We start from the raw sequence: 57671 nt of genomic DNA, 5'->3' as shown, positions 1-57671 counted from the left end.
CAGGGCGCGGTGGACGGTGGGCTGCCCGCCACGCGTGTCCGAGTTGTCCATGACATCGTCGCGGATGAGCGCGAAGGCGTGGAAGATCTCCAGCGACGCGGCCACCCGGATGACGGTGTCCGGGTGGCCGTGCCCGCCGCCGGCGTGCCAGCCCAGGACGCACAGCTGGGGCCGGATGCGCTTGCCGCCCGCCGCCAGGAACACGCGCAGAGCGTCGGCGACTTCATACGGCATTCCCTCCAGGTCGGCGATGCGGGCCTTCGCCGCAAGGAGCTCCTCGATCTCGTTGTCCACGCGCGCCCGCACCTGGTCGCAGGAGCAGGCAGCCGTCTTCGGGGCCGATGCCGAGGGGGGTGTTTCGGTGATTGTCACGGTGTGCTCCGCTGCATTCCGGCTCGGTGGGGAGACGCCTGATCCGGCCAGACGTCCGCCTCTGGATGGTCGTGCAGGCGGGGCACACCTGGGCGGGCGCCTTCGCCGTGGCCGGCGGTGCGGCGCAGGTGCACGACGGTGCCGTATGCCTCGTTAAGCCAGATGAGGCGGCCCTCGCCGCGGCCGTCCAGGCGCAGGGCGGTGAACTCGTGCCGGGCCGTGCCGGAGTGGACGGTGACAGTGACATCCTCCAGGCACCAGTCCGGTTCGGTGTCCTGCGGTGCCACGCGGACGTGGACGGGGTAGCGGTGAAGGTCCGCGGTGTCCGGAGAGGGATTGCGCGGATCGTTGCGTTCGGCATTCCGGACGTTGGCGTCGACTCGGCGCCGCGGGCGAAGTCGTCCTCGCTTCCGGTGGGCAGACGCAACTCCCGGCCGGCGATCCCCAGCCAGACCATCGCGCGGGTATCGGCGTGCTTCTCCCCGGAAGTGCTGACGTCAGCCACGATCTTGTTGACGGCTGCCATGGTCTGCCCCCCTTCGTCTCGGCAGCGGCTCTTCCGGCCGCAGTCCACAGGGAGCCTCTTCCGAACGCAACGTTCCGCTACGCACGATGGCCCCTGTATCACCTCAAAGTGGGTACGCCACGGCACACGTGCGAAAGGGGCGCGCGCCGGAGATAGCTGCGGTTCGATCGGCGGCCCTTCCACCACGTCGGCCTGGTGGTGAGAACCTTCTTCAGCGCCTCGTGCGTTGCCCGGTTCCAGAGGCCCTCGTAGAGGTGTACGGGGTTCCCTTCCTGATCGATGACGGGCTTGCCGTTGTGCATCAGGTAGCCCAGCACCGCCTCGGAGAGAAGGATGTTCTTCAGGCTCGTCGGATGCCACGGCCGGCCACGCGCCGGCTTTCCGTACATCACGGCCAAGTGATCGACGGGGCCAGCTCACCGGCGCGGTTCAAGCGAGCCGCCTCGCTGCTGGGTGTGTTGTGCTCAGGGTCCGCCAGGATGCGGCGAGCGGCGAGCCTGATCGCGGTCGAGGCGTGCGGGTGCAGTTCGATGTGGTCGACCTTGCCGCCCATTACGAGCCGGACGTATTGGAATCCGTACGAGGGCTTGCCTTTGGGGCGTCCGGCTGCCCGCGTCTTGATGGTCGGTTCTCGTCCACCTGGTCGTCGAGGTCCCACAGGCCGTAAGCAGTTTCCCCTCGTCAAGCATTTTGTAGCCGGTATTCAAGCAGTCGACGACACTGCAACCGAGGCGGTCAACGGCCGCAGCCACAAGGCCGTCATACGGCCCCCTCTCGTCACGCAGCCACGGGCCGAGCTTGGGCCGGGTCATCGGGTCCGTGGCTCCCGACACCTCCCAGTCGTCGGCCAGCCGATGACGTGTGCCCTCCGACGGATGCGGCGGCCGTGAGAACGTGTTCCCGCTGTCGCTCCGGTGATGGCGTGGCCGCCTTCACACACGAAAGCCTGCGCACGCCCAGCAGGCATTTTCCGCATGCGTCGTAAGATCGTCCGATCATGCCCAGGTCCGTACCGCGCAAAGTCTCCCCGTTTCGCGCACGCAGGGTAGGGAGATTTCGCGGCCACCCCCAGGACGATCTTGGTCAGCCCAGGAAGCTCAGCCGCACCTGACGGTTGACATTGTCGATATTGGTGTCCACGAGGCAGACGGACTGCCAGGTGCCGAGGGCCAGTTCTCCCGCGACCACGGGGAGTGTGGCGTGCGGGGGCACGAGGGCGGGGAGCACGTGGTCGCGGCCGTGACCGGGGCTTCCGTGTTTGTGCCGCCATCGGTCGTCGGCCGGCAGGAGATCGTGGAGCGCGGACAGCAGATCGTCGTCGCTGCCCGCGCCCGTCTCCAGGAGGGCCACGCCCGCAGTGGCGTGCGGCGTGAAGACGTTCAGCAATCCGTCCTGGCCCTGGGCGACGTCTCGCAGGAAGGTCGTGCACTCCCGGGTCAGGTCGTAAACGGTCTCGCGTGAACCGGTGCGGATGTCGATCTCTCGTGTCGTGAAGCTTGCAGCCATATGCCGATCTTCTCAGAGATGGCCCGTCGAGCCGGGAAGAGATCGGGCCGGCCGGATGTTGGTAGAAGCATGAACTACTCCGGGGTGCGTGCGGTCGAGGTCGTGGTGATCGGGGCCGGGCAGGCCGGGCTGGCTGCCGCGTTTCATCTGCGGCGGGTGGGCTATGTGCCGGACCGGGATTTCGTGGTGCTGGATCACTCCCCGCGGCCCGGTGGCGCCTGGCAGTTCCGGTGGCCGACGCTGACGTACGAGAAGGTGCATGGGATGCATGCGCTGCCCGGGATGGAGCTGGCCGGGGCTGATCCCCGGCGTCCCTCGTCTGAGGTGATCGGAGCGTATTTCGACCGTTACGAGCAGGCCTTCGGGCTGCGGGTGCACCGGCCGGTGAGCGTGTCGGCGGTCCGGGAGAGCATGGGGGCAGGGCGCGACGGGCGGCTGAGGATCGAGACGTCGGAGGGGGACTATGCGGCGCGGGCGGTGATCAATGCGACGGGGACCTGGGACCGGCCGTTCTGGCCGCGGTTCCCGGGACAGGAGACGTTCGGCGGGCGGCAGTTGCACAGTTCGTGGTACCCCGGGCCGGAGGAGTTCCGGGGCGCGCGGGTCGTGGTGGTGGGCGGCGGGACCTCGGCCGTTCAGCAGCTGCTGGAGATCGGGCCGGTGGCGGCGGACACGACCTGGGTGACGCGTCGGCCGCCCGTCTTCCGTGCGGGCCCGTTCGGCGAGGAGGAAGGGCGGGCCGCCGTCGCCCTCGTCGAGGAACGGGTACGGCGGGGGCTGCCGCCGCACAGCGTGGTGAGCGTCACCGGACTGCCGATGACCGAGGCGGTCCGGCGGGCCCGCGAGGACGGCGTGCTGGAGCGGCTGCCGCTCTTCGAGCGGATCACGCCGACCGGCGCGGTCTGGGCCGACGGGCGCGCGGTCGACGCCGATGTGTTCCTGTACGCGACGGGCTTCCGGGCCGCCATCGACCATCTCGCCCCGCTGAGGTTGCGCGAGCCGGGCGGCGGCATCCGGATGGATGGCACCCGTGTGCTGCGCGACCCGCGCATCCATATCGTCGGGTACGGGCCGTCGGCGAGCACCATCGGCGCCAACCGGGCCGGGCGGGCCGCGGTGCGGGAGCTCCGGCGGTGGCTGCCGGAGCGGAGTCCGGCGGAGGCCGGTGTGAGGGTGGGTGCGGGGGTGGGTGCGGGGTAGGGGTGGAGGCTTCGGCGCGGCCGGGGAGCCGGGGATCAGTTGGGGCGGATGCGGATGCATTACGCGTAACAGTCGCGCGAACAAACGAACGTGAGAGCGAGTGTTCGTTAGAAAGCGTGATCGAGGATGGGAGGGCTTCACGAGGCGCCACTGGGTGGGTGATGCTTACGGGGCGCGAGCGACGGGCTGCAGACCGTCAACGTGACTCCGGCCGACTCCCTTGCTGGGCCGGAGAGTTGACCCATCACACGTGGTTGTCCCACCACACGTACTTGCACAAGGAGAAGAACTACATGAACGTCGTCACCGACCTGCTTGCCTGCGTCGTCCACTTCGTGGGCTGGCTCGTCTGACGCACCACGCACTGCGGCGCCGCCTCTCCCTGTCCCGGGAGGGGCGGCGCTTCGCGTGCAGGGGAGGGAAACGGCGGACACAGCGGACGCGGCGGACACCGGGGTACGCGACCGCTAGCGGTCGAGCGGCTGGTGAGCGGTCTCCGGCAGGGTCAGGTAGACGAGGAACGAGACGAGGCAGAGCGCGGCCACGTACCAGGGGAAGAGTCCGGCGTGCCCGGCCTGCTTGAACCAGGTGCCGATGTAGGGGGCGGTGCCGCCGAAGAGGGCGACGGTGAGCGAGTACGGGAAGCCGATGCCGGCGGCGCGGACCCGGGCGGGGAACACTTCCGCGTTCACGGCGGCGGCGATCGCGGTGTATCCGGTGAGCAGCACCATGCCCGCGCACTGGACCAGGAGCAGGGAGAGGAAGGTGTCGGTCACCAGGTGCAGCAGCGGTACCGCGAGGACCGCGAAGCCCAGGGAGAAGCCGAGCAGGAGTGGTTTGCGGCCGATGCGGTCCGAGAGCAGGCCGCCCAGCGGCTGCAGCAGGGCGAAGAAGACGAGGGAGACGGTTCCGGCGGTGAGCGCGTCGCTCTTGTCGAAGCCGGCGTTGGCCTGGGCGTAGGTGGGGAGGTAGGTCGTCCAGGTGTAGTAGGCGAGGGTACCGCCGGCGGTGATGCCGCAGATCCGCAGCGACTGGCGGGGGTACCGGCGCAGGGCCTCGAACAGCCCGGGGCGGTCCGCGGCCCGCTGTGCGGCGCGTGGGGTCTCCCCGGCTCGGACCGGGTGGAGAGCTTGCGGCAGGGTCTCCTGTGCGCCGCGCCGGATCCAGAGGCCGAGCAGGCTCAGCAGCGCGCCGACGAGGAACGGCACCCGCCAGCCCCATTGGCCCATCTGCCGTTCGGTGAGCAGCGCGGCGAGCAGCGCCGCGGTTCCGGAGGCGAGCAGCTGGCCGATCGTCGTGGAGACGTACTGGAAGCCGGCGAACAGTCCGCGCCGGCCCGGCCCGGCCGATTCGACGAGGAAGGTCGTGGAGGCGGCGAACTCCCCGCCCACCGACAGGCCCTGCACCAGGCGGGCCACGACCAGCACCACAGGTGCCAGCACACCGGTGGCCGCGTAGGTGGGGGTGAGGGCGACGAGCAGACTGCCGGCGCCCATCAGCAGGATGGTGACGGTCAGTGCGGCGCGCCGGCCGCGCCGGTCGGCGACCGCCCCCATCAGCAGCCCGCCGACCGGCCGCATGAAGAAGCCGACGGCGAAGACGGCGAAGGTCGACAGCAGCGGCACCAGTGAATTGCCGGTGTCCTGGGGGAAGACCTGCTCGGCGAAGTAGACCGCGAGGAAGGAGTACGCGTACCAGTCGTACCACTCGACGGCGTTGCCGATGGCAGCGGCGACCAGCTGCCGCGGCCGCGACGGCGGCCGGGCACCGTCGGGCGCCCGGTCCTCGGCTATGTTTCCGGTACTCGGCATGGTCCGTCCTCGGCTCCCGGTTCTTCTCCTGTGCCTGCTGCTGGGGCAGGATGAGCTGACAGGTGATCATGTACCGCGGAGGCGGCCGGCCGCCAGGGGTGCGGGGCAGCCGAAAGGAGATGGCAACGTGCGTGTAGCACTGTTCGTCACCTGTATCAACGACCTGCTCCATCCCCGGACGGGACGGGCGGTGGTCACCCTGCTGGAACGGCTGGGGGTGGCGGTCGACTTCCCGGCCGGGCAGAGCTGCTGCGGCCAGCCGCAGTTCAACACCGGCTACCGGCATGCGGCCGAACCGCTGGTGCGCCGGTTCGACCGGGCGTTCCGGGATTACGAGTATGTGGTCACTCCGTCCGGTTCGTGTGCGGCGATGGTGCGCGACAACTACCCGCGGATCGGGGCGAAGACGGCCGCCGAGGGGCGCGGCCGGGAGCTCGCCGAGGCGGCGGCGCTGGCGGTGCCGAAGACGTACGAGCTGACCGAGTTCCTGGTGGACGTATTGAAGGTGGAGGACGTCGGTGCCTGGTACCCGCACACCGTCACGTACCACCCCACCTGTCACGGGTTGCGCATGCTGGGCCTGGGCGACCGGCCGCGGCGGCTGCTGTCGCATGTCAGGGGGCTGGAGCTGCGGGAGCTGCCGGGCGCCGAGGAGTGCTGCGGGTTCGGCGGTACGTTCGCGGTGAAGAACCCGGCGGTGTCGGCGGCGATGGGGGCCGACAAGGTCCGGCAGGTGATCGGTACCGGCGCGGAGGCGGTCTGCACCGTCGACAACTCCTGTCTGCTGCACATCGGCGGCACGCTCGCCCGGCAGGGCTCGCGGGTCCGCCCCGTCCATATCGCCGAGATCCTGGCCAGTACGGAAGCCGGCGCGGAAGCCAGTACGGAAGGGAGCGGGCGGTGAGCGGCACCTACGTGGGCATGCCGGCGTTTCCCCGGGCCGCGGCGGCCGCCACCCGTGACGACCGGCTGCGCGCCAACCTCACCCATGCCACCCGCACCATCCGCGACAAGCGGGCCAGGGCGGTGGCCGAACTGGACGACTGGGCGCAGCTGCGGGCCGCCGGCGCCGCAGTGAAGGACCGGACGCTGCGCCGTCTGGATCACTACCTGGAGCAGCTGGAGGCCGCGGTCATCGCGGCGGGCGGGCAGGTCCACTGGGCGGCGGACGCCGAGGAGGCCAACCGGATCGTCACCGCGCTGGTGGCGGAGACCGGGGAGCGCGAGGTCGTCAAGGTCAAGTCGATGGCGACGCAGGAGACCGGGCTCAACGAGGCGCTGGCCCGGGCCGGCATCCGGGCGTATGAGACGGATCTGGCGGAGCTGATCGTGCAGCTCGGGGGCGATCTGCCGTCGCACATCCTGGTCCCGGCGATCCACCGCAACCGTTCCGAGATCCGGGACATCTTCCGCCGGGAGATGGGGCGTTGGGGGCGTCCGGCGCCGGAGGGGCTCTCCGACTCCCCCGCCGAGCTGGCCGAGGCGGCCCGGCTGCACCTGCGGGAGAAATTCCTCTCCGCGAAGGTGGGGATCTCCGGTGCCAACTTCATGGTCGCCGAGACCGGCACGCTGGTGGTGGTGGAATCCGAGGGCAACGGGCGGATGTGCCTGACCCTGCCCGAGACGCTGATCTCGGTGGTCGGGATCGAGAAGGTGGTGCCCACCTGGCAGGACCTGGAGATCTTCCTCCAGTTGCTGCCGCGCTCCTCGACGGCCGAGCGGATGAACCCGTACACCTCCACCTGGACGGGCACCGTGGACGGCGACGGGCCGCGGACCTTCCACCTCGTCCTGCTCGACAACGGGCGGACCGACACCCTCGCCGACTCCGTGGGGCGGCAGGCGCTGCGCTGCATCCGCTGCTCGGCCTGTCTGAACGTGTGCCCGGTGTACGAGCGGGCCGGCGGGCACGCGTACGGGTCGCCGTACCCCGGCCCGATCGGCGCCATCCTCACCCCCCAACTGCGCGGAGTTCAGGGGGCGCTGGAGGCTTCGCTGCCGTATGCCTCGTCGCTCTGCGGGGCCTGCTACGAGGTGTGTCCGGTCGCCATCGACATCCCCGAGGTACTGGTGCACCTGCGGGAGCGGGTGGTGGAGGGCGGGCCGGTCACCGTGCGCGGCACCCGTACGGTGCTCAGACCGGCCCGAGGGCATGCCGCGGAGCGGGCCGCGATGCGCGCCGCGGCCTGGGCGTTCGACCACCCGGGCGGGCTGCGGCGCGGGATGCACCTGGCGGCCCGGACCCGGCGGCTCCACCCGCGGCGGCTGCCGGGGCCGGGCCGCGCGTGGTCGCGGACCCGCGACCTGCCGGCGGTACCGGCCGAGTCGTTCCGTGACTGGTGGCAGCGCACCCGCGGGACGTCGTCCGAGGGGTCCGGGCGGCGGGACCGGGCGGGAGGTGAGGGCACATGACCAGCCGGGATGTGGTGCTGGCGCGGGTGCGCCGGGCGCTGGCGGATGTGGCGCCCGGGGCGGGGCAGGACGATCCGGCGGTGGTCCGGGACTACCGGCGGGTGCACGGCGCCCGTACGGCCGCGGAGACCGTCGAGCTGCTCGCGGAGAACCTCGCGGACTACCGGGCGCTGGTGCACCGCAGCGACGCCGAGGGGCTGCCGACGCTGATCGGCCGGCTGCTGCGGGCGCGCGGGGCGCGGTCGGTGGTGGTGCCGGCGGGGCTGGAGCCGTCCTGGCTGGGAGCGGCGCTGTCGCCCGGCTCCGGTGTCACCCGGGTCGAGGACCGGGAATCGGTGACGGCGGCCGAACTCGACACCGTCGACAGTGTGGTGACGGGCTGTGCGGTGGCCATCGCGGAGACCGGCACGCTGGTCCTGGATGCCGGACCCGGCCAGGGCCGGCGCCGGATCACGCTGGTGCCGGACCATCACATCTGTGTCGTCCGGGTTCCCGGGCAGGTGGTCGGCTCGGTGCCGCAGGCACTGGCGCGGCTGACGCCGGAGCGCCCGCTGACCTGGGTGTCCGGCCCGTCCGCGACCAGTGATATCGAACTGTCACGGGTGGAGGGGGTGCACGGGCCGCGGACGCTGGAGGTGATTCTGCTGACGGGGCCCGGGCAGCCGGACCGAGTCCGCGCGGAAGGCGGTGGCGGGACGGGCGCTACGACAGGTGTGCGACCCCGCTGTCAGTGGGGATTTCTACACTGATCGGGATGTCTTCGCACACGCGGTGCGGGGGCGTGCGCCCGGGGGGAGGGAGCAGACCATGCTGCGGCAGGACGTACCACCACAGCGGTCCGGCGCGGACCACGGCGTGCCCGTGCCGGATCCCGGGCGGCCGGCGTTCGCCGCCACGTGGGCCTCCGCGCCGTCCCGGCTGCTGACGTGGCTGGGGCGGCTGGGCGTGGTGGCCACGGCGTTCGCGGTGTTCGAGGCGCTGGTGGGGGTCCTTCCGCCGCACCTCACGGATGAGGTGGCGCGGTACTGCGTGGCGGCGGTGGCGGGTGTCGGGGTCGGTGCCGTGGTGTGGCTGTCGGCGGCGCTGCTGCGCGCCCGCGCCGCGATAGCCGTGGAGGTGCCACCGCCCGGGCACGCTTCCGTGCCGGCCGGGTCGCTGCCCGATCTGATGGACGGCACGTACGAGGCGCTGCAGCGCGGCGTTTCGGTGATCGAGGTGCCCGGGCGGGGGCCGTTGACCGGCTGGCCGCACTCCCTCGCGGAGAGCGGTCCCCCGGTGCACCCGACGGCGTTCGGCACTGCGTACGGGCTGCACCTCCTGCTCGACATCGCCCCGTACGACGGCCGGATACGGGCCGGTGAGGTGGCCGAGACGCTGTGGCGGCTGCGGCTTCCCGGCGGCGGGTGGGCGGCCCGCTCGCAGGGCAGCGGGGCGCGCCCGGAAGTGACCGCGATCGTGCTGGGCGCGCTGGCGCGGGCCGGCGCCGATCCACGGCTGCTCGAGGCCGAAATACACTCCTGCGAGGCGCTGCTGGACCCGGACCACGACGCGTCGGGGCTGGCCAACACGTATGTCGTGACGAATGTGCTGCGCGGGCTGCTGCGGGCGGCGCCCGGCTCCCGCTCGCTGGGCGGTCTGCGCGAGGTGCTGGTCAACGGCGCCACCGCCGACCCGGCGCGGGGCGGCCACCGCTGCTGGGGCGCGGCGCTGGCCACGGGGCACGGCAATCCGGCGCCCTCGGCGGCGCACACCGCACGGGCGGTGGTGGCGCTGGACCGTGCCGCGCGGGTGCTGGGCGAGGACGCCCGGCAGCGCGCGGTGCGCGAGGAGGGGCTGCGCTGGCTGATGGCGGGCGCGGTGGCGGGCGGTGCCGGGTCCGACCTGGACAACTGCCAGGAGGAGGTCCGCCGGCCGGACCAGGAGGATCCGCTGCATCAGGAGCTGCTGTCGGTGCGGCACTTCTCCGCCGCGTGGGTGGCCCGGGCGCTGATGACGGACGGGGCGCGGCGGGTGGCGGCGGAGGGGGTGGGGCCGGAGGCCTGGGAGGGGCAGCTGGCCACCGCGGTGGCGCGGGTGCGGGGCATGCAGCGGGGCGGGGTGTGGCGGTGGGACGACGGCCCCATGGGCCACCCGGTGTGGATGGCGTATCAGGGCCTGTCGGTGCTGCGGCGGTACGCACTGCTGGTCCACCGGCCCTGACATCGGCCGGTTCGGCTGCGCGGTGCCGCCGGCGGTCGGCGGCATCGGGAACGGGAGGCGGAGATGCAGGTCGAGGAAGCCCGGCGGCTGCTGGTGGCACGGCTGGGCGGCGGGCCGCGGCCGCCGTCCCCCGAGGCGGCACGGGCGGCGATCGCCCGGCTGGCCCGTCCGGATGCGCTCGGTCCGCTAGTGCGGCGATTATCCGCCGGGGATCTGGACCTGCCGGAGTGCACCCGGCTCTCGTACCGCCATGTGCTGGGCTTCGACAAGCTGGTGCTGCTGTCCGGGGCACCCCGTTTCGTACTGCGGGTGCATTTCTGGCACGGCGCGGCGGGCCCGTCCCCCGAGGACATCCACAACCACCGTTGTGCCATCGCCTCGGCCGTGGTGCGCGGCCGGGTCCGGATGGAGTGCTACGAACCCGCGGCGGACGGGGTGCCCGCGACCGCCTACCGGGAGTCCATCGACGGCCCGGGCGGGGCCTGGCGGCTGCGGCGGGTCGGGGACGCGCGGCTGCGGCTGCTGGCTACGGAGCAGTACGGGCCCGGACGGAGCTATGGCCTGGACGCCCGTACGCTGCACCGGGTGGTGAGTGAGGAGCCGACGGTCACGCTGTTCCTGGAGACGGCGCCGCAGCGCTCGGTGACGGATGTCTACGTCCGGCACGGCGGCGCCGGTACGGGCGGTACGGCGGTCAGAAGTGGCGGGTCCCTGCGTGCCCGGCCGCGGCCCAAGGTTCCGCTGCCACCGGCCGTCTATCTTGCCGAACTCGACGCGCTGGCACGCTCTTTGGGCTACTGACCGGCACCGGCCCGGGACCGCCGATGCGGGCCGCCAGGACGTGCCGGCCGGCCGCGTCGAACCGGCCGCCGAGCGCCTGGCGGATCACCTCGAGGTTGTACGCGTCCACCCCGGCCCCGGCCAGCTCGGACGGCCGGGCCCAGCGGTGGACCTGATCCGGGCTGGGCAGCACGACGTCGAAGGTCAGCGGGCGGACGAGGAAGTTCCGCTGGTGGTTGTGGACGTGTCGGCCGCGATAGTCGCTCAGGAATCCGGACGATCCGGTGTGCGCGACGATGGCGCCGAGGAGTCCGGTCTCCTCCTTCAGCTCGCGCAGGGCGCCGCTCTCGGCGGACTCCCCCGGGTCGAGTTTGCCGCACGGCACACCCCAGGTGCCGGGCAGGAAGCGCTCGCGGTAGCTACGGCGAACGATCAGCACACGACCGTTGTGCACCACTACCGCCGCGGCCAGGTATTTATGGGCTGCAGGCTGATTCATCGGAGATCTCGCAATCCGAACGGACGGGCGACAGGCCCGTGGCGGAGGGCCACCGTACCGACGATGCCCGCGCGGCGGACCGGCGCCGGCGGAACGACATGCGGTGAAGTGGCGTGCGAGGGGCTTGTATCGGGCGCGCACGACGTTCGACCCTGATGCCTGCTGTTGCCTTCCAGTCGGAGCTGAGCGTGGTCCGGCACGGCGCCCTGCCCGCCCCGCAGGCCGGCCCCGCCACGGTGCGTTGTCCCCAGCGCCACGCTCACCGGGCCGGGCACTGTGCGGCTGGTGCGGCACGCATCGGCCGACCGCGCGCGTTGCGCGGTGCACGCGGGCCACCGCGGAGGAGATCCTGGCTCCGCCGACCGCCGGACCGCGAGGGCCGGAGTGACAGTCCCCCGTCCACCTGGCCGGCGGACCGGGCGGCCCGCAGTGAGCCTGACGTCCGATCGAGCCGAGGAGTACCGTGCCATGCCCCTGCTGGAGCCGAAGCCCGAGCGCCTGCGTCCCACCACCGGCGGCCGCCCCGTGTACGACCGGGTGCCCGCCCGGCGTGCCTCCGGCACCCCCGAGCCGCTGCGCGGCGACCTGATCGCACTGCTCGGCCCGGACAAGGTGCTGCACACGATCTCCGACCTGGTCCGCTACGCCTCCGATGCCAGCCCGTACCGCTTCGTGCCGCAGGTGGTGGTGGTCGCCGAGGACGTCGACGACGTCTCCGCGGTCTTCTCCTACGCTCGCGGCAAGCACCGGAAAGTGGTGTTCCGGGCCGCCGGGACGTCCCTCAACGGCCAGGCGCAGGGCGAGGACATCCTCGTCGACGTACGCCGGCACTGGACCGGGATCGAGGTGCTGGGGGACGGCACCCGGGCCCGTATCCGCCCGGGCACGACGGTGCTGCGCGCCAACGCCGCACTCGCCCGCCACGGCCGGCTGCTGGGGCCCGACCCGGCCAGCGCGCTCGCCTGCACGCTGGGCGGAGTGGTCGCCAACAACGCCTCGGGGATGACGGCCGGTACCACCCGCAACTCCTACCGGACGCTGGCCTCGGTCACCGTCGTCCTGCCGTCCGGCACGATCGTGGACACCGCCGACCCGGACGCCGACGCCACGCTGGCCCGTGCCGAACCGGCGCTCTGCGCGGGCCTGCTCGGGCTGAAGGCGGAGATCGAGGCCGACCCGGAGCTGGTGGCCAGGATCCGCGCCAAGTACGAGATCAAGAACACCAGCGGCTACCGCCTGGACGCCTTTCTCGACGGCACGACACCGGCCGGGATCCTGCGCGGGCTGATGGTCGGCTCCGAAGGCACCCTCGGCTTCCTCGCCGAGACCGTCTTCGACACCCTGCCGCTGGACCGGTACACCTCCAGCGCGCTGCTGTTCTTCCCGGCACTGAGCGCCGCCGCCGCGGCCGTACCACGGTTCACCGAGGCGGGCGCACGGGCCGTGGAGCTGATGGACGGCAACACGCTGCGCGCGTCGGTGCGGGTGCCCGGGGTACCGGCGGACTGGGCGGCGCTGCCCAAGGAGACCACCGCGCTCCTGGTGGAGTTCCGGGCGCCGGACGAGGCCGGCCGGGCGGCGTACGAGCGGGCCGCGGCGCGGGTGCTGACGGAGCTGGAGCTGGTCGCGCCGGTGGCGTCGGTCACCAATGCCTTCACCCGGGACCCGGCCGTGATCGGCGGCTACTGGAAGGCCCGCAAGGCGTTCGTCACGGCGGTCGGCGGCTCCCGGCCGTCCGGTACGACGCTGATCACCGAGGACTTCGCGGTGCCCCCGGCCCGGCTCGCCGAGGCCTGTACGGCGCTGCTGGAGCTGCAGTCCCGGCATGGTTTCGACGCGGCGGTCGCCGGGCACGCCGCCCACGGCAATCTGCACTTCCTGCTCGCCTTCGACGCCGCGAAACCGGACGATGTGGCGCGCTACGCGGCCTTCATGGACGCGTTCTGCCGGCTGACCGTCGAGCGCTTCGACGGCTCACTGAAGGCCGAGCACGCCACCGGCCGCAACATGGCCCCGTTCCTGGAGCTCGAATGGGGGCCATGGGCGACGGAGTTGATGTGGCGCGTCAAGAGGCTGATCGACCCGCACGGTGTGCTGGCCCCGCGCGTCGTCCTCGACCGCGATCCGAGGGCGCACCTGCGGGGCCTCAAGACCATCCCCCGGGTCGAGGCCCTCGCCGACCCGTGCATCGAATGCGGCTTCTGCGAACCGACCTGCCCCAGCGGGGACCTGACCACCACCCCCCGCCAACGGATCGTGCTGCGCCGCGAGATGCTCCGTCAGCCACCCGGATCCCCGGTCGGCACCGCGCTGCTGGACGCGTACGGCTATGACGCGGTGGACACCTGCGCCGGTGACTCGACCTGCCGGCTGGACTGTCCGGTGGGGATCGACACCGGCGCGCTGATGAAGGACTTCCGGCACCGGCGCCACTCGGCGCGCGAGGAGTGGCTGGCGGAGCGGGCCGCCCGGCGGTTCGCGGCGGTCGAGCGGTCGGCCCGGCTGGCGGTGGCCGCCGCCGACCGGATCCGCGCCCGGACCGGCGACCGTCCGCTGACCGCGCTGACCGGTGCCGCCCGCCGGGCCGTACGCCCCGACCTGGTGCCGGAGTGGCTGCCGCGGATCCCCGGCGCGGCGGCTCGCCGGCTGCCCGCGACGCGGAAGGCGGGCGCGTCCGCGGTCTACTACCCGGCATGTGTGAACCGGATCTTCGCCGGCCCGGCCGGGCACCCGGGGTCGTCGCTGCCGGAGGCGGTGGTGGCGGTCTCGGCGCGGGCGGGCCGCCCGGTGTGGATTCCGCCGGACGTGACCGGGACCTGCTGCGCCACCATCTGGCACTCCAAGGGCTACCGGCGCGGCGCGGTGGTGATGGCCCACCGGATCGTCGAGGCGGCCTGGCGCTGGACGGCCGGCGGGCGGCTGCCGCTGGTCGTGGACGCCTCGTCCTGCACCCTGGGCCTCGCCCACGAGGTCGTGCCGTATCTGAGCCCGGACCACCGGGCGCTGCACGCCGGGCTGACCGTCGTCGACTCCGTCGTCTGGGCCGCCGAGGAGCTGCTGCCGCACCTGACGGTGCTGCGTACGCTCGGCTCCGCGGTGCTCCACCCCACCTGCGCCATGCGGCACTTGGACGACGAGGCGGAACTGCGCCGGGTCGCCGGGGCCTGTGCGCGGGAGGTGGTCGTCCCGGACGACACCGGCTGCTGTGCCTTCGCCGGGGACCGGGGGATGCTGCACAGGGAGCTGACCGAGGCGGCCACCGCGAAGGAGGCGGCCGAGGTCACCGCGCGGCGCTTCGACGCCCATCTGTCGGCGAACCGGATGTGCGAGATCGGTATGGACCACGCGACGGAGGGCCGAGGCTACCGCTCGGCCCTCCTGGCGCTGGAGTGGGCGACCCGGCCCGCGTCCCCCGGTCGTCCGCACCGTGGGTGAGGGACCCCGGCCGGTCAGCGTGCGACGTGCAGCGCCACGGCGCTTCTCGCCGGGACGGTCACGCGCGCCTGTCCGTCGCCGTCGACGGTGACGGTGTGGCCGGCGCAGTTGTCGGGGGCGGCCGCGAGGACGTTGCAGTACGTCCCCGCCGGCAGCGATGTGGCGAACGTCCGGCTGAGTTCACCGTCGCCGTTGTTGAGGGCGACGAAGCCCTTGCCGGACCGCGCGAAGGCGATGGCGTTGCCGCCGTCGTCCCACCAGTCGGTCAGTTCGGCCTGTCCCACCGTGTTCCGGAAGCCCACCATCGCGGTGATCTCCCGCTTCGCGTGCTGATCGGTCCAGCCGCCGCTCCCGCTGGGCGGACCGGCGTCCTTGTCGGACCACTCGTAGCCGGAGTGGACGTTCGGCGAGCCGTAGGGTGAGGCGAGCATGAACACGTTGGCGAGGGTGTAGACCGCGCCGTCCTTGTAGGAGAGCGTCGAGCCGTTGCGCTCGGTGTCCCAGTTGTCGACGAAGGTACGGGCCCGGTCGCCGGCGAGCTTGCCGTCCGCGACGGACTTGAGCTGGGCGAGGCCGCCGCCCTGGAAGGCGCTCTTGAGGTGGCTGCCGTAGCGGAACTCGTCGACGTCGCCGGTGCCGGTGTACTCGTCGGGCCGGACCGCCTCGCCGGCGCCGTGGATGACCTCCTGCACCCAGTAACCGGGGTCGCGCATCTTGCCCTTGACGGCGGCGAGGTCGGTGGCGGACATGTGCTTGGCGGCGTCGATCCGGAAGCCGTCCACGCCCAGGGAGCGCAGGTCGTCCAGGTACCGGGCGAGGGCGGTGCGGACGTGGTCGCTGCCGGTGTCGAGGTCGGCGAGCCCGACGAGTTCACAGTTCTGGACGTCGTCGCGGTTGGTGTAGTCGGAGATGTCCTTGCGGCACGCGTGGAAGTCCTGGTCCTGGTAGTGGCCCGGGTACTGATACTTCGTGTACGGGGTGCCGCCGGTGCCGGTACCGGATCCGGCCGCCATGTGGTTGATGACGGCGTCGGCGATGACCTTGACACCGGCGGTGTGGCAGGCGCCGACCATCGAGGCGAACGCGTCCCGGTCGCCGAGCCGTCCGGCGATCTTGTAGCTGACCGGTTGGTACGAGGTCCACCACTGGTCGCCCTGGATGTGCTCGGAGGCGGGCGAGACCTCGACATAGCCGTAGCCCGCCGGGCCCAACTGGTCGGTGCAGGCCTTGGCGACATCCGCGTACTTCCGCTCGAACAGCGTGGCGGTGACGGTCTTCCGGCCCGGCGGGGTGGCCTCCTGGCGGCCCGGTGGGGTGGCTTCGGAGGACCACGGCGCGACGGTGGCGAGACCAACCGCGGCGAGCACTCCGGCCAGCGCCCCGCCCAGCAGACGGGAACGTTGCAGCATCTTGCGGCTCCTTCAGCATGAGGCGCGGTGTCCCGCACCGCGCCCACGAGAGCAGCCACGCGCCAGGCCGCTGTGGGGGATTCCGTACGGAGCCTGCCGTTAACATCGTGAACACGTCAACCCCTGTCGCAAGGCTTTTCAGTTACTTGCGAAAGACGCTGGTGACGCCGCATCCCCTCGCGCGGCACCACGCCTCACACACCGGCCCGTTGGTGCGGGCGAAGAGTCCGCGTCCGCCGCCACGAGAATCCCCTCGGCCCTCTTGTGCCTCCGGCCCCGGGCCGCCAAGGTCCTGACCGAGGTTCACGTATGCCCCGGCGCACCACCGCTCCTCTGGAGGACCGATGAACGAGGCACAACCGCAGAACCACCACCCCGACGAGACGGGCCCCAGCCGTCGTTCGGTCCTGTGGACCGCCGGTGCGGCGGGCGCCGGACTGGGACTGGGCGGACTGACGGCCGGTCCGGCCGCCGCGGCCGCACCCCGGGCCGCCGGTCCCTCGACGACCGCCGCCGCCCCCTCGGCCAAGGGGAAGACCATGATCGGGGTCCCCTTCGAACGGCGCTCCACGGTGCGTGTCGCGATCATCGGCCTGGGCAACCGCGGCGGCAGCATGATCGACCTCTTCCTCGCGGTCCCGGGCGTCCGCGTCGTCGCACTCTGCGACCCGGTGAAGGAGAAGACCGCGCGGGCCGCCAGGAAGGTCACCAACGCCGGACAGCCCGCACCCGCCGTCTACACCAACGGCGACCACGACTTCGAGCGCCTCTGCCGGCGCGGCGATCTCGACTTCGTCTACGTGGCCACGCCGTGGGACCTGCACTTCGAGATGGCGAAGGCGGCGATGCTCCATGGCAAGCACGTCGGCGTGGAGTGCCCGGTCGCGCTGCGCATGGAGGAGCTGTGGAAACTGGTCGACCTCTCCGAACGGACCCGCAGACACTGCATGCAGCTGGAGAACTGCTGTTACGCCAGAAACGAGATGCGGGTGCTCCGGATGGCGCATGCCGGCCTGTTCGGCGAGCTGCTGCACGGCGCCGGCGCGTACCTGCACGACCTGCGGGACCTGATGTTCGACCCCACGTACTACGAGGGACCGTGGCGCCGGCTGTGGCACACCCGGCTGCGCGGCGACCTCTACCCCACCCACGGCTTCGGCCCGGTCGCCAACTACATGGACATCAACCGCGGCGACCGCGCCGTCCGGATCTCCAGCATCGGCACCCCCGCACTGGGCCTGGCCGCGTACCGCAAGGACCACATGCCGCCGAACGACCCCAGCTGGAAGGAGTCGTACGTAGGGAGCGACCGGACCATCAGCCTCGTCCAGACCGCCAAGGGCCGGGTGATCCGGCTGGAGCACGACGTCTCCACCCCGCACCCCTACAGCCGCATCAACAGCCTCGGCGGCACCAAGGGCGTCTTCGAGGACTACCCCGCCCGGATCTACCTCGAACCGGACCAGGGCAACGACGAGTGGGGCGACTTCAGCAGGTACACGCAGTGGGACCACTGGCTCTGGAAGGAGCACACCAACCCGCCCGGCGGCCATGACGGGATGGACTACATGCTGGTCTTCCGGCTGATGCAGTGCATGCGGCTGGGCCTGGTACCGGACTTCGACGTGTACGACGCCGCGACCTGGACGGCGCCGGTACCGCTGAGCGACCGCTCGATCAGGGCGAACGGCGCCCCGCAGGAGATACCCGACTTCACCCGTGGTCTGTGGAAGCGGGCACGGCCGGGCGTGGACTCGGAGAAGCCGGAGGAGTGAGCAGCCGGGCGGCCGGACGCCGTGAGCCGGGCGCCGCGGAGGGCGGACTCCCGGCTGGACTCCGTGGCGGCGCCGGACTCCATGGCAGCGCCGGACGCCGTGGGCCCGGCGGGTGGTGACGCCCGCCGGGCCCGCATACGGGGGTGGTCTGCTCCGCGCCACCCCCGTCCCGTACGCCCGTCAGGCGGAAGCGAGACGCGCCTTGTCCCCCATGACCACCACCGGGTGCCGGGCCGGATCGAGGGCGCGCAGCAACGACCGCATCCCGGCCTTCGAGACGCTGACACAGCCGGACGTGCCGCTGCCGTGGTCCATGTGCAGCCAGATCCCGCCCCCCTTGGACCGCCCCTCCGGGCGAGTGGGATCGAGCGGCGAGATGCCCTTCACCCGGTTGTAGTTGATCGCGATGACGTAGTCGAAGTCGTTACGGGTGTTCTTGGGCCAGTACGAGGGCGGGGTGAACGCCGAGGAGTGCGTATAGGGCAGCCGGGTGCCGGGGTTCGCGAGCACACCGCCCGCATCGGTCAGGGTGAACACCCCCACGGGGCTGCGTTTGTCGTCCTCGTGATGGTCCACGGTCCAGCCGCGCCGCCCGTTGTGCGCCGCCCAACTCCCCTGCTGGTCCCACCCCTTCGCGCTCTTCTCGTACAGGACCACGGTGGAGTCGGCGGAGTCCGGTCCCTTTCCGTAGACCGCGACGACCTGCCGGGAGTCGGCGGGGATCCGCGACCGCAACGCGGTGCCGATCCCGGGCACGTTCCCGGGCACGTTCTCGGGGCGGGCGGTGACCGGCGCACCACGCGGCGGGCCCCCGGGGCGCTCGCCCTTCGCGGCGCCGTCGTCCTTGCCGCCCTCGTCCCGGCTGCCCGCACCGCCGCAGCCCGCGAGAAGGACCAGCCCCGCCACGGCCACCGCCGCCGTCCGCACCGCACCGCCCGCTGTTCGCATGCGCCCATGGTGGCACCGTCCGACTGACAGGCCCTCAGTGCCCGCTCGCCGCGCGCAGATCACCACACGATTGTCCGAATCACCGGTCCGCGGCGGAAAACCCTTTGAAATCGGCCCACCCCACGGGCCAGTCTTCCAGCACCTCCGCCGACGAGACGGGCGAGAGGGCATTCCGCCTGCCGGGACGGCGCTCTGCCGGCCACCCACCACGACCTCGCCTGGAACCTCATGCATATTCGCGATCTTCCACACCCCGACCCCGGCGTCCCGGACGTCCGTACGGGCGGCGCCTTCCTCCTGTGGCTCTGCGGACAGCAGCTCGGCGACCAGCTCAAGGCCCTCTTCTGGGGGCTGGTGAACTTCGGCGCCGTCGCCTCCTTCCCGCTGCCGGTCGGCCTCGCCGTCCAGGCCGTGGTCGACCGGGACGGCGGCCGGCTCGCGCTGTCCGGCGGCCTGATGGTGGTCCTGGGCGTGCTGATCGCGCTCGGAGGCACGATGCTGCACCGGGCGACCGTCACGAACTGGATCACCAGCGTCGCCCGGATACAGCAACTGCTCGCCCGCAAGACCACGGAGCTGGGTTCGGCCATGACGCGGCGGGTGGCGGCCGGCGAGATCGCCGCGGTCAGCACCGGCGACCTGGAGAAGATCGGCACGTTCGCCGAGACGGTCGCCCGGTTCGGCGCGGCAGCGGTCACCACCGTCGCCGTCGCCATCGTCCTGGTCATCCGTCAGCCGCAGCTCGGCATCCTGGTGGCGCTCGGTCTGCCCGTCCTCGTCCTGGCCGTGCTGCCCCTGCTGCCGCCCGCGACCCGGCGCGCCGACATCCAGCGCGACAAGGCCGGCCGGGCCACCGAGCTGGCCTCCGACACCGTCGCCGGACTGCGGGTCCTGCGCGGCATCGGCGGCGAGGAGCTCTTCCTCGGCCGCTACCGCCACGCCTCCCAGGAGGTACGGGAGGCCGCCGTGCGCAGCGCCCGTATGTGGTCGCTGATCTCCGCCGTCCAGGTGGTGCTGCCGGGCCTGCTGCTCATCGCGGTGGTCTGGTACGGCACCCGGCTCGCCCTCGACGGCACGGTCGCGGTGGGCGAACTCGTCGGCATCTACAGCGCGGTCACCTTCCTGCTCTTCCCACTCCGCCACTTCGAGGAGATCGCCCAGGCCTACTCCTTCGCCCGGCCGTCGGCGAAACGTACGGCCCGGGTACTGGCCCAGAGCCGGCCGGCCGGCGGACGCACCACCGAGCCCGCGGAGATGCCCGCCGGTGCCCTGCACGACCCGGTCAGCGGGCTGACCGCCCCGGCCGGCCGGCTGACCGCGGTGGTCTGCGGTGACCCCGACGCGGCGGGGCGGCTCGCCGAACGCCTCGGCGGCCACCCGCCGTGGAACGACGGGGGCGAGGGCGACGGCGGTGCGGATGACGCCGCCGGCCTGCCGTCCGTCACTCTCGGCGGCACTCCGCTGGACGACCTCCCCCGGGACACCGCCCGCCGGGCCGTCCTGGTCCAGGACAAGGACCCGGTGCTGCTCTCCGGCGCCCTGAGCGAGCTGTTCGACGTCCCGTCCTCCGGCCGGGTGCCCGCGGCCGACGCCCTCACCGCCGCGGAGTGCTGCGATGTACTGACGGCACTGGCCCAGGCGTCCGCCGACGGCTCCGGAGACCCGATGCGGGCCCACCTCACCGAGCGCGGACGGTCGCTCTCCGGCGGCCAGCGGCAGCGGCTGGCACTGGCCCGGTCACTGGTCACGGACCCGGAGGTGCTGGTGCTCGACGAGCCCACCAGCGCCGTCGACGCGCACACCGAAGCCCGTATCGCGGACGGCCTGCGGCGGATCAGAACGGGCCGTACGACGGTCGTCCTCACCTCCAGCCCGCTGCTGCTGGACCGGGCCGACCGGGTCGCGTACCTCCATGAGGGCAAGGTCGTCGCCGAGGCCGCCCACCACGAACTGCTGCACAGCCACCCCGCCTACCGCGCCATCGTCACCCGCGCCACGGACACCGAGCCGGCGCTGCCGACCGGCCGGATCGAGGAGACCGCATGATCGGCCTGGCACCGCCGGACCACGACCCGGACGCCCCGCAGACCCTTCCCACCCTCCCCGTCGGCTCTCCGGCGACGGTACGGAGCTACGTCGGCGGCCTGATCCGCCGTCACCGCCGCGCCTTCACGGTCCTGGTCACCGTGAACGCCGCCGCGGTCATCGCCTCGATGGTCGGCCCCTACCTCCTCGGCGGAGTCGTCGAAAGGCTGGCCGCGGACTCCCGCGACCTCCAACTGGGCTGGACCATCGCCCTGTTCACCCTCTCCCTGGCCGCTCAGGCGGTCTTCGTCCGCATGGTCCGGCTCCGTGGCGCGATGCTCGGCGAACGCATGCTGGCGGATCTCCGGGAGGACTTCCTCGTACGGTCCGTGGCGCTGCCGCCGGGTGTCCTGGAACGGGCCGGTACCGGCGATCTGCTGTCGCGGATCACCACGGACATCGGCCGCCTCTCCACTGCGATGCGCGAGGCGGTACCCGAGCTGTCCATCGGCGTGGTGTGGGTGATATTGCTGGTCGGCGGGCTCACGATCACCGCGCCGCCCCTCGCGCTGTCCGTGCTGATCGCCCTGCCGCTGCTGGTCATCGGCTGCCGCTGGTACTTCAAACGGGCACCCAGCGCCTACCGTTCGGAGGCCGCCGGTTACGCTGCGGTGTCCACCGTACTCACCGAATCCGTCGACGCCGGACGCACCATCGAGGCGCACCGCCTCGGCCGGCGCCGGATCGACCTGTCGGAGCAGCGCATTCGTGCCTGGACCCAGTGGGAGCGGTACACGCTCTTCCTCCGCTCGGTCCTCTTCCCCGTCATCGACCTGACACATGTGCTGCTGATGAGCGCGGTGCTGCTGCTCGGCGGCGCGTTCGTCATGCGGGGGTGGATCACCCCGGGACAACTGACCACCGGGGCGCTGCTGTCCCACATGATGACCGAGCCCATCAACATCATCCTGCGCTGGTACGACGAGCTGCAGGTGGCCCAGGTGTCCATCGCCCGCCTCGTCGGCGTCCGGGAGATCGACCCCGGAGCCGGCGACCCGGACCTGTCCCCCGGCGGGCGCGATGTCCACGCCGACGAGGTGACGTTCGGCTACCGCACCGGCGTCGACGTACTGCGCGACGTGTCGCTGCGGATCCGTCCGGGCAGCCGGCTCGCGCTGGTCGGCCCCTCCGGCGCCGGGAAATCGACTCTCGGACGGCTGCTGGCCGGGATCTACGGCCCCCGGGCGGGCTCCGTCACCATGGGCGGCGCCGAGCTGTCCGCGATGCCGGCCGAGCGGGTCCGCGAGCAGGTGGCGCTGGTCAACCAGGAGCACCACGTCTTCGTCGGCTCGCTCCGCGACAACCTCCTGCTGGCCCGCACGGGCGCCACGGACGCCGAACTGTGGGCGGCGCTGGGCGCGGTGGACGCCGACGGCTGGGCCCGGGCACTGGACGACGGCCTCGATACCGAGGTCGGCTCCGGCGGCCACACCCTGACCCCGGCCCAGGCCCAGCAGATCGCCCTGGCCCGCCTGGTCCTCGCCGACCCCCACACCCTGGTCCTCGACGAGGCCACGTCGCTCCTCGACCCCCGGGCGGCCCGCCACCTGGAGCACTCTCTGGGCAAGGTCCTCGAGGGCCGCACGGTCGTGGCCATCGCCCACCGCCTGCACACCGCCCATGACGCCGACGTCATCGCCGTCGTCGAGAACGGCCGGATCAGCGAACTGGGCAGCCATGACGAACTCGTCGCGGCCGATGGCGCCTATGCGGCGCTGTGGCGGTCTTGGCACGGGGGGTGAAGGGCGAGGGTGAAGGGGTGGAACGCGTCACCGGCGGGGCACGCCGTCGACGCCGTATGTTCCCGGGGCAGGTTCCGGCGCACGCACGTCGTGGACGAGGCCGGGCGTGGGCGGAGGCCGGCGGCAGGGGCCGGGCAGCAGGCACCACCCGCCGCCGGCCTCCGACGAATCCGCCTCAGAGGTAGTCGAGCGCGCCCAGCCCGCTGAGGCCGCCGACCAGCATGAACGCCGGCATCAGCACCTTCAGCTCCACCCAGCTGCCGGCCTTGAACCGCATGGCCTTCGGCGGCCCGACCGGGTACCAGCGCTTACGGCCTATCGGGATGGGCCACAGGATGGGGCAGCCGGAGACCGTCAGCGCATCGCCGATGTCATGGACCAGCGCACCGAGCACGATCGGCAGCCCCAGCCAGAGGTACTGCTGCCCGGGCCCGTCGAACAGCCAGCCCGCCCCGTTGCCCGGCTGGTCGAGAACGCCCGCCAGGATCCAGGCCGAGGCCGCCCCCAGCAGCCACACCAGCACATCGCTGGAGACCCGCGCCGCCCGCCACAACAGCCCCTCGATGGCGAGCACCATGTGCACGAAGAGGATGCCGAGCACCGCCCACCGGCCGCCCTGCATCGCCAGCAACGACATCCCGCCACCGACCAGCACGGCCCACACCCAGGTGTGAGTGAGCGTACGGTGACCACCGGAACGGTTCGAGTCGCCGCGCATCTTGGTCGCCTTGTAGACCGCGTGCGAGAGGTTGTCGACCACTTCGCACACCATCCGCGAGAGCGGCCCGAAGGCCCGCGAGATGGTGGCCGACTTGTGGTCGAGATCCGGAGCGAGCGCCGCTCCGGCACAGATCAGAGCGCCGCAGACGACCACCGGCCAGGGCATGGGCTGTCCCGCGGCGGCGGTCACCGCGCCCAAACCCAGCCAGGCCGCGGCCCCGGACAGCGAGTGCGCCGGTCCCATCATGGTCGTTCCCACCCCTTGTTCTCTTACTTGCGTGGCCGTTGTTCCTGCTTCGCGCACTCGTGGGTCACGTGTCTGACGGCCGATCGGCAACTCAGCGTAACGCCAGATGATCTCCCCGCCGGGATCGGGTGCCGCCCGGCCCCGCCCTCCCGACGGTGATCTCCGCCACGTCGCCGCCGCGCCGGCCGCACTCACCGGCACCACGAGCGACAGTGAGTCGGCGACCGTGCACGGAATGTGAAGAGATTGCATGGAAGCCGTCGGGTGCACACGGGGCTTCGGCCGATGAGGGGGCTGTGGGGACGCGGCTGACTCCCTGCGCGTCGGGGGCGTGCAGCCGTTCAGGCCGGTGGGTTGCCGAGGGACGGCCGGCCGGCGGCACGCCTGGAGGCCCTCGTTTCCGCAGGTCATCCTAGGTATGGCGGCAGGGCAGGAGGCTGCCGCGGGTGGTCTTGCGGAGCGGGCGAGGGTGTGGGGCGGGCGGGACGAGGGGGTGCTGAGCCGCGTGGAGTGGGGTTGCGAGCCGCCGGTTCCGTGATCCGGGGGGAAGCCAGGCAGTATGGGGGCGTGACCCTCATCGATCATCTGCCGAACGACGCCGACCCCGATGCCCTCTTCGAAGCCTTTTCGGGCTGGGCCGAGCAGCAGGGGTTCTCGCTCTACCCCGCCCAGGAAGAGGCGCTGATCGAGGTGGTCTCGGGGGCGAACGTCATCCTGTCCACCCCCACCGGCTCGGGCAAGAGCATGGTGGCGGCCGGTGCGCACTTCACCGCGCTCGCCCATGACCAGGTCACCTTCTACACCGCGCCCATCAAGGCCCTGGTGTCGGAGAAGTTCTTCGATCTGTGCAAGCTGTTCGGTACCGAGAACGTCGGCATGCTCACCGGTGACGCATCGGTCAACGCCGACGCTCCGGTGATCTGCTGCACGGCCGAGGTACTCGCCTCGATAGCGCTGCGGGACGGCAAGGACGCCGACATCGGCCAGGTCGTGATGGACGAGTTCCATTTCTACGCCGAGCCGGACCGCGGCTGGGCCTGGCAGATTCCGCTGCTGGAGCTGCCGCAGGCGCAGTTCATCCTGATGTCGGCGACGCTCGGCGACATGTCGCGCTTCGAGGAGGATCTGACGCGGCGCACGGGGCGGCCGACGTCGGTGGTCCGCTCGGCGACGCGGCCGGTTCCGTTGTCGTACGAGTACCGGACCACGGCGCTGACCGAGACGCTCACCGAGCTGCTGGAGACCCGGCAGTCCCCCGTCTACATCGTGCACTTCACCCAGGCCGCCGCCGTGGAGCGGGCGCAGGCCCTGATGAGCATCAACATGTGTACGCGGGCCGAGAAGGACCAGATCGCCCAGCTGATCGGGAACTTCCGGTTCACCACCAAGTTCGGGCGCAATCTCTCGCGGTACGTCCGCCATGGCATCGGCGTGCACCACGCGGGGATGCTGCCGAAGTACCGCAGGCTGGTGGAGAAGCTGGCGCAGGCCGGCCTGCTGAAGGTCATCTGCGGTACGGACACACTGGGCGTCGGGGTCAATGTCCCTATTCGTACGGTGCTGTTCACCGCCCTGACCAAGTACGACGGTTCGCGGGTGCGGACCCTGCGGGCGCGGGAGTTCCACCAGATCGCGGGCCGGGCGGGGCGGGCCGGCTTCGACACCGCGGGTTTTGTGGTCGCGCAGGCGCCCGAGCATGTCGTGGAGAACGAGAAGGCGCTGGCGAAGGCGGGCGACGACCCGAAGAAGCGGCGGAAGGTGGTGCGGAAGAAGGCGCCGGAGGGATTCGTCAACTGGGGCGAGAACACCTTCCAGAAGCTGATCGCTTCCGATCCGGAGCCGCTGACCTCGCGGTTCCGGGTGACGCACGCGATGCTGCTGTCGGTGATCGCCCGGCCGGGCAATGCCTTCGAGGCGATGCGCACGCTCCTGGAGGACAACCACGAGCCGCGGAAGAATCAGCTCCGGCACATCCGGCGGGCCATCGCGATCTACCGGTCGCTGGTGGACGGCGGGATCGTGGAGCGACTGGCGGAGCCGGACGCGGAGGGCCGGATCGCCCGGCTGACCGTGGACCTCCAGCAGGACTTCGCGCTGAACCAGCCGCTGTCCACCTTCGCGCTGGCGGCTTTCGACCTGCTGGACCCCGAGTCCCCGTCGTACGCGCTGGACATGGTCTCGGTGGTGGAGTCCACCCTGGACGATCCCCGGCAGATCCTGGCCGCGCAGCAGAACAAGGCGCGGGGTGAGGCCGTGGCCCAGATGAAGGCCGACGGCGTCGAGTACGAAGAGCGCATGGAACGGCTCCTGGACGTCGAGTACCCCAAGCCGCTCGAAGAGCTGCTCTTCCACGCCTACGGGCTGTACCGCAAGAGCCACCCGTGGGTCGGCGACCATCCGCTGTCGCCGAAGTCGGTCATCCGCGATATGTACGAACGCGCCATGACCTTCACCGAGTTCACGTCCTTCTACGAGCTGGCGCGTACCGAAGGCATCGTGCTGCGCTACCTGGCGAGTGCGTACAAGGCCCTGGACCACACCGTGCCGGACGATCTCAAGTCCGAGGACTTCGAGGACATCATCGCCTGGCTGGGCGAGATGGTGCGGCAGGTCGACTCCAGTCTGCTGGACGAGTGGGAGCAGCTCGCCAACCCCGAGGAGGAGACGGCGGACCAGGCGCAGGAGCGGGCCGACCAGGTGCGGCCGGTCACGGCCAACGCCCGGGCGTTCCGGGTGCTGGTGCGCAATGCGATGTTCCGGCGGGTGGAACTGGCGGCGCTGGACAAGGCCGAGGAACTCGGGGAGATGGATGCCGAGTCCGGCTGGGACGCCGAGGCCTGGGGCGAGGCCCTGGACGCCTACTGGGAGGAGTACGACGAGCTGGGAACCGGTCCGGATGCGCGCGGTCCGAAGCTGCTGCAGATCGAGGAGGACGCCGAGCACGGCCTCTGGAAGGTGCGGCAGACCTTCGCCGACCCGAACGGCGATCACGACTGGGGCATCTCCGCGGAGGTGGACCTCGCCGCCTCCGACGAGGAGGGGCGCGCGGTCGTGCGGGTCACGGATGTGGGTCAGCTGTGAGCCGGCGGCTTCGCCCGAGGCCGCCGAGGAAGCGGACGGAGGGCCACTGGTCATGACCAATCCCGCGGAGAGGCTGGTCGATCTGCTCGATCTCGAGCAGATCGAGGTGAACATCTTCCGGGGACGCAGTCCCCAGGAATCGCTGCAACGGGTCTTCGGCGGCCAGGTCGCGGGGCAGGCGTTGGTGGCCGCCGGCCGGACCACGGAGGGCGACCGCCCGGTCCACTCGCTCCACGCGTACTTCCTGCGGCCGGGCCGGCCGGGTGTGCCGATCGTGTACCAGGTCGAACGGGTCCGTGACGGGAGGTCTTTCACCACCCGCCGGGTCGTCGCGGTCCAAGAGGGACGCACGATCTTCAATCTGACCGCCTCCTTCCATAAGCCGGAACCCGGCTTCGAACATCAGTTGCCGATGCGCCGGGCAGTGCCCGGCCCGGAGGATCTCCCGACGGTCGCCGAGGAGGTCCGTGCACACCTCGGTGGTCTGCCCGAGGCTCTGGAGCGGATGGCGCGCCGGCAGCCCTTCGACATCCGCTATGTCGACCGGCTGCGCTGGACGCCGGAGGAGATCGGCGATGCGGAGCCGCGCAGCGCGGTATGGATGCGCGCGGTCGGGCCACTGGGCGAGGATCCGCTGGTGCACACCTGCGCGCTGACCTATGCCAGCGATATGACGCTGCTGGACGCCGTCCGCATCCCGATCGAGCCGCTCTGGGGGCGGCGTGGTTTCGACATGGCCTCGCTCGACCACGCGATGTGGTTCCACCGGCCGTTCCGCGCGGACGAGTGGTTCCTCTACGACCAGGAGTCGCCGATCGCCACCGGCGGCCGGGGCCTGGCCCGCGGCCGGATCTACGACCGGGAGGGCAGACTGCTGGTCTCCGTCGTCCAGGAAGGGCTGTTCAGGAAACTGGACGGCTGAGCCGGGTGGGCGGCCGTCGCCGCGGCGGCCGGTGCCCGGAGCCGCGCGGGCTCTTCGCTGCGGGCCTCTTCGAGGGCTCGGGCGAGATTGACGCGATACCAGAGGACTTCGTCGAACTCGTCCGCCGCCAGGACCCGTTCGACGGTCTCACGCGCTGCGGGAGTGGCGGTGAGCACCGTCGCGAGGGTGGGCCTGAGCCGGCGGAGCAGGGTCCGCTCGAGAGGGTTGTCGGCCACCGAGGCCAGCTCTTCCGGGGGGAGTACGGCCGCGATCGCCGCTGCCGATTCCCACGGGTCCTCGGTCTGCCCCATGAGCTGGGCGACCCTTCGGCTGCGCCACTGCCGGGCGCGCCAGTCCTGTCCCTCTTCGAGCATCACCCTCATCGCGGTGGGGACGGCACCCCGCAGCAAGCCGGGTTCACGGTCGGCGAATTCGGCGACCTCGGAGGCGAGGTAGAGCCAGACCACCGCGCCGTAGCGGTTCACATAGAACCGGACGGGACCGAAGCAGCCGGCCCGGGTCAGGCGGAGGGCCCTGCCGGGTCCGATGCCCATCAGTGCGGCGGCTTCGTTCGTGCCGACCGTGCGGATGCGCTCACGTAGCGCCTCCGGGAAGCCCGGCTCGGCCTGCAGCCGGGCGATCTCCTCCGCCGGGACCCGGCGTCGGACGGGCGTCGCCGTGCCGCCCGGCCGGCCATCGGTCCCGGCCGGGAGGGTTCGTACTTCTCCGAGCTGGACGGCGAGCTCGAACTCACCGCTCCTCAGCTCCAGTTCGCGGGCCGCTCGCCCCGCCGAGAGCGTCTGCCGCCCGTCGCACATCACCGTCATGTCGGTTCCCCCGTCACTCTGTCGATCACTGATAGTGACGACTGTAGCCGCCGTCAACGACGGTGCGTCAACCCTTGTCTCCGGCCTGTGGATAACTCTCCGGCCGACGGGAGGCGACGCCCAGATGTTCCCCGACACGATGGACCAACAGCGTCATCTCGTAGGCGATTTGCCCCATGTCGGCGTCGGCACCGGCCAGTACGCACAGACAGCTGCCGTCACCGGCCGCGGTCACGAACAACATCCCGTCGTCGAATTCGATCATGGTCTGGCGCACTCGCCCGGCCGCGAAGTGGAGTGCCGATCCCTTCGCGAGGCTGTGCAGTCCCGAGGCGACCGCGGCCAGATGCTCGGCGTCCTCCCGCTCCATCCCCTCGCTCGCGCCGGTCACCAGCCCGTCGGTGGACAGCACCAGCGCATGCCGTACCTTCCGCACCCGTTTGGTCAGATCGTCCAGCAGCCAGTCGAGTCCGCTGCTCAATGCCATTGCCGCTTCCTCCCCGCATCCCCGTCCGCTCTCCGGGCCGGACGGCAGTCCGCGGTCCGTCCGCGGCCTGCCGTGCCAGCCTGTCCCACGTCCGCCGTCCCGGCAAGCGGCCCCGCGGCCCGGCGTGCCCCACCGCACCGGGCCGTGGCACGCGGAGAGGATGCCGGTATGACGCACGAAATGACCAAGGACGAGTGGCAGAGGTTCCTCTCCGAGGGAACCAGGACCGGCAAGCTGGCGACCGTGCGGCCCGACGGCAGTCCGCACATCGCCCCCGTGTGCTTCCTCATGGACGGCGATGACCTCGTGTTCAACACCGGGGTGGACTCGGTCAAGGGCCGCAATCTGGTCCGCGACGGCAGGGTGGCGCTCTGCGCCGACGAGGAACGGCTGCCGTTCTCCTTCGTGGTCGTCCAGGGATCGGCGACGATCAGCAATGATCTGGCGGAGGTGCGGCACTGGGCGACCCGGATCGCAGCCCGTTACCAGGGCGAGGACCGCGCGCAGGAGTTCGGCGCACGCCATGCCGTTCCGGGCGAGGTAGTGGTCCGGGTCACGATCGACCGGGTCGTCGCCATGGCGGCGCTCGCGGACTGACCGCGTATGGGTCACGAGGCGGCCGGTGTCAGCGCCTGCCCGGCGGCCGCTCAGCCCACCGGGGCCGGTATCCGTCCGGAGTGCCGGCGGCCCGCGTGTTCGACGAGCCGGACCAGCACTTCCTTGCCCGAGTCCCGGTCCCTGGCATCACAGAGCACGACCGGGGTACCACGGTCCAGATCCAGTGCGCGGGCCACCTCGTCCGCCCCGTAGGACCGTGACTCCGCGAAGCAGTTGACCGCCACCAGGAAGGGGATGGCACGGCGCTCGAAGTAGTCGACCGCCGGGAAGCAGTCCTGCAACCGCCGGGTGTCGGCGAGGACGACGGCACCCAGCGCGCCCTCCGACAGGTCGTCCCACAGGAACCAGAAGCGGTCCTGCCCCGGGGTGCCGAACAGGTAGAGCGAGAGCCCCTGCCTGATAGTGATACGGCCGAAGTCCATGGCCACCGTGGTGGTGACCTTGCGGTCCACTCCCCCGGTGTCGTCCACCGTCTCGCCCGCCTCGGTGAGCCCTTCCTCGGTACGCAGGGGACGGATCTCGCTGACCGCCCCCACCAGGGTTGTCTTGCCCACTCCGAAGCCGCCCGCGACCAGGATTTTCAGGGCCAACTCGGGGTCGGGGTCCGGGGCTGCGCCCTCCAGGGCCCCTTGTGCGGCGTTCATGGGCCGGTCTCCTCCAGGGTGCGGGTCGGCGGGTATGGCGAGGACCGTACCGCCAAATCGCTGGGCTTGGCTGACCTCCCACGTTTTTGGCTTTCCCGCCGTGCGCCTGGCGGCGGGCTGTTGCCGCTGCGCGGGGCTGTACGTCACGGGTGCGCCCCTCCGGACTGCCGTCCTGCGGTGCGCCCCCTCCCGTGGGTAGGGGGGACTTTCCCGGTGGGGGTGACCGTAGCCCCGTACGCGCGCAGGGGACCACTCACGTATACCCCCACTCACCGTTTTTCCTCCCCCTCACGGGAGGGGCCGCTCCGCAGGACGGCAGTCCGGAGGAGCGGACCCGCACCCGACCAAACCACGCCCGCCGCAGGCGCAACGGCGAGAAACCCCCACGGCGGGAAAGCCGACAACGTGGGAAGCCAGCCAAGCGCAGCGGACGGTCAGCGGCCGATTTGCTTGCGGCCCGCCCTGCGCAGCCGGCGGCGCTGGGCGGGGTCGAGGGTCAGGTACGCGACAGCCGGGACTCCGACCATGACCAGTACGGCCGCCCAGAAGGGCAGCAGCCACAGCAGGATCACTCCCACCGCGACACCGCCGATCGCGACCTTTGCCTGTGTGGACATCCTTCACGCCCCTTCCGCGGCGCATGTGCCGCGCTCTGTCTACTCCATTGAACGCCGTTTTTCTGCTGCGGGTTCCCTCCCACGGCGCGTCATCCTGTACCCTCGGGCGCTTCAAGGCGCAAGTAGTCAAACTTGAGGAGTTCGCGACCCCGTGACAACCCTCCCTGTGGTCACACCCGCTCGGCTCTCCGGGCCGTCCCCCTGTGCGGCGGCCTTCCGGCCGTCCGATCCGCCCCGTACCGGACGCGTCGCCTTCTGGCGGCCGGACGGCGAGCCCCTGGGGGAGATCTTCGGGGGCGCCGCGGAGGTGACACGGCTGAACGTCGTCGTGCCGGACGACGGCGGCGGGGTCTCGGTGTGCGAGGTCCCGGCCCTGGAGCTGTCCGTGGCCGACGCGGTGCCCCTGCTCACCCGTGCGCGAGCCATGACGGGCGCCCATCCGGCGACGGTCTTCTGGGGAGCCGCGTCCGTGCTCGCGCTCCAGCTGGCCGCGCGCGGCAGACTGCTGCCCGGGGTGAGCCCCGGCGGGTTCGACGCCTGGCGGGCGGGTCCGCTCGACCCGGCGGACATCGAGCGGCTGCGGGACCTCGCCGCCGCCATGCCCCCGTACGCGCATGCCGTCCCGCTCCCGGGAACCGGCCCGCTGGAGCTGGCGGACCCCGAACGGCACCTACGGGACTTCCTCGACGCGGTGGCGGACGGGCTGCCGCGCTCCCCCGCCGCCGCGCTGGCCACCGGCGGGCCGGCGTTCGCGGCGCCCGTTCCGCAGCACATCCCCGAACAGCGCGCCTGGGCGGCGGACGTCGCCGCCGGACATGACGCCGGTGTGCGGATCTCCCTGCGGGTGGAGGTACGGGGGATGGCGGAGGGCGAGGGGATGGACGAGCTCGCGGGTGAGGGTTCCGCGGCCACCTTCCACGCGGTCCTCCAGCTGCACAGCCTCACCGATCCCACGCTGGTCGCGGACGCCGCGGAGGTCTGGGCGGGGGCCTCGCCGGCCGGGCAGGCGTTCGGGCCGCAGGCGCGGATGGACGCGCTGCTCACCCTGCGCCGGGCCGCCGCTGCCTGGGCGCCGCTCACCCCGCTGTTGTCCGCGGCGGTGCCCGATGCCCTGGAGCTCGCCGACGACGAGATCGCCGAACTGCTCGGCCCGGCCTCCCGCGCCCTGGCCGCCGCCGGGGTGCAGGTCCACTGGCCGAAGGCGCTGGCGCGCACGCTCACCGCCCGGGCGGTGGTGGGGCCGGCGGACGAAGGGAACACCGACGGGCCGGAGGCCGGGCCGCCCTCCCTGTTGTCCGCCGATGCCCTGCTGTCGTTCAGCTGGCGGTTCGCCGTGGACGGCCAGGAGGTCGACAAGGCGGAGCTGGACCGGATCGCCGAGGCGGGGCGGCCGTTGGTGCGGCTGCACGACCAGTGGGTGCTGATCGACCCGGAGGCGGTACGGGCCGCCCGGGACCGCCGGGACCGGAAGATCACACCGCTCGACGCGCTGGGCGCGGCGCTGACCGGGAGCGTCGAGGACGGCGACGGCCGGGTGGCGGTGCAGGCCTCCGGATGGCTGGCCCGGCTGCGCGACCGGCTCGCCCATCCGGAGGGCGCCGGTGCCGTGCCCGTCCGGCAGCCGGCGGCGCTCACCGCGACGCTGCGCGACTACCAGCTGCGCGGCCTCGACTGGCTGCACCGGATGACCTCGCTGGGCCTGGGTGCCTGCCTCGCCGACGACATGGGACTCGGCAAGACGATCACGCTGATCGCGCTGCATCTGCACCGGCAGGACGATCCCGGGTCCGCCGGTCCCACGCTCGTCGTCTGCCCCGCCTCCCTGATGGGCAACTGGCAGCGGGAGATCGAGAAGTTCGCACCGGGTACGCCGGCGCGCCGCTTCCACGCCGGGCGGCGCAGTCTGGCCGGTCTGGCGGACGGCGAGTTCGTGCTCACCACGTACGGAACGATGCGGCTGGACGCCGGGAAGCTGGCGGCAGTGGGCTGGGGGCTGGTGGTCGCGGACGAGGCGCAGCACGTCAAGAACCCGTTCTCGGCGACCGCCAAGGCGCTGCGAAGCGTCCCCGCGAAGGCGCGGGTGGCGCTGACCGGAACGCCGGTGGAGAACAACCTGTCGGAGCTGTGGGCGATCCTGGACTGGACGACGCCCGGACTGCTGGGGCCGCTGGGCCGGTTCCGCAGCCGCTGTGCGCAGGCGGTCGAGGGCGGTCCGGCGGCGTCCCCGGAGGCGGCCGCCGCGGCCGAGCGGCTGGCCCGGCTGGTCCGGCCGTTCCTGTTGCGCCGCCGCAAATCCGATCCGGGGATCGCGCCGGAGCTGCCGCCCAAGACGGAGACCGACCGTGCGGTGACGCTGACGAAGGAGCAGGCGGGGCTGTACGAGGCGGTGGTGCGCGAGGGGCTCGACGAGATCGCCGGTACCGACGGGTTCGCCCGCCATGGGCTGGTGGTCAGGCTGCTCACCTCGCTCAAGCAGATCTGCAACCACCCCGCGCAGTACCTCAAGGAGGCCGACCCGCAGGTCCCCGGGCGCTCGGGGAAGGTCGAACTGCTCGACGAACTCCTGGACACCCTCCTCGCCGAGGGCGCGGGCGTGCTGGTCTTCACCCAGTACGTGCAGATGGCGCGGCTGCTGGAGACCCATCTCGCGGCGCGCGGAGTGCCCGCCCAGCTCCTGCACGGCGGGACGCCCGTGGCCCGGCGGGAGGAGCTGGTGCGGCGCTTCCAGGACAGCGAGGTGCCCGTCTTCCTGCTGTCGTTGAAGGCGGCCGGGACGGGACTGAACCTCACCCGGGCGTCCCATGTCGTGCACTTCGACCGCTGGTGGAACCCGGCCGTCGAGGCGCAGGCCACCGACCGCGCGTACCGCATCGGGCAGACCCAGCCGGTGCAGGTGCACCGGATCGTCGCGGAGGGCACGATCGAGGACCGGATCGCCGAACTTCTCCGCCGTAAACAGCGGTTGGCGGATGCGGTGCTCGGTGCCGGCGAGGCCGCGCTGACCGAACTCACCGACGCCGAGCTGGCGGACCTGGTCGCACTGCGAGGGAGCGAACGATGACCGGACACTTCGACGACGCGTACGCCGCTCCGGCCGAGCGGACGTTCACCGCGCTGCCGCCGGCCCGGGGGCGCGGCTTCGCGCGCACCTGGTGGGGGCAGGCGTGGCTGAAGGCGCTGGAGGACTCCGCGCTGGACGGGGAGCAGGTGAAGCAGGGCCGGCGGCACGCGCGGGCCGGTGCGGTCGGCGCGGTGACGGTGCGCCCCGGCCGGATCACCGCCCTCGTCCAGGACCGGGACCATACCCGGCACCGGGTCGATGTGCTGCTGCACCAGCTGGGGAGCGCGGCTTGGGACCGCTTCCTGGACCTGGTCGCTGACCGGGCCGGGCATATCGCGGCGCTCCTGGACCGCGAGGTGCCGCCGGCGCTGGCCGAGGACGCGTCCGCCGCCGGAATCGACCTGCTGCCGGGCATCGGCGAGCTGGAGTCGGAGTGCGGCTGCGGGGCGTGGGACCACTGCGCCCACTCGGCGGCGCTGTGCTATCAGGTGGCGCGGCTGCTGGACCAGGACCCGTTCGTCCTGCTGCTGTTGCGCGGCCGGGGGGAGCGGGAGCTGCTCGACGAGCTCCAGGCGCGCAGCGCGGCACACGCGGAGGCCCCGGCCGGTGCGGGGACCGGACAGGCCGCCGCGGGCGTGTCGGCCGCCGAGGCGTACGCGGCGCGCGACGTTCTGCCGCCGCTGCCCGCGCCGCCCCCACCGGTCACCGCACCGGCCGCTGCACCGGCCCTCGGCGGCGGTACCCCGCCCGCGCCCGGACTGGACGTGCCCGCGCTGGAGTTCCTGATCGGTGATGCGGCGGCGCGGGCCCGGCGGCTGCTGGCGGACGCGCTCTCCCCGGGGCATCCGGACGTCCGCGTGCCGGCGCCGCTGACGGAGGCCCAGGACGCGGTGCGGCTGGCGGCCGCGAGGCCCGGGGCGCGGATCGCGGCGCGCCTGGCAGCCGGTTCGGGGCGCGGCTCCCAGGGGCTGGCGACGGCTGTACGGGCCTGGGAGCAGGGCGGCGCGGCGGGCCTTTCCGTACTCGACGAGGAGTGGACACCGGACGCGGCGACGCTGGCCCGTGCCACGGCCCAACTGGCCGCCGCCTGGGGCGAGGAGGGGTCCGGTCCGCCGCGCGGCCGGGGCAACCGCTGGACACTGGACGGCGGCTCGGCGCAGCTGCGCTACGGGCGGGACGGGCGGTGGTGGCCCTACCGCGCGGAGCACGGACAGTGGGTCCCGGCGGGCCCGGCCGACGAAGATCCGGCCGGCGCGCTGGCCGTGCTGCTGGACGAGAGCTGACGCATGGGGCGCCCCTTCTCCGCGGGGCGCCCTCCGCGCCCCGGTGGCGAGGACACGAACGGAGCGACGAATGTCACGCCTGCCGCTCTCTCGACAGCCGATGACATAAGTGGTCTGGACCAATGGCAGGATGTACCTGTTGTCCCAACTGACCGAGAGGCCCGTTCTGCATATGGCGTTCGCGTTCCTGCTCCGCCGCCGCGACCGCGCGCTCCGCGGCACCCGGCTCCCCGTACCCCGCGGTGCCGGTGCCGTGGACCTGACCGTCCACGACCCCGTCGGCCTGCCGATGACCGGCGCCGAGATAGCCGTCCGCGACCAGGAGGGGCAGGAGGTGATGCGCGGCCAGACCGACCCCCACGGCATGTTCGGCGCCACCCTGATGCCCGGTGAGTACCAGCTCGTCGTCACCGCCGATGGCTTTCAGCCGCAGCGTGTGCCGTGCCAGGTCCTCCAGGGGGAACGGACCCCGCTGCGGCCGGTCGCACTGGATCTGGCGCCCGCGCCGCCGGCACCCGGGCCGGGGCAGTGGCGGATCGACCCGGACCACACGTCCATCCGCTTCAGCGCCCGGCACATCGGGATGGCCGAGATCCACGGCCGGTTCAACCGCTTCGAGGGCGCGCTGTGGATCGGCGAGCGGATGGCGGACTCCCGGGTCGAGGTGAACATCGACGCGGCCAGCATCGACTCGGGCGTGAAGATGCGCGACGAGCACCTCCGCTCCGCGGACTTCCTCGACGTCGCCGCCTACCCCGCCATCCAGTTCGTCAGCGAACGCTTCGTGCACAAGGGCGGCAACCGCTGGTCGGTGCAGGGCGTGCTGCATCTGCACGGCGTCAGCCGCACCGTCCAGCTGGACACCCGCTACCTCGGCCTCGGCACCGGTATGTTCGGCGAGACCCGCACGGCGTGCACGGCGACGACCGAGTTGCACCGCCAGGACTTCACACTGGACTACCACAAGCTGCTGAGCCGGGGTATCGCGGCCATCGGCGCTACGATGCGTATCGAAATGGACATCCAGGCGGTGCCGGCCGGCGAGCCCGCCGCCCGGTAGGGAGATCCCCGGGCAGTCGGCGGCGGGGCCGTCCGGGACGAGAGGTTCACGCATGACCGGCACCCTGCCCTCCCCCGCCCGGCCCGCGCTCGCCGACGCCCTCGCCGCCGGCCCGGTCGTCCTCGACGGCGGGCTGTCCAATCAACTGGAGGCCGCCGGACACGACCTGGGCGACGCGCTGTGGTCCGCCCGGCTGCTGGCCGAGGACCCTGAGGCCCTCGTCCAGGCGCATCTGGCGTACTACGAGGCGGGGGCGCGGGTCGCGATCACCGCCGGCTATCAGGCGACGTTCGAGGGCTTCGCGCGGCACGGTATCCGCGCGGAGGAGGCCGCGGCGCTGCTCGGCCGGAGCGTGGAGCTGGCGCGGGAGGCGGCCCGGCGGGCGCGGGCGGGCGGGGCCGCCGGCCCGTTGTACGTCGCCGCCTCGGCGGGGCCCTACGGGGCGATGCTGGCGGACGGCTCCGAGTACCGCGGCCGGTACGGCCTGCCGGTGGCGGAGCTGGAGCGGTTCCACCGGCCGCGCCTGGAGGTGCTGGCCGCGGCGCGCCCGGATGTGCTGGCGCTGGAGACGGTGCCGGACGCCGATGAGGCGCGGGCGCTGCTGCGGGCGGTGCGCGGACTCGGCGTGCCGGCGTATCTGTCGTACAGCATCGCGGGCGACCGCACCCGGGCCGGGCAGCCGCTGGCGGAGGCGTTCGCGCCGGCGGCGGAGGCGGACGAGGTCATCGCGGTGGGGGTGAACTGCTGCGCACCGCAGGACGCGGACCGGGCGGTGCGCCTGGCGGCAGAGGTCACCGGCAAACCGGTGGTGGTCTACCCGAACAGCGGGGAGCGCTGGGATGCGCGGGCCCGGGCGTGGTGTGGCAGCCCGGCGTTCAGCGCGGACCGGGTGGCGGGCTGGGCCGCGGACGGCGCCCGGCTCATCGGCGGCTGCTGCCGGGTGGGTCCGGAGGTCATCGCGGAGATCGCGGCCGTCCTCGGACGCTGACGGGCCCCCGGGAAACGGGGCCGGGACCGGCACACAGGCCGTACGCGGGTACGAGGCGTTACACAGACGCAACCGACAGGTCGGAGTCAACGCCCCTGGCCAGTGGCAGGATGCAGCCAACTCGCAGCACGCACGGCTTGGTTGATCTTGATGTACGGCTTCGGCCGATCGTCGTCCTGTCCTGGAGGGCCAGTGTCCGCTCGCTCCGCGTTGCCCGTCATAGCCGTCGCCACGGCTCTCACCGTCCTGGCGGGGTGCAGCGCCACCACCTCTGCCGGGAAGAAAGGTTCCGGCGAACCGGAACTGGTCGCCGCCGGAACGCTCAAGACCTGCACCCACCTTCCGTACGCGCCGTTCCAGGTGAAGAAGGGCGGCAAGGTCGTCGGGTTCGACGTGGACCTGGTCGACCTGGTCGCCAAGGATCTGGGCGTCGGGCAGGAGATCGTCAACACCCCCTTCGAGGGCATCGAGACCGGCCAGGACTTCACCATCCGCAAATGCGATCTGGCCGCCGCGGGAATGACGATCACGCCCGCCCGCGACAAGGTGATGGACTTCTCCGATCCGTACTTCGACGCGACCCAGGCGCTGTTGACGAAGCCGGGCAGGAATTACCGGAAAATCGAGGACCTCAAGGGCAGGAAGCTCGGATATCAGAAGGCCACCACCGGCGGCGTCTACGCCAAGAAGCACGGCCAGGGTGTCGAACTGGTGGAGTTCGAGGACCTGGGGCTGCTGCTGACCGCGGTCAAATCCGGCCAGGTCGAGGCCGGCATCAATGACAACGGCGTCCTGCTCGACTATGTGAAGGAGAACCCGGACACCGCGGTCGCGGCGGAGTTCGACACCGGTGAGCGGTATGGCTTCGGTGTCCGCACGGGCAATGACGCACTGCGCAAGAAGATCAACGAGGTCCTCAAGAAGGCCAGAGCCGACGGGAGTTACGATCGGCTCTACAAGAAGTGGTTCGGCTCCGCTCCGCAGAGCTGAGGCCGGTACCCATGCCGCTCTCCAGACGACAGCGCGCGCGGTTGTTCCGCGGCGTGCAGTACGGCGTTCTGGTCATCGCCGTGGTGGCGTTGGCGCTGGTCGCCGACTGGCACCGGCTGCGGACCGCGTTCTTCGACATCGAGGTCGCCAAGGCCCTCTTCCCCGACGTCATCACCACGGCCCTGGTCAATACCGTCCGCTACACCCTGCTCGGCTTCGGGTTCGGCCTGGCGCTGGGGCTGGTGCTGGCCCTGATGCGGCTGTCGTCGGTGCCCCCGTACCGCTGGATCGCCGTCACCTATATCGAGTTCTTCCGCGGAGTTCCCGCACTGCTGGTGTTCATCGCGCTGGGCTTCGGTGTTCCGCTGGCATTCGAAGTCGCGCTCGACATGGATGTCACCGTGATGCTCTCGCTCGGGCTGGTGGGCGCGGCGTATATGGCGGAGACGATTCGCGCCGGAATTCAGGCGGTGCCCAAGGGGCAGCTGGAAGCGGCACGTTCGCTGGGTATGTCGCACGGTCGCGCCATGGTGTCGATCGTCATTCCGCAGGCCTTCCGTATTGTGCTGCCGCCGCTGACCAATGAACTGATCCTGCTCACCAAGGATTCGTCGCTGGTGTATCTGCTGGGTCTGGCGCTCCACCAGTTCGAGCTGGCCAACTTCGGCCGGGACGCGCTCAATGAGCACAAGAGCCTGACGCCGATCCTGATCGCCGGGCTGCTCTACCTCGTGATCACCCTCCCGCTGGGCCAGCTGGTCCGGCGGCTGGAAGCACGTACCGCGAAGGCGAGGTGACCGGGATGGAGACGGGCAAGGCGGGCAAGGCGGCCGCCGGGGACGCACCGGCCATCGAGGTACGGGGCCTGCGCAAGGCCTTCGGCGAACTGGAGGTACTGCGCGGGATCGACTTCTCGGTGGCGCGCGGTGAGGTGGTGTGCGTCATCGGCCCGTCGGGTTCCGGCAAGTCGACGCTGCTGCGCTGTGTGAATCTGCTGGAGGAGCCGAGCGCGGGCCGCGTCACGGTGGCCGGCACCGAGGTCACCGATCCCGATGTGGACATCGACCGGGTCCGGCGGCGGATCGGGATGGTCTTCCAGGCCTTCAACCTCTTTCCGCATCTGACCGCACTGGAGAACCTCACGATCGCCCAGCGGCGGGTACTGCGCCGCGACCGCGCCGAGGCGGTGCGGATCGCCCGTGCCAACCTGGCGCGGGTCGGACTGGGCGACAAGGCACCGGCCTATCCGGCGCAGTTGTCCGGCGGGCAGCAGCAGCGGGTGGCGATCGCCCGTGCGCTGTCCATGGACCCCGAGCTGATGCTGTTCGACGAGCCGACCTCGGCCCTCGATCCCGAACTGGTCGGCGACGTCCTGGCGGTGATGCGCGGGCTGGCCCGGGACGGGATGACGATGCTGGTCGTCACCCATGAGATGAGCTTCGCGCGGGAGGTGGCCGACCGGGTGGTGTTCATGGACGGCGGAGTGATCGTCGAGGAGGGCACGCCGGAGCAGGTGGTGGGAGCCCCGCGGCACGAGCGGACCCGGACCTTTCTGGCCCGGGTGCTGGATCCGGCGGGGGCCGGGGCGGGCGGGGCGGACGACGGGGCCCACGGCGGTGCGGCACCGGCGCGCCGGCCGTCGGCCGGGGGCGGCCCCGACGCATTCGGCGGTCGGGGCCGCCCGTCCTGACCGGCCGAGCGCGGCGGCCGTGCCGGCCGTCCGGCTCAGGACAGCGGCTTGGTCAGCTTCTTGGTGCCGGTCCGCTCGGCCAGCAGACTGCAGCTGACGGACCTGACGCCGAACTTGTAGCCGTCGAGGGTCGGGAACTGGACGTAGCTGCCCTCGGCGGTCCCCGCGGGCTGCCGGGCCGCCTTGCGCTCCAGTTCGCCGCGGCACAGCGACGACGCCTTGCTCTTGATCTCGGACTCGGTCGTCAGACCGGGATCCAGCCGGCGGGTGGCGACGACCTCGGCGTCGTGCGGGCCGTTGCAGGACGCCGACGTGTTGTGGCCGCGGCCGCCCACCGGGAGGTCGAAACAGTCGCCCACCCGCAGCCGGGAGAAGGGGATCGTGCTGCTGGAGGGCGTCGGCCCACTGCTCTCCCCGGGGCGGCCGGCGGACGACTCCGAGGACGAGGGGGAGGCGGAGGGCGTGGCGGACGCGCTCGCGGCGGCGCTCGCACCGGACGGCGGCTGGGCGCGGTGGGTGGTGTCGTCGCCGCTGTTGACCATCACGATGACGGTGATGACGGCGGCCAGGACCACCGCGCCGCCGCCGATGATCGCCGCGATGATCTTGCCGTTGCCGCCTCCGCCGGGCGGACCGGCCGGCGGCTGCTGCCAGCCACCGGGGCCGCCGGGGCCGGCGGGTCCGCCCGGTCCCGGCGGACCGTAGCCGCCGGCGGGCGGGCCGAATCCTCCGGGCGCCTGGCCGCCGCCCGGGGGCGGACCGAAGCCGCCGGCCGGCGGGCCGAAGCCGCCCGGAGCGTTGTGGGGCGGCTGGTTCGGCTGGTGGGGCGGCGGGGGCGGAGGAAAGCTCATGGCGGAAATGATCGCTTCTTCACTGGGCTCGGCGGGACGTGGTGACGGGCTCGGCGGGACTTGGTGACCAAGCTGGAACATTTCACGTCTGAAATGTCCGTCCTATGGGCACTGTTGTCGGCCCGATGGCACCGGCCTGTCCTGCGGGCACCGGTGACAACAGGCCGCCGGACACCCTACGGCCCCGGAAGTTCCCGGTGTTCCCCGGCCCGCCCCCGGTTCACCACTAATATCCGTCGCGGTCACCACTACTACGCGGCAGCGCACCCGGGATCCCCCGGGGCACCGACCATGGACACCGGCCGCCGAGGGAGAGTGCACGATGGGCGCACAGGCAGCCGGACCGCTCGTCGTCGGCGTGGACAGCTCGACACAGTCCACCAAGGCACTGGGCGTCGACGCGGAGACCGGTGCGGTCATCGCCCGGGGACAGGCGCCCCACCCGGTCAGCGGCGGCGAGGCCAAGGAGACCGACCCCCGGCAGTGGTGGCGGGCGCTGGGGGAGGCGCTGGCGCGGTGCGGGGACGCGGTGCGGCAGGTCTCGGCGGTATCCGTCGCCGGGCAGCAGCACGGGCTGGTCGTGCTGGACACGGCCGGTACGCCGGTCCGCCCGGCCATGCTGTGGAACGACGTCAGGCCCGCTCCCCAGAGCGAGCGGCTGATCGCGGAGCTGGGCGGTCCTCAGGCCTGGGCGGAACGGATCGGGAGCGTGCCGCGGCCGGCGTTCACGGTTGCCAAGTGGGCCTGGCTGCGGGCGAACGAACCGGCGGCGGCCGACGCCACCGCCGCGGTCCGGCTGCCGCACGACTACCTCACCGAGCGGCTGACCGGCGAGGCCGTCACCGATCGCGGCGATGCGTCGGGGACCGGCTGGTGGGCGTCCGCCACCGAGTCCTACGACACAGAGGTCCTGGCACACGTCGGGCTCGGCCCCGCGGCGCTGCCCCCGGTCGCGCGGCCGGGCGAGGCGGCCGGGACCGTACACGCCGACGAGCTGCCGCTGCCGAAGGGCGCGCTGGTGGCCGCGGGCACCGGCGACAACATGGCGGCGGCGCTCGGTCTGGGGCTGCGCCCGGGGCAGCCGGTGCTGAGCCTGGGCACCTCGGGGACGGTGTACGCGGTCTCCACGCTCCGGCCCGCCGACCCGACCGGCACCGTCGCCGGCTTCGCCGATGCCCGGGGCGACTGGCTGCCGCTGGCCTGCACGCTGAACTGCACGCTCGCCGTGGACCGGGTGGCGGCGCTGCTCGGCCGCGACCGTGAGGCCGTGGAGGCGGGTGGCGCGGTGGTGATGCTGCCGTTCCTCGACGGTGAACGGACCCCGAACCTGCCCCGGGCCTCGGGGCTGGTCCACGGGCTGCGGCACGACACCACGGCCGGCCAGGTGCTCCAGGCCGCGTACGACGGGGCGGTGTTCGCGCTGCTGGAGGCCTTGGAGCGGGTGCTGGACGAGGGCGCCCCGGCCGACGCGCCACTGCTGCTGATCGGCGGCGGGGCGAGGGGGACGGCCTGGCGGGAGACCGTGCGCCGGCTGTCCGGCCGCCCGGTGGTGGTGCCCGGGGCCCAGGAGCTGGTGGCGCTCGGTGCGGCCGCGCAGGCGGCGGGGCTGCTGCTGGGCGAGGACCCGGCGGCGGTGGCGCGCCGCTGGGGCACCGCGCGGGGCGAGGAGTACGAGCCCGTGGAGCGGGACGGGGCGGCCTGGGAGCGGCTGGCGGCGACGCTCACCGACGGGGCGGCGCTGCTACGGCGGTGACCGCGGTGCCGTCGGGCTGCGTGCGGGCGGATGCCGTGGCCCGGCGGCCGGCCCCGTTCCCCGGCACACTCTCCCCATCCCTGATTCCGCTAAACCTATCCGCGGGATATTATCTCCATGCCACTCCATCGAGCGATTGTGTCGATAAAAAGAGTGCCACTACGGTCAGTTCGGCTGCCGCGGAACTTTGCCGATCCAGGGGTTTCCGGGCACGCAGGCCGATATGCACCTTCGAGGAGATGGGCCGCATTGTGACCATTACCGATGAATCGCTGCCCGGCAGTGCGGAAGAATTCCAGAATTCCAGTCTGAGCACCACCGCCGCACGGAATTTGGCGACCACCACCAAGACCCCGCCGCAGATGCAGGGCATCACGTCCCGCTGGCTGCTGCGGCTGCTGCCCTGGGTACAGGTGTCCGGTGGCACGTACCGGGTGAACCGCCGGCTGGCCTACACCGTGGGTGACGGGCGTATCGACTTCGATATCAACGGCACCGACGCCTCGGTCATCCCGGACGAGCTACGGGAACTGCGCGCCCTGCGGGACTTCACCGACACCGAGGTGCTCGCGGCACTCGGCCGGCGGTTCACCCAGCACGAGTACGCGCCCGGCGAGCTGATCGCCGAGGCCGGTACGCCGGACGACCGGCTGGTGCTGATCGTGCACGGCCGGGTGGACCGTATCGGCGCCGGCAGGTACGACGAGGAGACCACCGTCACCGCACTGGCCGGCGGTGACCACCTGGGCGACGGCCCGCTCACCGCCACCGGGGGGACCTGGCCGTTCAGCTATCGCGCGGTGACCCGGGTGACCGTGCTGTCGCTGTCCCGGCAGACCGCCCGGGAGATCATCGACCGCTCCCCCGGGCTGCGCGAGCATCTGGCGTCGGTCGAGCGGAACGCGACCGCACGCCGGGCGAACGAGGCCGGCGAGTCGGCGGTCGAGGTCGCCTCCGGCCACCGCGGCGAACCGTCTCTGCCCGGCACCTTCGTCGACTACGACGCGACGCCGCGGGAGTACGAACTCGGCGTCGCGCAGACCGTCCTGCGCACCCACAGCCGGGTCGGCGACCTCTACAACGACCCGATGAACCAGGTCGAGGAGCAGCTGAAGCTCACCATCCAGGCACTGCGCGAGCGCCAGGAGCACGAGCTGATCAACAACCCCGAGTTCGGGCTGCTGCACCATGCCGACCTCCGGCAGCGCGTCCACGCCCGCAGCGGCCCGCCCACCCCCGACGACCTCGACGAGCTGCTCGCGACGGTCTGGAAGGACCCGGGCTTCCTGCTGGCCCACCCGCAGACGATCGCCGCGATCGGCCGGGAGTGCAGTGTGCGCGGACTGTATCCGACCGCGGTGGATTTCATGGGGCATTCACTGCCGTCCTGGCGCGGGGTGCCGATCTTCCCGTGCAACAAGATTCCGGTGACGAAAGAGCGGACCAGCTCGATTCTGCTGCTCCGTACCGGCGAGGAGAGCCAGGGCGTGGTCGGTCTGCACCAGACCGGAATTCCCGATGAATACGAGCCGGGTCTCTCGGTGCGCTATATGGGAATCGATGACCGGGCGATCGTCAAATACCTCGTCAGTGCCTACTTTTCGGCGGCCGTTCTCGTGCCCGACGCGCTGGGAATTCTCGAAGACGTACAGATCGGGCAGTGAGCCGGCGCCTCGGCAGCACGTACCGCCCGCACCACGCACCGCAACACCGACAGAACAGGTGAGCCTCCCGCATGACCACATCGGTGGACCCGACGTCCGTCCCGCACCCCGGGATCGCGCAGAACCGTTCCAGCCTGGACACCTCGGCCGCCCGCAAACTGGCGACCACGACCAAGACCGTGCCGCAGATGCAGGGGATCTCCTCCCGCTGGCTGCTGCGCGTCCTGCCCTGGACCCAGGTCTCCGGCGGTACGTACCGCGTCAACCGCCGGCTCACCCATACCCTCGGCGACGGCCGGATCGAGTTCTTCTCGACCGGTTCCGAAGTCCGGGTCATCCCGGCACAGTTGCGGGAACTGGCGCCGCTGCGCGGCTACGACGACGCCTCGGCGCTGGAGGCCCTGGCCGGCCGTTTCGTCCAGCGGGAGTTCGCCCCCGGCGATGTACTGGTCCGGGCGGGCGGGCCCACGGACCGGGTCATCCTGATCGCGCACGGCAAGCTGGACCGCACCGGCACCGGCAGGTACGGCGAAGAAACGTCCCTGGGGACGCTGGCCGACGGTGACGCCATCGGCGCGGCGGCGCTGCTGTCGTCCGACGCGGAGTGGGAGCACTCCGTACGGGCGGTGACCCGGGTGACGGCGCTGACCCTCTACCGCAGCGACTTCGAAGCGGCGCTCGGCGAGAGCGACTCCCTGCGGACGCACATCGAGGAATTCCGTACGGCGACGGCGCTGGTACCGGCGCAGAACAAGTACGGCGAGGCAGCGATCGAACTGGCCGCGGGGCACGTCGGCGAACCGGTCCTGCCGGGCACCTTCGCCGATTACGACCTGACACCACGGGAGTACGAACTCAGCGTCGCGCAGACCGTGCTCAAGGTGCACTCGCGGGTCGCGGACCTCTACAACGGCCCGATGAACCAGCTGGACCAGCAGCTCCGGCTGACCGTGGAGGCGCTGCGCGAGCGTCAGGAACACGAGATGATCAACAATCCCGAGTTCGGGCTGCTGCACAACGCCGACCTCAAGCAGCGCATCCACACCCGCAGCGGCCCGCCCACCCCCGACGACCTCGACGAGCTGATCTCCCGGCGCCGCAAGACGCAGTTCCTGCTGGCACATCCACGCACCATCGCGGCGATCGGACGGGAGTGGAACGCCCGGGGCGTCTACCCGAGCACCGTGGAGTGCGAGGGTGCCACGGTACGGGCCTGGCGGGGCATCCCGCTGCTGCCGTGCAACAAGATCCCGGTCACCGCGGACCAGACCAGCTCGATCCTGGCGCTGCGGGTCGGCGAGGAGAACCAGGGCGTCATCGGGCTGCACCAGACCGGCATCCCGGACGAGTACCGGCCGGGGCTCTCGGTGCGCTTCATGGGCATCAATGACCAGGCGGTCATCAAGTACCTGGTCAGCGCCTACTACTCGGCGGCCGTGCTGGTGCCGGACGCACTGGGCATCCTGGAAAATGTGGAGGTCGGCCGCTGACATGCCGGGCCGTCATCCGGGCGCCACGTCCGCGATGCGCCGTCAGGGCGGCGGGCCCGGCGGCTGGGTGACGGCCCATCAGGGCGATATCCGGAAAAGTCGCGGCCCAGCCCGAACGGACCCCTCATGAGGGGGGATTAAAATACCATAAGCCAGGGAAGCAAACCGGTGGAAACCGGTATGTCCCTCGCTAGGAGACCGATGGCTCCTTCCCACCCCCACCCGGCCCGCCGGAGCCTGATCACCGGCGCCGCCGTGCTGGCCGCCTCCGCCGCACTCACCCCCCTCACCGCCTCGGCCGCTGCCGCTCCGCAGCGGCGGCCGCGCGGCGGCGACGCCTACCCCCACGTCCAGTGGATCCCGGCGAGCCCGTCCAACTACACCGCCGCCAACCGCCCGAAACAGCACCCGATCGAGAAGGTCGTGGTGCATGTGACGCAGGAGACCTACCGGGACACCCTCCGGCTGTTCCGGAACCCTGCACACCGGGCGAGCGCCCACTACGTCGTACGGTCCGCCGACGGCCACATCGCCCAGTGCGTCCGGGAACGGGACGTCGCCTGGCACGCCGGCAACTGGGGCTACAACACCCGCAGTATCGGCATCGAGCACGAGGGGTGGATCGATGACCCGACGTGGTTCACCAAGCGGCTCTACCGGCGTTCCGCCCGGCTCACCGCCGCCATCTGCGACCGCTACGGGATCCCCAAGGACCGCGAGCACATCATCGGCCACGTCGAGGTCCCCGGCAGCACCCACACCGACCCGGGCGAGTTCTGGGACTGGGCACGCTATCTGCAGCTGGTCCGCGAGGTCTCCTGGCAGTTCGAAATGGACACCGAGCTCGACGTGTTCGATGCGCCGCCCGCCGGCAGCGCACGGGAGCGGGCGGGCCGCCGGAGGTGACGGGCCGCGCCGGTGGCCCGTGGTGTGCGAGGGCGCCCGGTGGCACCACCGCGTTCCACGGGTGGACAGACGTCCGGCACCTCCCCGCCACATGAACGCGGGACAGTGAACGACGCGCGCGCACCGCGCGGATGAACTTCCCGGGAAAACCGGGCAGTTGGCGTGAGGTCAGGGGGGCTCGTGAAGCGGCGTGGCGGTCGGGTTCGTGCGGCACTGACGGTATGGGTGGCGTGGATGGTGCTGGCCGGTGCCGGGACGGCCGGCGGGGCGCCGGCCGCCGCGGCCTCCGCCCTGCACCGCTCGGACGCCGTGGCGGTGGCGCCCGGCGTGACGTACGGCGAATTCCTGATGACGGTGCCGCGCGGCATCGTGCACGGGCATCTGCTGACGGTCGATCTCACCGATCCGCGGGTCGCGGTGGACCTGCTGTATCCGGGCGCGGTCGGTGCGCGCTCACCGGTGTCCGTCCTGGCGGCGGCGGGCGGTGCGGTGGCGGCCGTGAACGGCGACTTTTTCCACATCGACGAGCGCCAGCACCCGGGTGTGGCGGCGACCGGCGCGTCGGTGGGCCCGGCGGTGGCGTCGGGGCGGCAGCTGAAGGGCGCGGTGCCCGATGGGCAGCGGTTCGGGCCGGTCATGCCGCCCGGCGCGACCACGGAGGATGTCATCGGCGTCGGTGCGGACCACCGGGCCCGGCTGGACCGGCTGACGCTGCGCGGCGTGGTGCTGGTCCCGGGCGGCCTGCTGCCGCTGAGCGGGCTGAACCAGTACGCGCTGCCCGTGGACGGCATCGGTGCGTACACCCCGCAGTGGGGCCCGGCGTCCCGGATGCGTGCCACGTGCGGTACGGACACCGACCGGGCGGCGCCGTGCAGCCCGGACACCGCGGAGGTGACGGTCCGGTACGGCCGGGTGGTGGCGGTCGGCGACCTGCCGGGCTCCGGCGGGGTGGCCCGGGGGAACGTGGTGCTGGTGGGCCGGGAGGAGGGCGCCCGGCAGCTGCGCGCACTGCGCGTCGGCGAGCGGGTGCGGGTCGGCTACCGGCTCGTCGGCCGGGGGCAGGCCCCGCTGCGGTTCGCGGTCGGCGGCTTCCCGATCGTGCGGGACGCCGAGCCGGTGGCGGGGCTGGACACCGTCGCGGTGGCCGTGCGGACGTCCGCGGGGATCGGGGACGACGGCCGGGTGCTGTACCTGCTGGCGCTGGACGGGCAGCCCGGCCAGGGCCGGACCGGGCTGACGGTACGGGAGCTCGCACTGCTGATGGACGAGCTGGGCGCGCGGGACGCGGTGAATCTGGACGGTGGCGGGTCCTCGACGCTGGTGACCTACGACGGGGACGTCGGCGGGATCACGGTCCGCAACCATCCGTCGGGCGGGGCGGAGCGGCCGGTGGCCAATGCCGTCGGCGTCTTCTCCCTCGGGGGAGCGCTCGAGGACGCACGGACCTGAGGGGCCACGGCCCGGTCACGGGCGGACGCTGCTCACCATCTTGGCGGCACCGGCCAGCCCCTGGTGGATGTCCGGGGCGAGGCTGCTGCTCGCCAGGTAGAAGCCGAGCAGCGCGCACACCAGGGCGTGCGAGACCTTGAGTTTTCCGCTGCGCAGGAAGATCGCCGTCAGGATCACCAGCAGCAGCACGACCGAGATTGAAACAGCCACGGGACGCACTCCTCCTCAACCGCCGCCCGAACGGACGGCAATGGGTGGCCATTTTGGCGTATATCGATGTATGGCTTGTTCGCTGCTTATGCTCCATTTGGGGGTTCACTGCGCGTCACCGGCCACACCACACCCCTTCAACGTGACGTGGATCACATCACTCCTCGCAACGGAGCGTGCGAATCATCCGTCTTAGCGGCCGACATCGCCGCCCTCCCCCGCGCCACACGGAAAGCCGTCTATGAGCCAGACCCCCGCCCCCCGCCGCCGGCCTCCCCGGCCGGCGCGTGCCGCGCTCGCCCTGATACCGGTGATCGGGATCGCGGCGCTCACCGCCTGCGGGGGCGGCGCGTCGGCGGCGTCCGCCACCGGCCAGGTGAAGGTGGTGCTGGGCGCGGCGAGCGGGACCCGGACCGTCCAGGCCGGCGACAACCTCACGGTGACCGCCGAGGGCGGGGTGCTGACCGCGGTGACGGTCACCGACCCCCAGGGCCGGCAGCTGCCGGGCGGGCTCGGCGACGACGGCACCCTCTGGACGTCCAGCGCGAAGGCCGCACCGGACACCAAGTACTCCGTCGTCGCCCGAACGAAGGACCCGCGCGGCAGCCTCGGCGCGATCAAGGAGTCGGTGATCACGGCGAAGGCGCAGAAGCTGAACAAGCTGGTCATCCACCCCGGCTCGCAGGGCGCGGTGATCGCCCCCGACCGGCCGATCACGATCACCTTCGACTTCCCGGTGACCGACCGGGCCACGGTGGAGCGGCGCCTGACACTCACCGCCGACGACCGGGTGACCGGCGCGTGGGCCTGGGTCAGGGACGACAGCGGCAAGGACCGGGTGGACTGGCGGCCCGCGAAGCCGTCGAAACCGGGCACGAGGCTCACGCTGCGGGCGGACCTCAACGGGGTGGACTCCGGGGGCGGCCGCTACTTCGCGAAGGATTACCACCTCAATTTCCTCATCGGCCGGAGTTGCCCCGACTCGGCCGCGACGCGGGATTGTGGCAAGGTCCCCGAGGGCGACCGGACCCAGGTCACCGCGTCATCCGTACGATCGTCCTCCCTACGAGGGAGCGACGACCGGAACACCGGGATCGGAGACCGGATTGTCAGTCGGTCCCTTCCCCGGCAAAACAGCGCCCTCACGTCGAGCAGCTGACCCCTTTCAGACCCTAGTGTGACGGAATGAGCACCGTGCAGGACCAGGATCAACTCACGGGGTGGCGGCGCTTCCAGCGCCGTATCCCCAACGGCTTCGCCATCATCTTCAGCACGCTGGGGCTCTACTGCGCCCTGACGGCGCTGATCGGGCCCCTCCGGCGCGCACTCCACCCGGTGACCTACTGGCTGGACACGCTCACCATCGTGGTGGCGTCCAACTTCGCCTACGCGGCGTTCTGCTTCCTCCTCGCCGCGGCGCTGACCGCCCGCAAACGCGTGGCGCTGTGGGTCCTGGTGGCCTACATGGCACTGGTCATCCTGGCGGACGCGCTGTTCCTGGCCGACGGGTACCGCGAGTACACCTTCTCGCTGGTGCTGAACACCGGTCTGGTGGTGCTGCTGCTGGTCTCGCACCGCGAGTTCTACGCGATCACCCGGCGCGGCGCGTTCCTGCGGGCCATCGGGGTACTGGCCGGCGGACTGGCCGCGGCGGTGCTGCTCGGCTGGGGTCTGGTGGCAATGGTGCCGGGCACCTTGAAGGCCGGCGGCGGCGACCGGCTGCTGTGGGCCGCCAACAGTGTCTTCGGCGGGCTGGTCAGCAACCACGAGTTCGAAGGCCATCCGCCGCACTGGATCGGCACCGTCCTGGGTCTGCTGGGTCTGCTGGCGCTGCTGAACGCCGCGCTCACGCTGTTCCGCTCGCAGCGCATGGAGGCCGCGCTGCACGGCGACGAGGAGGCCCGGATCCGGGCGCTGCTGGACCGTTACGGCAGCCAGGACTCGCTCGGCTACTTCGCCACCCGCCGCGACAAGGCCGTGGTCTTCTCCCCCAGCGGCAAGGCCGCCGTCACGTACCGCGTCGAGGCCGGGGTCTGCCTGGCCAGCGGTGACCCGGTCGGTGACCGCGAGGCGTGGACGCAGGCGATCGAGGCGTGGCTGGAGGTCGCCGGACGCTACGGGTGGCAGCCGGCCGTGATGGGCGCCAGCGAGAGCGGCGCCAAGGCGTTCGCCCGCTGCGGGCTGGGGGCGCTGCAGCTCGGCGACGAAGCGATCCTGCACGTGAAGGACTTCGACCTGGACGGCCGGGAGATGCGGGTCACCCGCCAGGCCGTCAACCGGGTCGAGCGGGCCGGCGCGACCTTCCGCGTACGGCGCCACTCCGCGCTGACCGACGAGGAGATGCAGGAGGTCATCCACCGCGCGGACGCCTGGCGGGACACCGAGACCGAGCGCGGCTTCTCGATGGCGCTGGACCGGCTGGGCGACCCGGAGGACGGGGAGTGCCTGCTGGCCGAGGCGTTCGACAGCGACGGCAACATGATCGCGCTCCTCTCCTTCGTCCCCTGGGGCAAGGACGGCATCTCGCTCGATGTGATGCGCCGTGACCGCAGTGCGCCCAACGGCGTCATGGAGTTCATGGTGGCCCGGCTCTGCGCCCAGGCCGGGGCGTTCGGGGTGCGGCGGATCTCGCTGAACTTCGCGGTGTTCCGTGCCGCCTTCGAGGAGGGCGCCCGGATCGGCGCCGGTCCGGTGCTGAAGGTCTGGCGCCGGCTGCTGCTCTTCTTCTCCAAGTGGTGGCAGCTGGAGGCGCTCTACCGCTCCAACGCCAAGTACAACCCCGAGTGGTACCCGCGGTTCCTGTGCTACGCGGACGCCGGCGCCCTGGCCCGGATCGCCCTGGGCTCCGGTATCGCCGAGGGCTTCGTGGCCGTACCGAGCCTGGGCCAGCTGTGGGGCAAGGGCCACCGGAAGCGGAAGATGCTGGCGCCGGCGAGCACGGCCGGTCTGCCGTCGCTCGACGAACTCGGCCTGGTGCGGGCGGCACCGGCCACCGAGGAGGAGCTGCGCGAGCAGGAGCTGGCGGCGCTGCCCGAGCAGGTACGGGTGCGCCACCGCAAGCTGGAGCGGCTGCGCGCGGCGGGCACCGACCCGTATCCGGTGGGCGTGGAGCGTACCCACACCCTGGGCGAGGTCCGCGAGGACCACCCGGACCTGGAGCCGGGGACGCGTACCGGCAAGACCGTCAGCATCGCCGGCCGGGTGCTGCTCACCCGGGACCACGGCGGGGTGCTCTTCGCGGTGCTCCGGGACTGGTCGGGCGATCTGCAGATCGCGTTGACCCGGGACGACAGCGGCCCCGGGCTGCTGGCCCGCTTCGGGTCGGACGTCGACCTCGGTGACCACGTCGAGGCCGAGGGCGAGGTCGGCACCAGTGACCGCGGTGAGCTGACCGTGTTCGTCTCGCAGTGGCGGCTGACGGCCAAGTGCCTGCGCCCGCTGCCGGACAAGCGGCGCGGCCTGTCCGACCCGGAGGCCAAGGTCCGCCAGCGCTATGTGGACCTGGTCGTCTCGACGGACGCCCGGGACAACCTGCGGGCCCGCAGCACGGCCGTGCAGGCGCTGCGCCAGGGGCTGATCGACCGCGGCTACCTCGAGGTCGAGACCCCGATGCTGCAGCAGATCCACGGTGGCGCCAACGCCCGCCCGTTCCACACCCACATCAACGCCTACGACCTCGACCTGTACCTGCGCATCGCACCGGAGCTGTACCTCAAGCGGCTGTGCGTGGGCGGTATGGAGAAGGTCTTCGAGATGGGGCGGACCTTCCGCAACGAGGGCATCTCCTACAAGCACAACCCCGAGTTCACGATGCTGGAGGCGTACCAGGCGTTCGCCGACTACGACGTGATGCTCGACCTGACCCGGGAGCTGATCCAGGGCGCGGCGATCTCCGCGTTCGGCAGCGCCACCGCCCGCAAGGCGGACGCCAACGGGCGGCTGGTCGAGCACGACATCTCGGGGATCTGGCCGGTCAAGACCGTCTACGGGGCGATCTCCGAGGCGCTCGGCGAGGAGGTCGACGCGGACACCGGCCCGGATGCGCTGCGCCGGCTGTGCCAGGCGTCGGCGGTGCCGGTCCGGCCGGACATGGGCCGCGGCGACATCGTGCTGGAGATGTACGAGCGGCTGGTCGAGGAGAAGACCACGCTGCCCACCTTCTACAAGGACTTCCCCACCGATGTCTCGCCGCTGACCCGGCAGCACCGCAAGGACCCGCGGCTCGCCGAGCGCTGGGACCTGGTCGCGTTCGGCACCGAACTGGGCACCGCCTACTCGGAGCTGACCGACCCGGTCGAGCAGCGCCGCCGGCTCACCGCGCAGTCGCTGCTGGCGGCCGGCGGTGACCCGGAGGCGATGGAGCTGGACGAGGACTTCCTCCAGGCCCTGGAGTACGCGATGCCGCCGACCGGTGGTCTGGGCATCGGCGTGGACCGGCTGGTGATGTTCCTGACCGGCCTGTCGATCCGCGAGACGCTGCCCTTCCCGCTGGTCCGCCGGCGCTGACCGCGGCCCTCACGGGCGGACCCGACGGCGACACGACGGAGGCCACCACCGTACGGTGGTGGCCTCCGTCGTGCGCGGACACCGGCCGGGCGGAACGGCCTACCTCAGCACTTCCGGGTTGGCGCAGTGGACCAGCGGTTCCCCGCGCAGATAGCGGCCCACCTCGGCGGCGGCCATCGCCGCCGCCTTGTGCGCGACCTGCCGGCTGCCGCCGGCGATGTGCGGGGTGAGGACGACACCGGGGGCGGTCAGCAGCCGGGACCCGGCGGGCAGGGGCTCCTCGGGGAAGACGTCGAAACCGGCACCGGCCAGGTGTCCGGAGTCCAGAGCGTCGCAGACCGCGTCGTAGTCGAGCAGCGCGCCGCGGGCGCAGTTGACCAGGATCGCGCCGCGCGGCAGGGCGGCGATCTGATCGCGGCCGATCATGCCCATGGTCTCCTCGGTCACCCGGGCGTGCAGCGAGACGATGCGGGAGCGGCTCAGCAGCTCGTCGAGCGGGACCTGTTCGGCGCGGCCCGCCAGCGCCTCGGGGCGCACGTACGGGTCGTGGACGAGGACCTGGGCGCCCATCGCGGCCAGCACCCCGGCGACCCGGCTGCCGATGGCGCCGAAGCCGATCAGGCCGACGGTGGTGCCGTCGATCTCGATGCCGCAGTTGTCGTAGTCGTAGTAGTCGCCGCGCCAGTTGCCGCGGCGCAGATCGGCGTGGGTGTCGCCGACACCGCGGGCCGCGGCGAGCAGCAGGGTGAGGGTGTGCTCGGCGGTGGCGGTGGCGTTCCGGCCGGGGGCGTAGCAGACCGGGACGCCGTACCGGGTGGCGGCTTCGAGGTTGGCGTTGACCGGCCCGCCGCGGCTGGTGCAGAAGAGCTTCAGGCCGGGCGCATGGGCGAGGACGCGTTCGGTGAGCGGGCCGTGCTCGGTGACGCAGATCTCGACGCCCCGCAGGGCCTCGATCATCTGCTCCTCACTGCCGGAGGCCTCGATGACCTCGGCGACCGGGCCGAAGGCGGTGTGGGGCCAGTCGAACCGGAGCTCGCGGATGTCCAGCGGGGTGTTCCCGGCGGCCGCGCGCACGGCCTCGGTGAACAGGCCGGGGCGGATGAAGTGGTTGCCGGCGGCGAGGACGGTGGTGGTCATGGCGGGGCTTTCTCCTGAGGGGGTGGTGCGGTCAGTGGAGCGCGGAGGTGGCCGGGGCGTTGAAGGTGAGGAGCGCGGTCCGGCCGTGCTCGACGCGGATCTCGGTGAGCGCGCCGTTGCGCAGCTCGGGGAAGACCCGGCGGTAGCCGGCGAGCGGGATGTCCAGCAGATGGCAGAGCAGGACCCGGAGGAGGGTGGAGTGCGCGACCAGCAGGACCCGGCCGTGCGGCTGTTCACGGGCGATGTCGGCGAGGCAGTCGGCGGCGCGTGCGGCGGCGTGCCGGGGGTGTTCGCCGCCGGGCAGGTGGTCGTCCACCGGGTCGGCGAGGAAGGCGGCCAGCCGCTCGGGGAAGCGTGCCCGCATCTCGTCCCTGGTCAGCCCCTCGCCCTGGCCGAAGTCGACCTCGTAGAGCCGCTCGTCGACGCGCGGGATCAGGCCGCAGGCCGCGGCGGCGGGCGCGGCGGTGAGCCGGGCCCGGGAGAGCGGAGAGCTCCGGACGGCGGTGAGACCGGCGCCGGCGGCCCAGGTGGCGAGGGCGGCGGCCTGGGCGCGGCCGTGCTCGGTGAGCGGCACGTCCGTGCGGCCGGCGTAGCGGTTCTCCGCGTGCCAGATGGTCTCGCCATGACGTACCAGGATGAAGTCGGTCACTGTGCTGCCCTCCTGCGGGCGTGGTCGGCCACTGCCCGGCCGAGCCAGCCGCGGCGGGTGAGTTCGTCGATGAAGCGGAGGTAGACGGGGGCCCAGCGGGCGGTGCGCTCCGGCCCGGGCGTCAGCTCCCGGTCGGTCCGGACCATGGCGGCGGCCGCCTCCTGGAGGCCGACGCCGGAGGAGGTGGCGGCCAGGACCGCCATGCCGATGGCGCCCTCGGCCTGGGCGGGCAGCCGTACGGGACGCCCGAGGACGTCGGCGCGCAGCTGGCACCAGTAGGCGTTGCGGGCGCCGCCGCCGGTGAGGGTGAGCGGGCCGCCGACGGGTGCGCCCAGGTGGTCGAGGTAGTCGAAGCAGAGCCGTTCGAGGCAGGCGACGCCGAGCAGGCAGGCGTGGAACTCGGCGGCGCGGGTGGGGGCATGGCCGAGCAGGAAGGGTTCGGCGTCGGGGGCGCGGAACGGGAAGCGTTCGCCGCCGCCGGCGACCAGCGGATAGGCGACCGCGTCCGGGTCCAGGGCCGCGGCCCGGGCAGTGAGCGCGTCCAGGTCGGCGCCGGGGAAGCGCCGGGCGAGGACACCGGCGCCGCTGCTGGACGCGCCTCCCGGCAGCCAGCTGTCGCCGGGGCCGCGGTGGCAGTAGACGACGCCCGCCGGGTCGCGGACCAGGTGCGGGCTGCTGCCCTTGAGGACGAGGGTGGTGCCCAGCACCGAGTTCCAGGCGCCCGGTGCGAGCGCCCCGGCGCCGATCTGCGCGGCACAGCCGTCGGTCGTCCCGGCGACGATCGCGGTCCCCTCCGGGATGCCGGTGGCCCCGGCGGCCTCCGCACACACACTGCCGAGCACGCTGCCCGGACGCACCACCTCGGGCAGCATCCCCTCGGGGACGCCGAGTTCGACCATCACCCGGTCGGGCCAGCGCTCCTCTACGAGGTGGTAGCCGGTCTTGAGGGCGTGGCCGGCGTCGGCGGCGACCTGACGGCCCGCCAGCCGCCAGGTGATCAGGTCGGTCTGGTGCAGCAGCCGGGCCCCGGCCGGGAGGCGTGCGGCGCCGGCGAGCACCGAGACGAGCTTGGGCAGCGCCCAGGACGGCTGCATGCTGCGGTAGCCCAGCTCCTGCCAGACCGCGGCCCCGGCGGTGTTGACGGCGGTGGCCTGCTCGGCGGCGCGCCCGTCGTCGTACATGAGCCCCGGGGTGAGCGGGGTGCCGTGGGCGTCGGCGAGCAGGATCGTCCCGGAGGTGCCGTCGACGGCGAGTCCGCGGATCCGCCGCGGGTCGACGTCCGCGAGGGCGTCCCGGCAGGCGGCGGCGAGCGCGCGCCACCACTCCTCGGGGTCCTGTTCGTGCCGGTTGCCGTCGCGCCGGCTGGTCAGCGGACGGGCGGCGGTGGCGAGCACCTGTCCGGTGCCGTCGACGGCGGCGCAGCGTGCGCTCTGGGTGCCGAGGTCCAGGCCGAGCCAGACGCCGTCGGGGGCGGGAGCGGCGGGGCCGGGGCGGTGCAGGTCAGACAAGGGTGCCTCCAGGGGTGGGGACGGCGGGACCGGTGGCGGCGCCGGGGCGCCAGCCCGCCTCCCGGGCGAGCCCGCGCCACCGGAGGAAGTCCTCGTAACGCGCGGCATAGAACGCCGCACGCTCCGAATCGGGCTCCCAACCGCGCTGCATCCGGACGTACTTGTCGGCGGCCCGGTGCATGCTGGACTCGGCGCCGGTGCGGACCAGGCCGGTGAGGAAGGCGCCCTTGGCGCCCAGTTCGGTGTCGCCGGAGCGGGCGGTGGGCAGGCCCGTCGCATCCGCGATCAGTGCGCACCAGGCGTCGCTGTTGGCACCGCCGCCGCACAGCCGCAGTTCGCTGATGTCCGTACGGGCGGCGGCCAGCGAGTCCCGCAGGACCAGCGAGAGCCCGTCGAAGACCGCGCGCGCCAGGTCGGCGGGGGTGTGCTCCAGGGACAGCCCCCAGAAGGAGCCGCGGGCGGCCGGGTCGAGGAAGGGGGCGCGCTCGCCCGCCGGGGAGAGGTACGGCAGGAACATCAGGCCCCGGGCACCCGGTTCGGACTCGAAGGCCAGCCGCGCCAGCTCCGGCGGGCCCGGCAGGTGCAGCAGCCGCGCCGCCCAGCCGAGCACCTCGGCGCCGTTGAGGGTGGGGAAGGCGCGCAGCACCCGCTCCCGCCCGCGGTAGGCGATGTTGACACCGGCCGGCTCGCCGGTGGTGTCGATCTCCGTACGGACGATCTCGGTGCAGAGCGTGGTGCCGAGGATGCCACAGGCCTGGCCGGGGTTGACCACGCCGACACCGCGGGCCGTGGCGGCGATGTCGTAGGGCGCCATCACCACCGGGAGCCCGGCCGGCAGCCCGAGCTCCGCTGCGGCGGTGCCGGTGATCTCGGCGATCCGCTGCTCCTCGCCCAGGACGGTGGGCAGCAGCCGCCGGTACGGGGTGAGGCCGAACAGTTCGAGGATGTACGGGTCGTAGTCGCCGGTGGTGTGGTCGAGGAACGGGGCGGAGGCGTCCGATTCATCGCTGGCGCGGACTCCGGTGAGGCGCAGGAAGAGCCAGCCGGCGGCGGTGAGCGAGGTGGCGGAGCGGGCCAGCCGGTCCGGATCGTGCGCGGCGAGCCAGCTGAACAGCGCGTTGGGCATCCCGGCACAGGTCAGCGAGCCGTTGCGGCGGAAGGCCGCCTCCAGGACGCCGTCCCGCCGCCAGGCGGTGAGCAGGTCCCCGGCGCGGCCGTCGGACCACAGGATGGCGGGTCCGGTGGGGCGGCCGCGGTCGTCGACGAGCCAGGAGCCGTCGCCCTGGGCGGTGAAGGACACCAGCCACACCGGGTCGGCCAGCCCGTCCAGCACAGTGCGGACCGTACGGACGACGGCGTCCCAGACGGCGTCCATGTCCTGTTCGGCCCAGCCGGGGTGCGGGCGCAGCACCTCGGTGGCGTGCCGGGCGACGGCGATCTCGGCGCCGTGGTCGTCGAAGACGACGGACTTGATCACCGTGGTGCCGACGTCGATGGTGAGCATCACTGCGTTTGGCTGCCTTCCCACGTTTTTGGCTTTCCCGCCGTGTCGCCTGGCGGCGGGCTGTTTTCCGCTGCGCGGGGCTGTACGTCACGGGTGCGCCCCTCCGGACT

At 72.3% G+C, this 57671-nt stretch carries 47 protein-coding genes (1 of these 47 running past the window's edge); 27 read left to right on the top strand and 20 right to left on the bottom strand.

Annotated features, from left to right (window positions below; genetic code table 11):
- The 5 genes from AZE13_RS21635 to AZE13_RS21620 all read right to left on the bottom strand — a co-directional run.
- Positions 1–372, bottom strand: partial view of a polyprenyl synthetase family protein gene (locus tag AZE13_RS21635; protein WP_258527912.1) — the 5' end (the start) only. The gene continues 735 nt to the left of window position 1, outside the view; only the first 372 of its 1107 coding nucleotides appear in the window; it begins with the start codon at positions 370–372; its stop codon lies beyond the left edge, outside the window.
- On the bottom strand, positions 369–659 hold the full coding sequence (locus tag AZE13_RS21630; RefSeq protein WP_066934372.1) for a hypothetical protein: 291 nt from the start codon (positions 657–659) through the stop codon (positions 369–371). Before AZE13_RS21630 ends, AZE13_RS21635 begins: the two co-directional genes overlap by 4 nt.
- Positions 660–996: 337 nt before the next feature.
- Positions 997–1290: a hypothetical protein gene (locus AZE13_RS37010; RefSeq protein WP_181690405.1), complete on the bottom strand. Its 294-nt coding sequence runs from the start codon at positions 1288–1290 to the stop codon at positions 997–999.
- Positions 1287–1451 carry a hypothetical protein gene (locus tag AZE13_RS37005; protein ID WP_181690404.1) on the bottom strand — a complete coding sequence of 55 codons (165 nt, stop codon included), beginning with the start codon at positions 1449–1451 and terminating at the stop codon, positions 1287–1289. The genes AZE13_RS37010 and AZE13_RS37005 overlap by 4 nt, the downstream gene beginning before the upstream one ends.
- Positions 1452–1981: 530 nt before the next feature.
- Positions 1982–2404 carry a secondary thiamine-phosphate synthase enzyme YjbQ gene (locus AZE13_RS21620; protein ID WP_066934367.1) on the bottom strand — a complete coding sequence of 141 codons (423 nt, stop codon included), beginning with the start codon at positions 2402–2404 and terminating at the stop codon, positions 1982–1984.
- A 69-nt stretch (positions 2405–2473) separates the two neighbouring features.
- Between AZE13_RS21620 and AZE13_RS21615 the strand changes: the two genes are divergently transcribed.
- Positions 2474–3604, top strand: coding sequence for an NAD(P)-binding domain-containing protein (locus AZE13_RS21615; protein WP_181690403.1), 1131 nt, complete (start codon positions 2474–2476; stop codon positions 3602–3604).
- 467 nt (positions 3605–4071) lie between these two features.
- On the opposite strand, the gene AZE13_RS21610 is transcribed toward AZE13_RS21615, so the two are convergent.
- Positions 4072–5415 (bottom strand): MFS transporter, encoded by a 1344-nt coding sequence (locus AZE13_RS21610; protein ID WP_066934365.1) that lies wholly within the window; start codon positions 5413–5415, stop codon positions 4072–4074.
- Between the two features lie 127 nt (positions 5416–5542).
- On the opposite strand from AZE13_RS21610, the gene AZE13_RS21605 reads away from it, so the two are divergent.
- The 5 genes from AZE13_RS21605 (at position 5543) to AZE13_RS21585 (ending at position 10827) form a co-directional block, all read left to right on the top strand.
- Positions 5543–6319, top strand: coding sequence for a (Fe-S)-binding protein (locus tag AZE13_RS21605; RefSeq protein WP_066934364.1), 777 nt, complete (start codon positions 5543–5545; stop codon positions 6317–6319).
- Positions 6316–7827 (top strand): lactate utilization protein B, encoded by a 1512-nt coding sequence (locus AZE13_RS21600; RefSeq protein ID WP_066934362.1) that lies wholly within the window; start codon positions 6316–6318, stop codon positions 7825–7827. Before AZE13_RS21605 ends, AZE13_RS21600 begins: the two co-directional genes overlap by 4 nt.
- A complete protein-coding gene (locus AZE13_RS21595; RefSeq protein WP_079124231.1) occupies positions 7824–8576 on the top strand; it encodes a lactate utilization protein C in 753 nt (250 codons plus the stop codon). Before AZE13_RS21600 ends, AZE13_RS21595 begins: the two co-directional genes overlap by 4 nt.
- A gap of 58 nt (positions 8577–8634) precedes the next feature.
- Complete coding sequence (locus AZE13_RS37000) at positions 8635–10026, top strand: hypothetical protein (protein ID WP_079124230.1); 1392 nt, start codon at positions 8635–8637, stop codon at positions 10024–10026.
- Between the two features lie 63 nt (positions 10027–10089).
- On the top strand, positions 10090–10827 hold the full coding sequence (locus tag AZE13_RS21585) for a hypothetical protein (RefSeq protein ID WP_066934361.1): 738 nt from the start codon (positions 10090–10092) through the stop codon (positions 10825–10827).
- Here the strand turns inward: AZE13_RS21585 and AZE13_RS21580 are convergent.
- The gene (locus AZE13_RS21580; protein WP_079124229.1) at positions 10721–11305 is read right to left on the bottom strand and encodes an NUDIX hydrolase; all 585 of its coding nucleotides are present in this window, start codon (positions 11303–11305) and stop codon (positions 10721–10723) included. The two genes, AZE13_RS21585 and AZE13_RS21580, sit on opposite strands and share 107 nt — an antisense overlap.
- Before the next feature lie 468 nt (positions 11306–11773).
- Between AZE13_RS21580 and AZE13_RS21575 the strand changes: the two genes are divergently transcribed.
- Complete coding sequence (locus AZE13_RS21575; protein ID WP_066934355.1) at positions 11774–14740, top strand: FAD-binding and (Fe-S)-binding domain-containing protein; 2967 nt, start codon at positions 11774–11776, stop codon at positions 14738–14740.
- Between the two features lie 14 nt (positions 14741–14754).
- Here AZE13_RS21575 and AZE13_RS21570 read toward each other — a convergent pair whose 3' ends face one another.
- Complete coding sequence (locus AZE13_RS21570) at positions 14755–16149, bottom strand: alpha-amylase (protein ID WP_066934352.1); 1395 nt, start codon at positions 16147–16149, stop codon at positions 14755–14757.
- Between the two features lie 344 nt (positions 16150–16493).
- Here AZE13_RS21570 and AZE13_RS21565 point away from each other — a divergent pair, with 344 nt between their 5' ends.
- A complete protein-coding gene (locus AZE13_RS21565; RefSeq protein ID WP_066934349.1) occupies positions 16494–17924 on the top strand; it encodes a Gfo/Idh/MocA family protein in 1431 nt (476 codons plus the stop codon).
- 180 nt (positions 17925–18104) lie between these two features.
- Here AZE13_RS21565 and AZE13_RS21560 read toward each other — a convergent pair whose 3' ends face one another.
- Positions 18105–18872: a L,D-transpeptidase family protein gene (locus AZE13_RS21560; protein WP_066934346.1), complete on the bottom strand. Its 768-nt coding sequence runs from the start codon at positions 18870–18872 to the stop codon at positions 18105–18107.
- A gap of 228 nt (positions 18873–19100) precedes the next feature.
- Here AZE13_RS21560 and AZE13_RS21555 point away from each other — a divergent pair, with 228 nt between their 5' ends.
- Together AZE13_RS21555 and AZE13_RS21550 are read left to right on the top strand one after the other, a co-directional pair.
- On the top strand, positions 19101–20918 hold the full coding sequence (locus AZE13_RS21555; protein ID WP_066934343.1) for an ABC transporter transmembrane domain-containing protein: 1818 nt from the start codon (positions 19101–19103) through the stop codon (positions 20916–20918).
- A complete protein-coding gene (locus AZE13_RS21550) occupies positions 20915–22699 on the top strand; it encodes an ABC transporter ATP-binding protein (protein ID WP_066934341.1) in 1785 nt (594 codons plus the stop codon). The genes AZE13_RS21555 and AZE13_RS21550 overlap by 4 nt, the downstream gene beginning before the upstream one ends.
- A 175-nt stretch (positions 22700–22874) precedes the next feature.
- Here the strand turns inward: AZE13_RS21550 and AZE13_RS21545 are convergent, their stop codons facing one another.
- A complete protein-coding gene (locus AZE13_RS21545) occupies positions 22875–23666 on the bottom strand; it encodes a metal-dependent hydrolase (RefSeq protein WP_066934568.1) in 792 nt (263 codons plus the stop codon).
- 567 nt (positions 23667–24233) lie between these two features.
- Here AZE13_RS21545 and AZE13_RS21540 point away from each other — a divergent pair.
- Both AZE13_RS21540 and AZE13_RS21535 read left to right on the top strand, forming a co-directional pair.
- Positions 24234–26747 (top strand): DEAD/DEAH box helicase, encoded by a 2514-nt coding sequence (locus AZE13_RS21540; protein ID WP_066934338.1) that lies wholly within the window; start codon positions 24234–24236, stop codon positions 26745–26747.
- 52 nt (positions 26748–26799) lie between these two features.
- Positions 26800–27669, top strand: coding sequence for an acyl-CoA thioesterase (locus AZE13_RS21535; RefSeq protein WP_066934550.1), 870 nt, complete (start codon positions 26800–26802; stop codon positions 27667–27669).
- Here the strand turns inward: AZE13_RS21535 and AZE13_RS21530 are convergent.
- Complete coding sequence (locus AZE13_RS21530) at positions 27600–28496, bottom strand: DUF6397 family protein (RefSeq protein WP_309302204.1); 897 nt, start codon at positions 28494–28496, stop codon at positions 27600–27602. The genes AZE13_RS21535 and AZE13_RS21530 overlap by 70 nt on opposite strands.
- A 67-nt stretch (positions 28497–28563) precedes the next feature.
- On the bottom strand, positions 28564–28983 hold the full coding sequence (locus tag AZE13_RS21525) for a roadblock/LC7 domain-containing protein (RefSeq protein ID WP_066934336.1): 420 nt from the start codon (positions 28981–28983) through the stop codon (positions 28564–28566).
- 168 nt (positions 28984–29151) lie between these two features.
- On the opposite strand from AZE13_RS21525, the gene AZE13_RS21520 reads away from it, so the two are divergent.
- Positions 29152–29580: a PPOX class F420-dependent oxidoreductase gene (locus AZE13_RS21520; protein ID WP_066934334.1), complete on the top strand. Its 429-nt coding sequence runs from the start codon at positions 29152–29154 to the stop codon at positions 29578–29580.
- 50 nt (positions 29581–29630) lie between these two features.
- Here the strand turns inward: AZE13_RS21520 and AZE13_RS21515 are convergent, their stop codons facing one another.
- On the bottom strand, positions 29631–30245 hold the full coding sequence (locus AZE13_RS21515) for a GTP-binding protein (RefSeq protein WP_066934331.1): 615 nt from the start codon (positions 30243–30245) through the stop codon (positions 29631–29633).
- A 434-nt stretch (positions 30246–30679) separates the two neighbouring features.
- Positions 30680–30862 carry a hypothetical protein gene (locus tag AZE13_RS21510; RefSeq protein WP_066934328.1) on the bottom strand — a complete coding sequence of 61 codons (183 nt, stop codon included), beginning with the start codon at positions 30860–30862 and terminating at the stop codon, positions 30680–30682.
- 151 nt (positions 30863–31013) lie between these two features.
- Here AZE13_RS21510 and AZE13_RS21505 point away from each other — a divergent pair, with 151 nt between their 5' ends.
- From AZE13_RS21505 to AZE13_RS21475, 7 genes are all read left to right on the top strand, one after another.
- Positions 31014–33923 (top strand): DEAD/DEAH box helicase, encoded by a 2910-nt coding sequence (locus AZE13_RS21505; protein ID WP_066934325.1) that lies wholly within the window; start codon positions 31014–31016, stop codon positions 33921–33923.
- Positions 33920–35206: an SWF or SNF family helicase gene (locus AZE13_RS21500; protein ID WP_066934322.1), complete on the top strand. Its 1287-nt coding sequence runs from the start codon at positions 33920–33922 to the stop codon at positions 35204–35206. The genes AZE13_RS21505 and AZE13_RS21500 overlap by 4 nt, the downstream gene beginning before the upstream one ends.
- Before the next feature lie 172 nt (positions 35207–35378).
- Positions 35379–36266, top strand: a complete 888-nt coding sequence (locus tag AZE13_RS21495; protein WP_066934547.1) for a YceI family protein — start codon at positions 35379–35381, stop codon at positions 36264–36266.
- Positions 36267–36318: 52 nt separating this feature from the next.
- Positions 36319–37254, top strand: a complete 936-nt coding sequence (mmuM, locus tag AZE13_RS37560; protein ID WP_066934319.1) for a homocysteine S-methyltransferase — start codon at positions 36319–36321, stop codon at positions 37252–37254.
- A 192-nt stretch (positions 37255–37446) separates the two neighbouring features.
- Positions 37447–38244, top strand: a complete 798-nt coding sequence (locus AZE13_RS21485) for a transporter substrate-binding domain-containing protein (RefSeq protein ID WP_066934316.1) — start codon at positions 37447–37449, stop codon at positions 38242–38244.
- An 11-nt stretch (positions 38245–38255) separates the two neighbouring features.
- The gene (locus tag AZE13_RS21480; RefSeq protein WP_066934313.1) at positions 38256–39041 is read left to right on the top strand and encodes an amino acid ABC transporter permease; all 786 of its coding nucleotides are present in this window, start codon (positions 38256–38258) and stop codon (positions 39039–39041) included.
- A gap of 5 nt (positions 39042–39046) precedes the next feature.
- Positions 39047–39934 carry an amino acid ABC transporter ATP-binding protein gene (locus AZE13_RS21475; protein ID WP_079124225.1) on the top strand — a complete coding sequence of 296 codons (888 nt, stop codon included), beginning with the start codon at positions 39047–39049 and terminating at the stop codon, positions 39932–39934.
- A 35-nt stretch (positions 39935–39969) separates the two neighbouring features.
- Here the strand turns inward: AZE13_RS21475 and AZE13_RS36990 are convergent, their stop codons facing one another.
- A complete protein-coding gene (locus tag AZE13_RS36990) occupies positions 39970–40785 on the bottom strand; it encodes a hypothetical protein (RefSeq protein WP_066934311.1) in 816 nt (271 codons plus the stop codon).
- A 322-nt stretch (positions 40786–41107) separates the two neighbouring features.
- On the opposite strand from AZE13_RS36990, the gene xylB reads away from it, so the two are divergent.
- The 5 genes from xylB to AZE13_RS21445 all read left to right on the top strand — a co-directional run bounded on the left by xylB (position 41108) and on the right by AZE13_RS21445 (position 48047).
- Entirely contained in the window at positions 41108–42538 is a 1431-nt protein-coding gene (gene xylB / locus AZE13_RS21465; protein ID WP_066934307.1) for a xylulokinase, read from the top strand.
- 248 nt (positions 42539–42786) lie between these two features.
- Complete coding sequence (locus AZE13_RS21460) at positions 42787–44202, top strand: family 2B encapsulin nanocompartment shell protein (RefSeq protein WP_066934544.1); 1416 nt, start codon at positions 42787–42789, stop codon at positions 44200–44202.
- 71 nt (positions 44203–44273) lie between these two features.
- Entirely contained in the window at positions 44274–45692 is a 1419-nt protein-coding gene (locus tag AZE13_RS21455) for a family 2B encapsulin nanocompartment shell protein (protein WP_066934304.1), read from the top strand.
- A gap of 201 nt (positions 45693–45893) precedes the next feature.
- Complete coding sequence (locus AZE13_RS21450) at positions 45894–46598, top strand: N-acetylmuramoyl-L-alanine amidase (protein ID WP_079124221.1); 705 nt, start codon at positions 45894–45896, stop codon at positions 46596–46598.
- A 234-nt stretch (positions 46599–46832) separates the two neighbouring features.
- A complete protein-coding gene (locus AZE13_RS21445; protein ID WP_066934541.1) occupies positions 46833–48047 on the top strand; it encodes a phosphodiester glycosidase family protein in 1215 nt (404 codons plus the stop codon).
- Positions 48048–48062: 15 nt separating this feature from the next.
- Here AZE13_RS21445 and AZE13_RS21440 read toward each other — a convergent pair whose 3' ends face one another.
- A complete protein-coding gene (locus AZE13_RS21440) occupies positions 48063–48257 on the bottom strand; it encodes a hypothetical protein (protein ID WP_066934301.1) in 195 nt (64 codons plus the stop codon).
- A gap of 241 nt (positions 48258–48498) precedes the next feature.
- Here AZE13_RS21440 and AZE13_RS21435 point away from each other — a divergent pair, with 241 nt between their 5' ends.
- Positions 48499–49416, top strand: coding sequence for an Ig-like domain-containing protein (locus tag AZE13_RS21435; protein WP_066934299.1), 918 nt, complete (start codon positions 48499–48501; stop codon positions 49414–49416).
- A gap of 26 nt (positions 49417–49442) precedes the next feature.
- Entirely contained in the window at positions 49443–52763 is a 3321-nt protein-coding gene (gene lysX / locus AZE13_RS21430) for a bifunctional lysylphosphatidylglycerol synthetase/lysine--tRNA ligase LysX (protein WP_066934295.1), read from the top strand.
- Positions 52764–52862: 99 nt separating this feature from the next.
- Here the strand turns inward: lysX and AZE13_RS21425 are convergent, their stop codons facing one another.
- From AZE13_RS21425 to AZE13_RS21410, 4 genes are read right to left on the bottom strand one after another with little or no spacing between them, the layout of a single operon-like run.
- The gene (locus tag AZE13_RS21425; protein ID WP_066934292.1) at positions 52863–53900 is read right to left on the bottom strand and encodes a 2-hydroxyacid dehydrogenase; all 1038 of its coding nucleotides are present in this window, start codon (positions 53898–53900) and stop codon (positions 52863–52865) included.
- A 31-nt stretch (positions 53901–53931) separates the two neighbouring features.
- Complete coding sequence (locus AZE13_RS21420) at positions 53932–54549, bottom strand: histidine phosphatase family protein (RefSeq protein WP_066934289.1); 618 nt, start codon at positions 54547–54549, stop codon at positions 53932–53934.
- A complete protein-coding gene (locus tag AZE13_RS21415) occupies positions 54546–56057 on the bottom strand; it encodes an FGGY-family carbohydrate kinase (RefSeq protein WP_066934287.1) in 1512 nt (503 codons plus the stop codon). The genes AZE13_RS21420 and AZE13_RS21415 overlap by 4 nt, the downstream gene beginning before the upstream one ends.
- On the bottom strand, positions 56050–57561 hold the full coding sequence (locus AZE13_RS21410) for an FGGY-family carbohydrate kinase (RefSeq protein WP_066934284.1): 1512 nt from the start codon (positions 57559–57561) through the stop codon (positions 56050–56052). The genes AZE13_RS21415 and AZE13_RS21410 overlap by 8 nt, the downstream gene beginning before the upstream one ends.
- Between the last annotated feature and the right edge of the window lie 110 nt (positions 57562–57671).

Origin of the sequence: Streptomyces sp. NBRC 110611 (genome assembly GCF_001590865.1) — a bacterium.
Classification (GTDB): domain Bacteria; phylum Actinomycetota; class Actinomycetes; order Streptomycetales; family Streptomycetaceae; genus Streptomyces.
This window is presented reverse-complemented; position numbering and strand designations above follow the sequence as displayed.

Bases quoted from the DNA above. Each gene is read 5' to 3' on its own strand.
- AZE13_RS37005 (WP_181690404.1), bottom strand. From the start codon at position 1,451: ATGGGCGGCAAGGTCGACCACATCGAACTGCACCCGCACGCCTCGACC.
- AZE13_RS21620 (WP_066934367.1), bottom strand. From the start codon at position 2,404: ATGGCTGCAAGCTTCACGACACGAGAGATCGACATCCGCACCGGTTCA.
- AZE13_RS21615 (WP_181690403.1), top strand. From the start codon at position 2,474: ATGAACTACTCCGGGGTGCGTGCGGTCGAGGTCGTGGTGATCGGGGCC.
- AZE13_RS21610 (WP_066934365.1), bottom strand. From the start codon at position 5,415: ATGCCGAGTACCGGAAACATAGCCGAGGACCGGGCGCCCGACGGTGCC.
- AZE13_RS21595 (WP_079124231.1), top strand. From the start codon at position 7,824: ATGACCAGCCGGGATGTGGTGCTGGCGCGGGTGCGCCGGGCGCTGGCG.
- AZE13_RS37000 (WP_079124230.1), top strand. From the start codon at position 8,635: ATGCTGCGGCAGGACGTACCACCACAGCGGTCCGGCGCGGACCACGGC.
- AZE13_RS21585 (WP_066934361.1), top strand. From the start codon at position 10,090: ATGCAGGTCGAGGAAGCCCGGCGGCTGCTGGTGGCACGGCTGGGCGGC.
- AZE13_RS21580 (WP_079124229.1), bottom strand. From the start codon at position 11,305: ATGAATCAGCCTGCAGCCCATAAATACCTGGCCGCGGCGGTAGTGGTG.
- AZE13_RS21575 (WP_066934355.1), top strand. From the start codon at position 11,774: ATGCCCCTGCTGGAGCCGAAGCCCGAGCGCCTGCGTCCCACCACCGGC.
- AZE13_RS21570 (WP_066934352.1), bottom strand. From the start codon at position 16,149: ATGCTGCAACGTTCCCGTCTGCTGGGCGGGGCGCTGGCCGGAGTGCTC.
- AZE13_RS21565 (WP_066934349.1), top strand. From the start codon at position 16,494: ATGAACGAGGCACAACCGCAGAACCACCACCCCGACGAGACGGGCCCC.
- AZE13_RS21560 (WP_066934346.1), bottom strand. From the start codon at position 18,872: ATGCGAACAGCGGGCGGTGCGGTGCGGACGGCGGCGGTGGCCGTGGCG.
- AZE13_RS21555 (WP_066934343.1), top strand. From the start codon at position 19,101: ATGCATATTCGCGATCTTCCACACCCCGACCCCGGCGTCCCGGACGTC.
- AZE13_RS21550 (WP_066934341.1), top strand. From the start codon at position 20,915: ATGATCGGCCTGGCACCGCCGGACCACGACCCGGACGCCCCGCAGACC.
- AZE13_RS21545 (WP_066934568.1), bottom strand. From the start codon at position 23,666: ATGATGGGACCGGCGCACTCGCTGTCCGGGGCCGCGGCCTGGCTGGGT.
- AZE13_RS21535 (WP_066934550.1), top strand. From the start codon at position 26,800: ATGACCAATCCCGCGGAGAGGCTGGTCGATCTGCTCGATCTCGAGCAG.
- AZE13_RS21530 (WP_309302204.1), bottom strand. From the start codon at position 28,496: ATGACGGTGATGTGCGACGGGCGGCAGACGCTCTCGGCGGGGCGAGCG.
- AZE13_RS21525 (WP_066934336.1), bottom strand. From the start codon at position 28,983: ATGGCATTGAGCAGCGGACTCGACTGGCTGCTGGACGATCTGACCAAA.
- AZE13_RS21520 (WP_066934334.1), top strand. From the start codon at position 29,152: ATGACGCACGAAATGACCAAGGACGAGTGGCAGAGGTTCCTCTCCGAG.
- AZE13_RS21515 (WP_066934331.1), bottom strand. From the start codon at position 30,245: ATGAACGCCGCACAAGGGGCCCTGGAGGGCGCAGCCCCGGACCCCGAC.
- AZE13_RS21510 (WP_066934328.1), bottom strand. From the start codon at position 30,862: ATGTCCACACAGGCAAAGGTCGCGATCGGCGGTGTCGCGGTGGGAGTG.
- AZE13_RS21500 (WP_066934322.1), top strand. From the start codon at position 33,920: ATGACCGGACACTTCGACGACGCGTACGCCGCTCCGGCCGAGCGGACG.
- AZE13_RS21495 (WP_066934547.1), top strand. From the start codon at position 35,379: ATGGCGTTCGCGTTCCTGCTCCGCCGCCGCGACCGCGCGCTCCGCGGC.
- mmuM (WP_066934319.1), top strand. From the start codon at position 36,319: ATGACCGGCACCCTGCCCTCCCCCGCCCGGCCCGCGCTCGCCGACGCC.
- AZE13_RS21480 (WP_066934313.1), top strand. From the start codon at position 38,256: ATGCCGCTCTCCAGACGACAGCGCGCGCGGTTGTTCCGCGGCGTGCAG.
- AZE13_RS21475 (WP_079124225.1), top strand. From the start codon at position 39,047: ATGGAGACGGGCAAGGCGGGCAAGGCGGCCGCCGGGGACGCACCGGCC.
- AZE13_RS36990 (WP_066934311.1), bottom strand. From the start codon at position 40,785: ATGAGCTTTCCTCCGCCCCCGCCGCCCCACCAGCCGAACCAGCCGCCC.
- xylB (WP_066934307.1), top strand. From the start codon at position 41,108: ATGGGCGCACAGGCAGCCGGACCGCTCGTCGTCGGCGTGGACAGCTCG.
- AZE13_RS21455 (WP_066934304.1), top strand. From the start codon at position 44,274: ATGACCACATCGGTGGACCCGACGTCCGTCCCGCACCCCGGGATCGCG.
- AZE13_RS21450 (WP_079124221.1), top strand. From the start codon at position 45,894: ATGGCTCCTTCCCACCCCCACCCGGCCCGCCGGAGCCTGATCACCGGC.
- AZE13_RS21445 (WP_066934541.1), top strand. From the start codon at position 46,833: ATGGTGCTGGCCGGTGCCGGGACGGCCGGCGGGGCGCCGGCCGCCGCG.
- AZE13_RS21435 (WP_066934299.1), top strand. From the start codon at position 48,499: ATGAGCCAGACCCCCGCCCCCCGCCGCCGGCCTCCCCGGCCGGCGCGT.
- lysX (WP_066934295.1), top strand. From the start codon at position 49,443: ATGAGCACCGTGCAGGACCAGGATCAACTCACGGGGTGGCGGCGCTTC.
- AZE13_RS21425 (WP_066934292.1), bottom strand. From the start codon at position 53,900: ATGACCACCACCGTCCTCGCCGCCGGCAACCACTTCATCCGCCCCGGC.
- AZE13_RS21410 (WP_066934284.1), bottom strand. From the start codon at position 57,561: ATGCTCACCATCGACGTCGGCACCACGGTGATCAAGTCCGTCGTCTTC.